At 64.9% G+C, this 57671-nt stretch carries 33 protein-coding genes; 16 read left to right on the top strand and 17 right to left on the bottom strand.

Annotated features, from left to right (window positions below; genetic code table 11):
* The first annotated feature begins 244 nt into the window (after window positions 1-244).
* The 7 genes from AWC03_RS01965 to AWC03_RS01935 all read left to right on the top strand — a co-directional run bounded on the left by AWC03_RS01965 (window position 245) and on the right by AWC03_RS01935 (window position 8269).
* A complete protein-coding gene (locus AWC03_RS01965; RefSeq protein ID WP_420845640.1) occupies window positions 245-1165 on the top strand; it encodes a sulfotransferase family protein in 921 nt (306 codons plus the stop codon).
* Window positions 1166-1296: 131 nt separating this feature from the next.
* Window positions 1297-2358 (top strand): NAD-dependent epimerase/dehydratase family protein, encoded by a 1062-nt coding sequence (locus tag AWC03_RS01960; RefSeq protein WP_085238851.1) that lies wholly within the window; start codon window positions 1297-1299, stop codon window positions 2356-2358.
* A gap of 188 nt (window positions 2359-2546) precedes the next feature.
* Window positions 2547-3353, top strand: a complete 807-nt coding sequence (locus tag AWC03_RS01955) for a TylF/MycF/NovP-related O-methyltransferase (protein WP_085238862.1) — start codon at window positions 2547-2549, stop codon at window positions 3351-3353.
* Between the two features lie 115 nt (window positions 3354-3468).
* The gene (locus AWC03_RS01950; RefSeq protein WP_085238850.1) at window positions 3469-4737 is read left to right on the top strand and encodes a glycosyltransferase; all 1269 of its coding nucleotides are present in this window, start codon (window positions 3469-3471) and stop codon (window positions 4735-4737) included.
* A gap of 391 nt (window positions 4738-5128) precedes the next feature.
* Window positions 5129-6415, top strand: coding sequence for a glycosyltransferase (locus AWC03_RS01945; protein WP_085238849.1), 1287 nt, complete (start codon window positions 5129-5131; stop codon window positions 6413-6415).
* Between the two features lie 134 nt (window positions 6416-6549).
* Complete coding sequence (locus AWC03_RS01940; protein ID WP_085238848.1) at window positions 6550-7353, top strand: TylF/MycF/NovP-related O-methyltransferase; 804 nt, start codon at window positions 6550-6552, stop codon at window positions 7351-7353.
* Window positions 7354-7465: 112 nt separating this feature from the next.
* Window positions 7466-8269: a TylF/MycF/NovP-related O-methyltransferase gene (locus AWC03_RS01935; RefSeq protein WP_167542773.1), complete on the top strand. Its 804-nt coding sequence runs from the start codon at window positions 7466-7468 to the stop codon at window positions 8267-8269.
* A 9-nt stretch (window positions 8270-8278) separates the two neighbouring features.
* Here AWC03_RS01935 and AWC03_RS01930 read toward each other — a convergent pair whose 3' ends face one another.
* Entirely contained in the window at window positions 8279-9559 is a 1281-nt protein-coding gene (locus tag AWC03_RS01930; protein ID WP_085238846.1) for a glycosyltransferase, read from the bottom strand.
* 78 nt (window positions 9560-9637) lie between these two features.
* Window positions 9638-10891 (bottom strand): glycosyltransferase, encoded by a 1254-nt coding sequence (locus tag AWC03_RS01925; protein WP_085238845.1) that lies wholly within the window; start codon window positions 10889-10891, stop codon window positions 9638-9640.
* Between the two features lie 605 nt (window positions 10892-11496).
* Between AWC03_RS01925 and AWC03_RS01920 the strand changes: the two genes are divergently transcribed.
* Both AWC03_RS01920 and AWC03_RS01915 read left to right on the top strand, forming a co-directional pair.
* Complete coding sequence (locus AWC03_RS01920) at window positions 11497-12480, top strand: methyltransferase type 11 (protein WP_249025809.1); 984 nt, start codon at window positions 11497-11499, stop codon at window positions 12478-12480.
* 270 nt (window positions 12481-12750) lie between these two features.
* Window positions 12751-13323, top strand: a complete 573-nt coding sequence (locus tag AWC03_RS01915) for an excinuclease ABC subunit UvrC (RefSeq protein ID WP_142278301.1) — start codon at window positions 12751-12753, stop codon at window positions 13321-13323.
* Between the two features lie 145 nt (window positions 13324-13468).
* On the opposite strand, the gene AWC03_RS01910 is transcribed toward AWC03_RS01915, so the two are convergent.
* The 7 genes from AWC03_RS01910 to AWC03_RS01880 all read right to left on the bottom strand — a co-directional run bounded on the left by AWC03_RS01910 (window position 13469) and on the right by AWC03_RS01880 (window position 21425).
* Window positions 13469-14581, bottom strand: a complete 1113-nt coding sequence (locus AWC03_RS01910) for a glycosyltransferase family 4 protein (RefSeq protein ID WP_085238843.1) — start codon at window positions 14579-14581, stop codon at window positions 13469-13471.
* Complete coding sequence (locus AWC03_RS01905) at window positions 14578-15543, bottom strand: GDP-mannose 4,6-dehydratase (RefSeq protein ID WP_085238842.1); 966 nt, start codon at window positions 15541-15543, stop codon at window positions 14578-14580. The genes AWC03_RS01910 and AWC03_RS01905 overlap by 4 nt, the downstream gene beginning before the upstream one ends.
* 56 nt (window positions 15544-15599) lie before the next feature.
* Window positions 15600-16409, bottom strand: a complete 810-nt coding sequence (locus AWC03_RS01900) for a class I SAM-dependent methyltransferase (RefSeq protein WP_142278300.1) — start codon at window positions 16407-16409, stop codon at window positions 15600-15602.
* Between the two features lie 224 nt (window positions 16410-16633).
* A complete protein-coding gene (locus AWC03_RS01895) occupies window positions 16634-17584 on the bottom strand; it encodes a glycosyltransferase family protein (protein ID WP_249025808.1) in 951 nt (316 codons plus the stop codon).
* A 383-nt stretch (window positions 17585-17967) separates the two neighbouring features.
* Complete coding sequence (locus tag AWC03_RS01890) at window positions 17968-18681, bottom strand: FkbM family methyltransferase (RefSeq protein ID WP_158089941.1); 714 nt, start codon at window positions 18679-18681, stop codon at window positions 17968-17970.
* A 461-nt stretch (window positions 18682-19142) separates the two neighbouring features.
* Window positions 19143-20087 carry a UDP-glucuronic acid decarboxylase family protein gene (locus AWC03_RS01885; protein WP_085238839.1) on the bottom strand — a complete coding sequence of 315 codons (945 nt, stop codon included), beginning with the start codon at window positions 20085-20087 and terminating at the stop codon, window positions 19143-19145.
* Window positions 20088-20105: 18 nt separating this feature from the next.
* Window positions 20106-21425 carry a UDP-glucose dehydrogenase family protein gene (locus tag AWC03_RS01880; protein WP_085238838.1) on the bottom strand — a complete coding sequence of 440 codons (1320 nt, stop codon included), beginning with the start codon at window positions 21423-21425 and terminating at the stop codon, window positions 20106-20108.
* Between the two features lie 310 nt (window positions 21426-21735).
* On the opposite strand from AWC03_RS01880, the gene gmd reads away from it, so the two are divergent.
* Genes gmd through AWC03_RS01865 form a run of 3 tightly spaced genes read left to right on the top strand, consistent with a single transcriptional unit; the run spans window position 21736 to window position 24502 of the window.
* Complete coding sequence (gene gmd / locus AWC03_RS01875) at window positions 21736-22758, top strand: GDP-mannose 4,6-dehydratase (protein WP_085238837.1); 1023 nt, start codon at window positions 21736-21738, stop codon at window positions 22756-22758.
* Window positions 22759-22766: 8 nt separating this feature from the next.
* Window positions 22767-23729 carry a GDP-L-fucose synthase family protein gene (locus AWC03_RS01870; protein ID WP_085238836.1) on the top strand — a complete coding sequence of 321 codons (963 nt, stop codon included), beginning with the start codon at window positions 22767-22769 and terminating at the stop codon, window positions 23727-23729.
* Between the two features lie 41 nt (window positions 23730-23770).
* A complete protein-coding gene (locus AWC03_RS01865) occupies window positions 23771-24502 on the top strand; it encodes an FkbM family methyltransferase (protein ID WP_085238835.1) in 732 nt (243 codons plus the stop codon).
* Window positions 24503-24537: 35 nt separating this feature from the next.
* Here AWC03_RS01865 and AWC03_RS01860 read toward each other — a convergent pair whose 3' ends face one another.
* From AWC03_RS01860 to AWC03_RS01825, 8 genes are all read right to left on the bottom strand, one after another.
* Entirely contained in the window at window positions 24538-25323 is a 786-nt protein-coding gene (locus AWC03_RS01860; protein ID WP_085238834.1) for a glycosyltransferase family 2 protein, read from the bottom strand.
* Window positions 25324-25454: 131 nt separating this feature from the next.
* Window positions 25455-26501, bottom strand: coding sequence for a glycosyltransferase (locus tag AWC03_RS01855; RefSeq protein ID WP_142278299.1), 1047 nt, complete (start codon window positions 26499-26501; stop codon window positions 25455-25457).
* Between the two features lie 136 nt (window positions 26502-26637).
* Window positions 26638-27396, bottom strand: a complete 759-nt coding sequence (locus tag AWC03_RS01850) for an ABC transporter permease (protein WP_085238859.1) — start codon at window positions 27394-27396, stop codon at window positions 26638-26640.
* A 35-nt stretch (window positions 27397-27431) separates the two neighbouring features.
* Complete coding sequence (locus AWC03_RS01845) at window positions 27432-28172, bottom strand: ABC transporter permease (protein ID WP_085238832.1); 741 nt, start codon at window positions 28170-28172, stop codon at window positions 27432-27434.
* A complete protein-coding gene (locus tag AWC03_RS01840) occupies window positions 28169-29116 on the bottom strand; it encodes an ATP-binding cassette domain-containing protein (protein ID WP_142278298.1) in 948 nt (315 codons plus the stop codon). Before AWC03_RS01840 ends, AWC03_RS01845 begins: the two co-directional genes overlap by 4 nt.
* A 222-nt stretch (window positions 29117-29338) precedes the next feature.
* Window positions 29339-32251: an MMPL/RND family transporter gene (locus AWC03_RS01835; protein ID WP_085238831.1), complete on the bottom strand. Its 2913-nt coding sequence runs from the start codon at window positions 32249-32251 to the stop codon at window positions 29339-29341.
* A 140-nt stretch (window positions 32252-32391) separates the two neighbouring features.
* Complete coding sequence (locus AWC03_RS01830) at window positions 32392-35298, bottom strand: MMPL/RND family transporter (RefSeq protein ID WP_085238830.1); 2907 nt, start codon at window positions 35296-35298, stop codon at window positions 32392-32394.
* Complete coding sequence (locus AWC03_RS01825; RefSeq protein ID WP_085238857.1) at window positions 35295-35714, bottom strand: MmpS family transport accessory protein; 420 nt, start codon at window positions 35712-35714, stop codon at window positions 35295-35297. Before AWC03_RS01825 ends, AWC03_RS01830 begins: the two co-directional genes overlap by 4 nt.
* A 970-nt stretch (window positions 35715-36684) precedes the next feature.
* Between AWC03_RS01825 and AWC03_RS01820 the strand changes: the two genes are divergently transcribed.
* The 4 genes from AWC03_RS01820 to AWC03_RS01805 form a co-directional block, all read left to right on the top strand.
* Complete coding sequence (locus tag AWC03_RS01820; RefSeq protein WP_085238829.1) at window positions 36685-36915, top strand: MbtH family protein; 231 nt, start codon at window positions 36685-36687, stop codon at window positions 36913-36915.
* Window positions 36916-36955: 40 nt separating this feature from the next.
* Window positions 36956-47209, top strand: a complete 10254-nt coding sequence (locus tag AWC03_RS01815) for a non-ribosomal peptide synthetase (protein ID WP_085238828.1) — start codon at window positions 36956-36958, stop codon at window positions 47207-47209.
* Entirely contained in the window at window positions 47206-54852 is a 7647-nt protein-coding gene (locus AWC03_RS01810; RefSeq protein ID WP_085238827.1) for an amino acid adenylation domain-containing protein, read from the top strand. Before AWC03_RS01815 ends, AWC03_RS01810 begins: the two co-directional genes overlap by 4 nt.
* Before the next feature lie 415 nt (window positions 54853-55267).
* On the top strand, window positions 55268-57671 hold a 2404-nt coding region (locus AWC03_RS01805), incomplete at its 3' end, for a non-ribosomal peptide synthetase (protein WP_142278297.1).

The following is a 57671-nucleotide window of genomic DNA, read 5'->3' as shown; positions in this document are numbered from 1 at the left end:
CGTAGTGCACACCGGGTAAGACGGTCTCGACTGTGGCGGCGTTGCTGTGCGTCGAAGTTCTAAATGTGCGTGCAATCGGCAATTCATGGGCGACAACGAAATAGCCAGGTGCACCGAAAGGTTTGCGTTTTCGATGAGATCTGCCCGGATCGCCAAATTTGCTGCAGCTACTCACCACGCCGCCCGTCGTCAGGAAAGTTCGGTCCGTCCCGGAACCGCGAAGCGCCCGGTCATCGTCTTCGTGTTGGGCCCCCAACGGTCGGGGACGTCGGCGATCACTCGGGTCCTCTCGCTGTGCGGCTGCACGCTTCCGGCCGGGATGCTGGGCGCGGACGCCAACAACCCGATGGGCTATTGGGAGCCGCGGGCCGCCATCACGCTCAACGAGTCCATCCTGCGGCGCAACGGCAGCAACTGGTACGACCCGGCGCTGTGCTTGCCGGACGACGCCGGCCCCAGCCAGCAGGAGCGGGCCGCCCACATCGCCAAGATCGGCGACTACCTCACCAAGCTGCCGGCGGCGCCGCTCGTGGTGATCAAGGAACCCCGGATCACCACATTGTCCGACCTGTGGTTCGAGGCGGCACGCATCGCCGGGTTCGATATAGCGGCCGTCATCGCGGTGCGCCAGCCGCAGGAAGTCATCAAGTCGATCGCGGCGTCCTGGCGAGTGTCTGCGGCGCTCGCCAGCGCGATCTGGGTGAAATACAACCTGCTGGCCGAACGCCACACGCGCGGGGTGCCGCGGGTGTTCGTCGAGTACGCCAACCTGCTCGACGACTGGCGACGCGAGATGAAGCGCATCTCGGTGACGCTCCCCGACGAATTGAGCGCCGAGGAAGAGCAGGCGGTCGAGGACTTCCTGCGGCCCGATCTGCGACGCCAACGACACTGCGGTCCGGTGGCGGATCTTTTTGGCACCGACTGGGTTTCCGCAATCTACGAGACAATGTCCGCGGCGGCGTTGGACGAGCCCGTGGACACGCTCACCATGGATCGCGTCTTCGGGTCCTACCGGGCATGCGAGCGCGATTTCCGTCAGGCGTTCCAAGATTTTCACGGCTTGTCCGGCAGCATGCTGTTTCGCGTCTTCCCGCCGGTGATTGCCGGGCCGGTGATGGAGGTGCTCGCCATGGCTCACCGGCGCAGGGGCACTTGGGCCTAGCGGTTGCGGGCCGGGATCGGCAATCCCGGTGACCGCGAGTGAGCGCCCGATATGATCGACCGGACCGCGATCGCGGGAACTTGCTCTCCTACCTGCAGACCAATGGGAGGTCCCGGCTCTTGTCAGCTTCCGTGCTCATCACCGGAGGGGCGGGGTTTATCGGGTCGGCGCTCTCGCACCGTCTCGTCTTGGACGGTTACGACGTCGCGGTGATGGATGTCTTGCACCCGCAGGTGCACGGGGCAGGCCGGCCGATCGACCTGCCGCCGACGGTGCGGTTGTTCACCGGCGACGTCACTCACGCCCCCGATTGGGACGCGGTGCTGCGCTTGTGTCGGCCGTCGCAGATCGTCCACTTGGCGGCCGAGACCGGAACCGCGCAGTCCCTGTCGGAAGCCACGCGCCACGGTTCGGTGAACGTGGTGGGCACCACCCAGCTGCTCGACGCCTTGAGCCGCTCCGGAATCGTTCCCGACCAGCTCGTACTGGCGTCGTCGCGGGCGGTGTACGGCGAAGGTGCGTGGCAGGCCGGCGCCCATGTCTTCTATCCGCGGCCGCGCAGCCACGCGCAGCTCGTGGCCGGCCAGTGGGACCCCCTGGGACCCGACGGTGAACCTGCGGTGCCGCTGCCGAGCTGCGCGAGCGGAACGGAACCCCGGCCAACCAACGTGTACGCCGCCACCAAGCTCGCCCAGGAGCATCTGCTGGCGGCCTGGGCGGCCGCGCACGACGCCAATGTCAGCGTGCTCCGGCTCCAGAACGTATACGGCCCGGGCCAGTCACTGACGAATTCGTACACCGGAATCGTCGCACTGTTCGCCCGGTTGGCGCGCGAGGGCCAATCGCTGGAGGTGTACGAAGACGGCCGGATCGTGCGCGATTTCGTCTACATCGACGACGTCGTCGACGCGCTGTACGCGGCCGTGCGGCGGCCCGCGAACGAGTCGCGCCGCGTCGACATCGGATCGGGCAACGGGACCACCATTCACGAATTGGCCAACAAGGTCGCCGCCATGTGCGACGCGCCGAACCCGACCGTGGTCGCGAAATTCCGCGACGGTGACGTGCGCGCCGCCAGCTGCGACATCGGGCAGGCCGAAACCGAGCTGGATTGGCACCCGAAGTGGACACTCGACGACGGTCTGCGCGCATTGCTCGAATGGATCGCCAAGCGGTCCGAATCCTCCGGCTGACCGGCCCAAAGAGCCGCCTCCGCCGTGCCAAGAACCACAAGCGCCCGACCGCATCGGCCGCCTACCCAGCAAACGGCGTGACTCTGGATGGCAGGGCGGCGACCGTCTGAAGCATATGATTGGGGCCTGATCAATGGGAGAAAGTTCGTGCGAACCGGGGGGCAGTCTTGACCGTTGCCGATCGCGGCATGCGATCTTCATTCGTGGACACGCGATCGGCGTACCTCGACTTGCTGCGCCGCAACCTCACCCGGTACGGCAGCGACGAGTTGGTGCCCGTCGGTTGGTACTACTTCGGACGGCCGATGCTCAGCACCCGCAAATTCATGTTGGTCCGCAAGCGCCCGTTCAATCCGCATGCGCGCGGCCTGGGGCTTGATTGGCCCGCGGATGCCTTGACCATGATCGGCATGGAGCGGCTGACCAGTCTGCAGCACTGCGTCGAGACGGTGCTGAGCGAGGACATCCCCGGCGATTTGGTCGAATGCGGGGTGTGGCGCGGCGGCGCGTCGATCCTGATGCGTGCGGTGCTGGGCGCCTACGGCGACACGACGCGACGCGTGTGGCTGGCCGATTCATTCGAGGGGGTTCCGCCGCCCGACACCGCGCACTACGAAGCGGACAGGGGAATCCGGCTGCACCACGCCGCGGGCGTGCTGGCCGTGTCGGAGGCTCAGGTCAGGGCGAATTTCGAGCGGTACGGGTTGCTGGATGACCAGGTTCGTTTTCTGCCCGGCTGGTTCAAGGACACCCTGCAGGACGCCCCGATCGACCGCATCTCCCTGCTGCGGCTCGATGGCGACCTGTACGAGTCGACGATCCAAGGCCTTGATGCGCTCTACCCGCGGCTCTCGCCCGGAGGCTTCTGCATCATCGACGACTACCACGCGATCGACGCGTGCCGGCAAGCTGTCACGGACTACCGGGCCAAGCACGGAGTGACCTCCGAGATCGTCGAGATCGACGGCACCGGGGTGCTCTGGCGTAAGGATTGACAGGCCGCTTAGCCGTCGCCGACTAGCCCGAACCGATGCCGGCATTCGCCGATATTTAGGGTGATGTCGGTGCATCATTGCCGCCGACGGCACGAGTGAAGGGCTTGAATTCGCGATGAAATTGGTGCTGGCGAGCTATGGCACTCGCGGCGATGTCGAGCCTTCCGTGGTGGTCGCCCGGGAATTGGTCCGCCGGGGCCACGACGTGCGCATGGCGGTCCCGCCGGACTCGATCGCCTTCACCGAATCGGCCGGGCTTGCGGCCGTCCCTTACGGGCTGGAATCGCAGGCGTGGCTGGACCTGTACCGCAACTTCTGGACGTCATTCTTCGGCGCTTTCTGGCGGGTCCGGGAGATGAGGTCGATGTGGCGCGAGATGTGGGACCTCAGCGACCAGTGCTGGGTGCAGATGAACGCGACCCTGGTGTCGGTTGCCGAGGGTGCGGATCTGCTGTTGGCCGGGCAAAGCTATCAGGAGCCCGCCGCCAACGTCGCGGAGTACTACGACATCCCGTTGGCCACGCTGCATCACGTGCCCATGCGGCCGAACGGCCAGACCGTTTCGATGCTGCCGGCCCCGTTGGGGCGCTCGGCGATGATGGCGTTCGACTGGTTCAGTTGGCGCCTCAACAAGAAGGTCGAGGATGCGCAGCGCCGCGAACTCGGGCTGCCCCGGGCGACGGGTCCCTCGCCGCGACGGATTGCCCAGCGCGGATCACTGGAAATCCAGGCCTATGACGAGGTTTGCTTTCCCGGGCTGGCGGCCGAATGGGCGAAATGGGACGGCCTACGGCCATTTGTCGGCCCTCTGACAATGGAATTGACCACCAGCGCCGACGACGACGTGGCGTCATGGATCGCCGCGGGAACGCCGCCGATTTGCTTCGGATTCGGCAGCATGCCGGTTGAATCTCCGATCGACACGGTCGAAATGATCGGTGCGGCCTGCGCGGAATTGGGCGAACGCGCGCTGATTTGCGCCGGTTGGAGCGATTTCAGCGAGGTGACACTTCCTGCGCACGTCAAGGTGGTGGGCGCGGTGAATTATGCGGCGGTCTTTCCCGCCTGCCGCGCGGTCGTGCACCATGGCGGCTCGGGCACCACGGCGGCAAGCCTGCGGGCCGGGGTCCCGACGCTGATCCTTTCGATGGATGTCAATCAAACCGTCTGGGGAGCCCAGCTCAAACGATTGAAAGTCGGTACCACACGGCGGTTTTCGGCCACAACCCGGGAAACGCTGTTGGCGGATCTGCGCCGGATACTCGATCCGGATTACGGCGTGCGCGCGCGCGAGATCGCCCGGCACATGACCAAACCCGCTGAAAGCGTTGTCAAGGCCGCCGACGTGGTGGAGAAGTTTGCCAGCTCCCGGAGTCGCGCCTGATCGGCAAATCCGACAACCCGAATGCGTACCGTGCGGTCAGCGTCCTGACCCCGACGCGAGCGACACGCAACTTTCCACTTCTGGAGACACGCGACCACACTTTCTGGCAGACTGATATCTGGTCAGCCGACGATGCCTGGGCGCCGCGTCAAGCCGTCAAAGGTCGTCACAGTCCAATGGTCGGGGGGATAGGCCGATGGTATTGGCTTCGTCACACCCGACGGCGCCCGGTGACAATTGCCGGTTCGCCCGCTCGCGGAACCTCACTCCCCATGCCATGCAACGAAAACGGTCAATCCCAATCGGGAAGGGAGAGACTGAAATTAGGGCCGAAAGACCCTACTCCGAAGTGTTGCCCGCGCAGCGGAAAAGTGATTAAGGTTACAACGCGATGAAATTTGCTGTGGCAAGCTATGGGACGCGCGGCGACATCGAGCCGTGCCTCGCTATAGGGCGGGAACTGACGCGCAGAGGGCATGAAGTCCGGATGGCCGTCCCGCCCAATCTTGTTGAGCTCGCGGAGGAAGCGGGCCTCGCGGCCATCGGGTACGGACCCGATATGCACGACTTCTGGAGTGACGAGTTCATCCGCGACTTCTGGAAGAATTTCGTGCGGGGGCCCGTCAAGCTGATGCGCGACGCGTGGGAACCGGTGCTGCGGAACTGGCAACAGATGAGTGCGTCACTGCTGTCGGTCGGGGCGGGCGCCGATTTGATCTTCACGGGCCAGCTCTACCAGGACCTGGCGATCAACGTCGCCGATTACTACCGCATTCCGATGGCCACGCTGCATTACATCCCGATGCGGCCCAACGGCGAGCTGATTCCGGCGCTGCCCGGGCCGATGGTCCGTACCGGGATGGCGGTGTACGACTGGATGTGCTGGCGGATGAACAAGAGGGCCGAGGACCGGCAGCGCCGTGAACTCGGACTGCTCACCGCCACGGTCGCCTCGCCGCGCCGGATCGCCGAACGCGGGTCACTGGAAATCCAGGCCTATGACGAGGTGTGTTTCCCCGGCCTGGCCGCCGAGTGGGCGAAATGGGGTGCTCAACGGCCGTTCGTGGGGTCGCTGACGATGGAGTTGACCACCGACGTCGACGACGAGGTGCTGTCCTGGATCGCCAAGGGCAAGCCGCCGATCTGCTTCGGATTCGGCAGCATGCCGGTCGCGGAGTCCCCCGCGGACACCGTCGCCCTGATCAGCGCGGCGTGCGAGGAGCTGGGGGAGCGGGCGCTGGTCTGCTCCGGCTGGAGTGACTTCAGTGGCGTACCGCAGACCGACCACGTCAAAGTGGTGGGCGTGGTGAATTACACGAAGATCTTCCCCGCCTGCCGGGCGGTCGTTCACCACGGTGGCTCGGGCACCACGGCCGCGGGTCTGCGCGCCGGCATACCGACGTTGATCCTGTGGACAGCAGGCGACCAGCCGTTCTGGGGCTCGCACGTCAAACAACTGAAGGTGGGGACTTCCCGGCGGTTTTCGGCAAGCACCCGCGAAACGCTGGTCAAGGACCTGCGCAAGATCCTCGCCCCCGAGTACACGGCTCGTGCGCGCGAGATCTCCGGCCGGATGAGCAAACCGTCCGAGAGCGCCGGGCGCGCAGTTGATCTGCTGGAAAAGTTTGCCCGTTCCGGACGTTGCGATCGTGCCGTCGGTCCGCAGCGTTGTGGCTGAGCTTCACGGTGACTCGGCATCCATGTTGGCGGCTCGCGCCAAGTTGATGGATAGACTGCGAAACGCATTGAGCGCCTCCACGGGGCGTCTAGGCTCATGACCAGGACTATCGACTTGCGGATTAAGGGGCAACTTTGGCCGTGACTGATCACGACACGCGGTTTGCATACCTCGACTTGCTCCGGCGCGACCTGACCAGGTATGGCAACGACGAGCTGGTGCCGGTGGGCTGGTACCGCCTGGGACGCCCCTTGTTCAGCACCCGCAATTTCATGCTGGTGCGCAAGCGCCCGTTCAACAAGCACGCACGCGACCTGGGCCTCGACTGGCCGGCGGACGCCCTGACGATGATCGGGATGCAGCGGCTGACCAGCCTCCAGCATTGCGTCGAGACGGTGCTGGAGGAGGACATCCCCGGCGACCTGGTCGAGTGTGGCGTGTGGCGCGGCGGCGCCTCGATCCTGATGCGCGCGGTGCTGGCCGCCAACGGGGACGAGAAGCGTTGTGTGTGGCTGTGCGACTCTTTCGCCGGCGTACCGCCACCGGACGTCGCAAACTACAAGCAGGACAAAGGGATTACGCTGCACCGGCACGCGCGCATCCTGGGAGTGCCCGAAGCCGAAGTGCGCGCCAATTTCGAGCGATACGGGTTGCTGGACGACCAGGTTCGGTTTGTTCCCGGCTGGTTCAAGGACACGCTGCAGGACGCGCCGATCGATCGCATCTCCGTGCTCCGACTGGACGGCGACCTGTATGAGTCGACGATCCAGGCGCTCGATGCCCTTTATCCGCGGCTGTCACCCGGTGGCTTCTGCATCGTCGACGACTACCACGCCATCAAGGCGTGCGAGCAAGCGGTGACGGACTATCGCGCAAAGCACGGCGTGACCTCCGAGATCGTCGAGATCGACGGCACCGGGGTGCTGTGGCGCAAGTAGACCGCATCCGATTGTCAGTTTGAAACTCCGCGGCTACCAAAAGCTTTGCCCCTAGGGCGGACGAGGTGGTGAACCCGTCGCATTCGTCGCTGATGAGGTGTCCGCCAGTGTTATGGTTGCCGCCGTGGCAACAGGGCTGACAACCGGAACACGCCTGCGCATGTGGTGGGTACGCACCGAGTACTGGCTCGCGCGGACCATCCTTCCCGATGTTTACGCCAACGACGCGCTGGTCACGTTCAACAACTATCACGCGTTCCTGGACAATCCGGACTTCCAGCGCGCCTACCGGCGCGGCGCCCGCTCCCTGGGCAAAGAGGATTGGTATCAGTGGCCGTGGCGCGTGCACGTGGGGCTGTGGGCCGCGGCCAGCGCCAGCAAGCTCGACGGTGACTTCGTCGAATGTGGCGTGAGCTACGGGTTCCTGAGCAGCGCCATCATGGAATACCTGGATTGGGACCGGCTGGGGAAGACCTTTTACTTGCTCGACACGTTCGCCGGACTTGACCCGCGCTTCGTCACCGAGAATGAACGCCGGGCCGGGGCCTTGGAGATCAGTGAAGATCACCTGCGCAACGGGATGTATGCCAGCGGAGTCGAAAGCGTCCGCGCCAATTTCGCGGAGTGGCATAACCACCGCATCATCGTCGGCGCGGTTCCGGAGACGCTCGACGAGGTCGACGCGACCGCCGTCGCCTACCTGCATATCGACATGAACTGCGCCCCACCGGAGGTCGCCGCCCTGCGCTATTTTTGGCCGCGGCTCACACCCGGGGCCTTCGTGCTTCTCGATGACTACGCCAACCGGGGGCGCGACGAGCAGCGCGCCGCCATGGACGCGGTGGCGGACGAGCTGGGCGTGAAGATCTGCGCGTTGCCGACGGGGCAGGGCCTGCTCATCAAGCCGGCACGATAAGAAAGCGCTTCAGCCGGAGGCTTTCTCGCGGGCGGCTTTTTCCAAGAGATCGGCCGCCTTGGCGACGCTCTGGGCGGGGGTGGTCATCCGGCCGGCGAGTTCGCGGGCCCGGGCCGCATACTCCGGGGCGAGGATTTCGCGGAGGTCCGCGACAAGCGAGCCTTCGGTGGTCTCCGAGAAGCGCCGGGCTGTTCCCACCTTCAGGCGCCTGACCTGATTTCCCCAGTAGGGCTGGTCGGCCGAGCTCCACAGAATCAGCGTGGGGACGCCGGCGCGCAGGCTTGCGGCCGTGGTGCCCGAACCCCCGTGATGAACGACCGCGCGGCAGGCGGGGAAGACCGATGCGTAATTCACCACGCCCACGAGCTTGACCTGGTCGGAATGCGGCACTCCGCTGAAGTCGGTTCCGCCGAAACACAGCAGCGCCCGCTCACCCAAGGCTGCGCAGGCCGAGCTGATCATTTCCACTGTGGCGGAAGGCGATTCGAGAGGGATGCTGCCCGAACCGAAGCAGATCGGCGGCGACCCACCGGCGATCCACGACGCCACCTCGTCGTCGGCGTCCGTGGTCAACTCCATCGTCAGCGCACCGACAAAGGGCCGTCGGTCGCCCCATTTCTTCGCCCATTCGGCGGCCAGGCCGGGAAAGCAGACTTCGTCATAGGCCTGGATCTCGAGCGAACCGCGTTCGGCGATCCGCCGCGGCGAGGGTGTCTTCGCCTCCGGTAGGCCGAGTTCGCGACGCTGTTCGTTCTCGACGCGCTTCGTCGAGCGCCAAAACAACCACTCGACCGTTTTCATGCTGGAGCGAAACAGCGGCGCCGGCACGCGCGGAACGAGCTGGCCGTTAGCCCGCATCGGGAAGTGATGCAGTGTCGCCAGCGGAATGCCGTAAAACTCGGCGACATTGGCGGCGGCCTGCTCGAAATTCAGGCCGGTGCACAGCAGGTCGGCGCCGGCCGTGAGCGACGTCAGCGTGGCGCTCACCTCGCCCCAATGCCGGATGAGGGGCTCCCACACCTTGCGCATCAGCCTGATCGGGCTGCGGACCGTCCAGATGTTCCGGAAGAACTCCGCCCACATGTTGCGAAGGAACTCCTCGTCGAGGAAATCATGCAGTTCCGGGCCGTACGGGACCGCCGCGAGCCCAGCGGACTCGGCGAAGCCCAGCAGCTCCGGCGGAACCGCCATGGCCACGTCGTGCCCCCTGCGCAGCAGCTCGCGCCCAACGGCTGCCAAAGGCTCGATGTCGCCGCGCGTTCCGTATCCGGCGAGGGCGAATTTCGTCACGGGTCCTAGCCTTGCAGTTGCCGTGTGTCGGCGATCTCAGGGGTACCCGTCATGGTGCCCGCGGTGCGTCGTCGCTGATCAGCCGAAGCGCCCCGTGCGCGCGAAGTTTTCCAGAAGGTCGGCGGTCTTGGAAATGCTGTCGGCGGGCTTCGTCATCCGAGTAGCGAGCTCGCGGGCGCGGGAGACGTAGGCGGGGGAGCGGACTTGGCGCAGGTCGGCCACCAGCGACTCACGCGTGGTTTGCGAAAACGGCCGGGCGATACCGACTTTCAGCCGATTTACCTGGCCGGCCCAGATCTTCTGGTCGCTCATGCTCCAGAGGCTCAAGGTGGGCACTCCGGCGCGCAGGCCCGCGGCCGTGGTGCCGGCGCCGCTGTGGTGCACCACGGCGCGGCAAGCGGGAAAGACGGCCGCGTAGTTGACGGTGCCCACTATCTTGACGTGGTCGAAATGGGCCACGCCGCTGAAGTCGGTCTTGCCCGAGCACACCAACGCCCGCTCGCCCAACTCCGCGCAGGCCTCGCCGATCATGGTGATCGTGTCGGTCGGCGAATCGACCGCCGTGCTGCCGAAGCCGAAGCAGATCGGGGGCGTTCCCGCGGCGATCCACGATGCGACCTCGTCGTCGGCGTCCGTCGTCATCTCCATGGTCAGCGTCCCGACGAAGGGCCGTTGGCCGTTCCATTTCGCCCATTCGGCGGCCAGGCCGGGAAAGCACACTTCGTCATAGGCCTGGATCTCCAACGCGCCGCGGTCACCCATCCGCTGCGGCGCGGGCCCCTTCGCCTTGGGCAGGCCGAACGCCCGGCGCTGTGCGCCCTCGGCTTTCTTCGTCACCCGCCACTGGACCCAGTCCAGCGCGGCCATCCCCGAGCGGACCAGCGGCGCCGGCAGGCCAGGGGCGAGCTGGCCGTTGGGCCGCATCGGGAAGTAGTGCATCGTGGCCAGCGGAAGTCCGAGGTGCTCGGCCACGTCCGCCGCGATCCCCGGGAAGCCCGGGCCGGTAAACACCAGATCGGCACCCTCGGACAGCGATGTCAGCGTCGCGCTCATTTCCGCCCAGGAGCGGACAAGCATGTCCTGGGCTTCCCGCCATCGCCTTCTAACCTCGGGGAAGTTCCAGACCTTGGCGAGGAAATCCGTGTCCCAGAACCCGTCCTGCTGATCCGGTCCGTATGCGGCCGCCGGAAGCCCGGCCGACTCGACGAGGGAGATCAGGTTGGGCGGGACGGCCATGTGAACCTCGTGCCCGCGGTGACGCAGTTCGCGGGCGACCGCCGTGCAGGGCTCGACGTCGCCGCGAGTTCCGTAGCCTGCCAGGGCGAACTTCACGACGAGTCCTACCTTTCGGTTGTAAACGTGGGTAGCGATGCCAGGGGTAATTATCCCTAGTTCTTCAGCTGCCGGTCGGTGCTGGGCATCGGTTCCCACGCCTTCTCCATAAAGAGGATTGCTCGTCCGACGCAATGACACCCTGGTTCGTGCGCGGGCCCAGCGGAGCCCCAATCAATTTGAGGGGGTGGACTTGTTATCTACCGGAAGTAGTCGCTGCGGTCCGCTGCAATCCCGAGGACATTAGGACATCACTCAGCCGTAGAAGGCGGCGGCGCCGCACGGTCAGCAACATCGCGGTAGGCCTGTGACGACATGTTACATATATGTGTAACGGCAGCAAACTAAGGATGCGTCCGCGTGGACGTTGCTATATTGTGTTTGAGGTGCTCTTATGGAGGGACTTCCAGGGCTCCTGGGATATTCATAGCAAATTCATAGCTTAGTGGAGGCGAAGGAAACGGGCCGATGAGTCGCTCAATGTCGTCTGAAAGCGACGTTCGCTTGCCCGCCAGCCGCCGGCGCCGACGAAGGCCGTACCGGTGGGCCGCGGTACTAGGAATTTGCCGCTTGACCCTCGTCAGCGTGGTCGCCAAGGGGGGAGTGTGACAACTACGCCCCCGGTTATCTTCATAATCTTCAATCGGCCGGACGCCACCCGTCAGGCCTTCGAGACGATCAGGGCCGCAAAGCCGGAAAGGCTCCTCGTGGTCGCCGACGGGCCCCGCACGAGTAGGCCAGGAGACGAGGAGAAGTGCGCGGCGGCGCGGGCGATCATCGATAGCGTCGACTGGGACTGCGACGTCCAAAGGAATTTCTCGGAGACGAACATGGGCTGCTCTCTTCGCATCTCCTCTGGGATAAACTGGGCCTTCGAGTTCGTCGACAAGGCGATAATCCTCGAGGACGACTGTGTGCCCTCCGTGTCATTCGTCCCCTATTGTGCCGAACTCCTTGATCGTTATGCGAGCGACGAGCGCGTCATGATGGTCTCTGGCAACAATTTTTTGTTCGGAGACGCCACGCCTGCCGATAGCTATTATTTCTCGAGATACCCCCATGTGTGGGGCTGGGCCACCTGGCGGCGAGCCTGGGAGAAATACGATCATGACATGACCCGCTGGCCCGAGATAAGAGATAGGAAACTTTTCCACCAGTATTTCCCGAAGGTGATTGAGCGGTGTTACTGGGAGTCTGTCTTTCAACACGTTTATCAAGGCAGCATCGATAGTTGGGGTTACCGGTGGGTCTACAGCGTATGGGTGAACTCGGGCCTTAGCGTCGCTCCTGCCCGGAATCTAATACGAAATATAGGATTCGGCGCCGACGCGACGCACACGAAATGGGACAGTGTTTACTCTTCGCTGGTTTCGCAGGGCGCCGAGGAATTGGACCTGCCGCTCACCCACCCCGCGACTGTGCTGGCGAGCTTCGATAACGACGATCTCGAGTTCAGGATCCGGGCTGCACGGACAAAAGGGGTGCTGACTACGGTAAATCAGTACGCCTCCGTGCTGAAGGTGCTCTCCGGGAGAGCCACGGCGCGTGGCCAGTGGCCCGACCCTGGATTGTTGCTCCGGGGTGCGTAAGCGTTTGACACTGCGGGCCAAGACTGACGTCACCGAACAATCACCGAAATCCTCCAGGCTTGCCTTATCCTTGTCGTCACGGCTGATGTCGCGGCGCGAAGGGACAGATTGAGTGGGCCAATCCGCACCCCGTATCTTCCAATTTAAACCCTCCTCCATTGCGGCCCGACCAGTAGAGTTTTCGCCGGAAGGGCGTTCGGAGTGAGAAAGTTTCGGGAGCGGATTGCATTCGCGGTGCGCCAGCGATCAGGGCGGCTCCACGTGCCGGACATGCCGCACTTCGACAGTCCTGAGTCCACCGCCTGGTTCCTCGAGCGACTGGCGCGTGCGAAACGGTACCTAGAGTTCGGCTCGGGCGGGTCGACCTACCAGGCGGCCAAACTGGGGATCGATTTCATCACCGTCGACACAGACCCGTTCTTCCTCGACAGGGTTCGCGCGAAAGTCGGGACCGCCGGCTTGAGCCGGCCTGGGCAAGTGTTCCGGCACGCCGACATCGGTTGGACCGGGCCGTGGGGCCGCCCGCAGGGGCTGGTGACTGACGCCCGCCGCGAGTTGTTCCGCCGCGCCTCCGACCCACCGCCGGAATGCTTCGACGGCGTTCTACCCGACTTGGTCCTAATCGACGGCCGGTTCCGCGTCGCGTCTGCTTTAAAGATCTTGAATGTGCTTGGTGCGCAACCCGGGTGGACAGTAATCGTCGACGACTACGCCGACCGTCCTCAGTACCACAAAATTCAGGACTATGCGCAAGTGCAGATGGTGGGGCGGATGGCGGTTATAGAATCCGTCCGCCCGGTGCCCGAGAGTGTCATCTCGCAATGGGAAACCGAGCCCGATTGACAGCTCCGGTGAGGAGCGCTCTCCTGCATATTGATGTTGGCGGCAATGATGATTGAGGGTGGCGCGGCCTAATACAGGTACGCCCGGCGATCGCCATGATCGAATACAACAGGGTGATCAACGCCGCCAGAGCGCACTGTACGGCCTACAGGTCGGGCACGATTGTCTGGTAGATCTTAGCGGTTTCTCGAGCGCAATTATCCCAGGAGAATGCGGCGAGACGCGCGTGCCCACGCGCTCGCAGATCCGCCTGCAAATCCTCGCTCGTCGCGACACGTTCCAGAGCCGCGCGCAACTCGTCGAGGCTGTTGGGATCGAAATAGACGCCGGCGTCGCCCACTACTTCTGGAATCGAGCCCGCATTGCTGCACACGACCGGGCAGCCGTGGCTCATAGCCTCAAGCGGCGGCAGCCCGAAGCCCTCGTACTTGGACGGGCAGACGAATGCGACGGCTGCCCGGTATCGCGCCGCCAACTCTCCATCCGAACCCGACTCGAAGCGCACCCTCTCAGTAACGCCCAACCGCTCGATTTCGTGCTGCTCGTCGGGCAGGAACGGGCCTCCGCCAAAGGCTATGAGGTCGAACTCCCGCAATATCGGCGAGCTGCTGTAGGCGTGCAGAAGGGTCGTGAAGTTTTTGTAGCCCCTGCGACTTCCTACATACAGAAGTGAGGGCCTGCATTCGCCGCCTGCTTCCTTCGTTGGGGCCGTTTCTGCCGTCAACGAATGGCCGAGGTGGACGACGCTCGTTCGTGCCGGATCGATGCCGTAGAGACGCACGAGGTCCCGCTGCGTGTTTGCAGAGATGCAGATGATGTGGTCGGCACGGTCGACAGCGGCGCGTTTGGCGGCAGTTACTCGCGCCGCGTCGGGAAACTCTTCGGCGAATAGCTCGTGGATCATGTCGTAGACCGTCAGAACGCGGCGCCGGCCCCTACCGACAGGCCTGACGGCGAAGTATGTCTCATGCACGATGTCTGGATGCAGTCTCCGCCATGCCAACGGCGCGGCAAGCTGGTTCAGAACGGGAACAACCGGGATGCCCGCCAACGTGTCGGGCAGCTTGTTCACATATCTGCCGCGGGTTAAGCGGCGGGTGGAGTCAGTCGACAGGTAATTGTTGACGTAAAACGGTGCCACAACACACACTTCCGGCACGCCGAGGGCGGGCAGGCGGCTGATCAGCTCGAAGAAATAGCGCGAGACACCGCCATATCGCTGCATCCCGAAAATCTGGTGATCAAACGCAACTTTCACAGGCGCTCAGCCCCAACCAACTCGGCCTCTACCATCGCCTTGACCACGTCCCTCATCCGGTATGTTGCCGACCAGCCGAGGACTTCGGATGCCTTGGACGCGTCGCCTCGCCCTTCGGCAAGGTCCGACGGGCGCCTCAGTGCCTCGGAAAGATCCGTATGCTCGCGCCAGTTGAGGCCCACGTGTCCGAACGCCGCGTCCGCGAACTCCTCCAGAGTGTGGCTCTCGCCCGTGGCAATCACAAAGTCGGACCCCTTAGGCTGCTGCAGCATCCGCCACATCGCATCGACATATTCAGGAGCCCATCCCCAGTCTCGTTTGATGTCGATGTTGCCCAGCATCAGACGCGAGCGTTCGCCCCTGGCAATGCGGATCGCCGCCGCGACGATCTTCTTCGTGACGAAACGCTCAGGGCGCAAAGGGGACTCATGATTGAACAATATGCCAGTGCTGGCGTGCAGGCCATATGCCGCCCGGTAGTTTGCGACCAGCCAATGCGCAGTACTCTTCGCCACCGCGTACGGACTGCGGGGCCGAAACGGTGTCTGCTCAGTTGCTGCGTGACCTTCGGTGTCCCCAAAGCATTCACTTGAGCCGGCGCTGTAGAAGCGAATCGGCTTGTCGAGAAACCGAATCGCTTCAAGCAAATTGATGGTACCCACAGCGATGCTCTCAAGCGTTTCAACCGGCTGCTCAAACGACAGCCCGACCGAGCTCTGTCCGGCCAAGTTATAGACTTCGTCGGGCTCAGTTGCACGCAACACGTTCAGCACACTGCGAAAGTCCTTGCCCGCCATTGATTCCAGGTGCACTCGGTCACGGATTCCCAGCCGCACCAGATTCCCGAACCCACCGATCTGCGCGTCGCGTGACGTGCCGAACACCTCATAACCCTTGTCGAGCAACAGTCGCGCCAGATAGGCGCCATCTTGACCCGAAATGCCGCAGATGAGCGCTTTCATGCCGCGTCCTTCCGTCACGAATCGGTCGGGCAGTGCGGCGGAGGGGGACGCACTACCTACCCGCCATGGGCTTGGATCAGGCTCTCATGGTCGGCAAACGTGCGGGATCCGAGTGTGCGCCGTGGCAGCCCGTTAAACAGGCTGACGATCGCTGGCGAAGTGAGCAGACGCAGGGCCAGCGGATTGAGCTTCGCTCGCGTCCAGATGTGGAGCATGCCGGAGCTGTAGAAGTTCATGCCGAAGCGCTTTCCGATGAGCTCCAGGGTCGATCTCTGATAGAAGGTGATGTGTTGCCCGGTGGGGAAGGCGTAGTACCACCACGCGTCGGGAGCTGGGGGTTCGCCGGCGAAGAGCTCGGTGGTGAAGATCATCGTGTCGGTACCGGTGCTCTCGAGTAGCTCAGCCACGAATGCCACTGGGTCGGGGAGGTGCTCCATGACTTCGAAGGCAGTGACCGCCGTGTACGGCCCGCCTGGGCCGACATCGGCCTCGAAGCCCCGTGCGGCCAGGTTGGGGGAGTATTTGTCGGCCCAGTAGTAGTCGAAGCCGTTGTCGCGCATCAGGCGGGTGAAGATGCCGTAGCCGCCGGCCGCATCGAGAAAGCGGCCTCGCCGATCGAACAAAAAGAAGAGTACGACCGACGTCACCCGTGCGAGGTAGAGGTTGCGCCAGAGCATGCCGGTGTCCGCCGCTGCGACGGGGCTTTCGTAGGCTTCGTCTAACCAGTAAGGATGTTCCGTCTGAAGTACACCGCAGTTGTTGCAGAAGTAGTAGCTGCAATCGTATTTGCCTAGCACCTTATGGGTAAACGCAAGGCTGGTGGTGGAACTGCATATGCGGCACGGCACCGAATCGAACCCCCTCAAGCATCTCCTGGCTGTCAGCTAGCCGCGAGCGAGGACAATCAGAACGTACGGCAGGTATATGTCGATGAGCAAGTGGGCCCACAGGAGTGCCAGCGCGCGGTGGAGGTCCTGCCTTCGGGTGTTTGCTATCAGGACAGGCGTCGTCGTTAAAGTACCAAGCAGTCAAGCGAGTGAGCGAAGAAAGGTTGTCTGCGACTTGTCGCGTCCCTCCGCAACTTAGCCGCCTAGTGAGCCCGGCCAAGTCCCGGAAGCCTCCTGGTTAGGATCGTGCTTACGGACGCAACGTATCTGTTCAAGGGGTACGGCAGGGCCTTTGACTGAGAAACCCGGAGTTTCGCTTCGAGCTCGTCTTTGTCGGAGCTCGCCAAGACTGTTACCGGGTGGGTGAGGGGCAGGTGTAGGTACTCGGCGCTGAGGGACGAATAGACCGTGTCACCCGTGGTGTGCGTTGCAGCAGATCCGAATCCGATGTTTCGAACGAGGTTCCGGGCAGGGGCGATGCTCAGCCCGGAATTCGCCCAAATGCTGTAGACCCATTGGTAGTCCCAAGTATCAATATTGCCCTCATAAACGTATTGGAAGAGTGACTCCCAGTGGTACCGCTCGCTCGCGTTCGGAAAGTACTGGTCGAAGAGCTTTCTCTCCCTGATCTCGGGCCAGTGGGTCATGCTGAGGTCGTATTTTGCCCAGGCTCGCCTCCATGTGGCCCAGCCCCACACGTGTGGATATCTCGAGAAGTAGTAGCTGGCGCCCGGGCGCATGTGTCCGAACAGAAAGTTGTTCCCGGAGACCATCATGACGCGCTCGTCGTTCTCGTAGCGAATGAGGAGGTCGGCGCAGTATGTGAAGAACGAGGGCGAGGCCACGCAGTCGTCTTCAAGGATTATCGCCTTATCGACGAGGTCGAAGGCCCACTCTATACCTGAGGAGACGCGGAGTCGGCAGCCCAGGTTGGTCTCCGAAAAATTCCGGTGCACTTCGCAGTCCCAGTCGACTTCGTCGATAATTGCGCGCGCCGCTGAGCACCTCTCAGCCTCTCCGCCCCGGTTGGGCCGAGGCCCGTCTGCGACTACAAGCAGCTTGCTTGGCTTAGCTACTCTGATCGTCTCGAAGACCTGCCTGGTGGTCTCCGGCCGGTTGAAGATGATGAAAATGACTGGGAGAGTGGCTGTCACAGTCGCATCCTTTCCATGACGCAGGGGAGAGTTGGGCATTCTGCATGACTCTTTGCGGACGGGCTCGTCAAAGAACGAGTGTGGGCTCATACAAGCGACGACAGGGGATCGCCGACTCAGACCCAGTAGCTGGGGCAGGACCCGATTTAGGGCCAGAGTCAACCGCGAGTCGTCCGCATCCAATTCGGGAATGCGTCTTCTACGACGCGATCTGGCAGCTGCGCACCCGTAACCGAGCCCGATCGCGCTGGGCGAAGGCAGATCGGCAAGCGCTGCCCAATACATTAATATTGAATCTCTCTTGTAGTCTGATCTGCACAGTTTGGCGCCGCACCCTCCGGAATGAAGAATGCGCATCACGACGAAGGATCAGCATTCAAACCTCATGCAGATACCGCGAGTGGTCGGCGGCTCACAAGAACATCCACCATACTGTGACTAACGAGGTCGCTATACGTAGTTTGGGTGATGACTGGAACTGTTCGCTCATAAAGCCAGCGGTAGTCGTTGTGCAGGTCATACACGTAGAAGTTGTCGTCTTGGAATGGTTTTAGGGTTTCCGCGATATGCGGAGACTTTGCTTCCAAGGCCACAACCAGGTCGGGGTGAGGGAAAGTCGTGATATCAGGAGTGACGGTGGACTCAGCGCCTTCGATGTCGAGCTTAATAAACGACACTCGGTCTATATCGTCGCCGACGATCGAAGGCAGCGTATCACCATTAATCGTGACGGGGATCCATTCTTGACCCATGTATAAGCTGTCGGGATCATCCTCATCGGGTGGTGTGATCCGGTTCCACGCGTCATGCTGGGGATGCAAGTGGAAAGTGATCTGGCCTTTTTGTGAGGTGATCGCTGCTTCAACAACAGTGACGTTAGCGTTGTTCAACGCAATGTTGGCCCGCAAACGCTCTACCGTGCGGGGTCCGGCCTCTATGGCAATCACCTTTCCCGTCGGTCCCACCTGCTGGGCGAGCAGGAGGGAGAAGTATCCGACATTGGCGCCCGCGTCGACGCATACATCCCCCGGCCGAATTTGACGTCGGATGAATTCTGATAGAACCGGCTCGTAAACGCCACGATACTCCAGCAGCATGTTTAGGTTGGTTCCGGGTAGGAAGCGGGTACCGTACTCCGACACCGTCGGTTCGTTCGTGGCAGCTAGGGTTTGACTAAGCGCTGTGATGTATCGCTGCTTTAGTGTGTAAGGCAGGCGACTAGCCGTACACGCCCGCATTGAGCGAATGACGTAGGGACGGGCTGCAGTGGCAAGACCCATGGTAAGTACTCCTAACGTCACGCCCGCGTGAGGGGACAAGAAAAGGTAATCGTGCGCTGCGGTCGATCATTGCTTTATGGACGATTGCTGACCGCATGTTAATAGTTGATGGCCCGCAAGCTGTCGTGATTCAGTACCTGAATAGGGTGCAGAGTAAGCGCACCGCGACCCGACACAGCAAACTCTTGCCGTCCTGCCCGGCATACGGCCGGTAACGCGACGCCGATCACGCGGTCGTTCCCGCAGGTATTGCAAAGATGAATGATCCTGGCATGACTTCATTCAATGGCCTCCCTGAAGTAATCGATAGTTTGCGCTACCCCCTCTCCGAAAGAGATCCGAGGACACCAGCCAAGCTCGGACTCTGCGAGGCTGATGTCTGGTTTGCGCTTCCTGGGATCGTCCGGGGGTAGGGCCCGAAAGACTACCGGGGACTGGGATCCGGTCATGTCCTTGATAATGGTTGCGGCCTCTAGCACTGTGAGTTCGGTTGGATTACCGAGGTTGACCGGTCCAGTGAAACTGGGTTCGCTCGTGACCATCTTCATGAGCCCGTCAACTAGGTCGTCGACGTAACATAAGGAACGGGTCTGGCTGCCGTCACCGAATACGGTGATTGGCTCTCCGCGCAATGCTTGGACGATAAATGTGGACACAATTCGTCCGTCTTCTGGTTGCATCCTCGGGCCGTATGTATTGAAGATTCGGACGATCTTGTTTCGGAGGCTGTAGCGGCGTCCATACTCGAGCATCAGTGTTTCCGCTACTCGTTTGCCTTCGTCATAGCAACTTCGTGTGCCGAAGCAATTGACGTTGCCCCAGTAACTTTCGACCTGGGGATGGACCATGGGATCACCGTAGACCTCGCTCGTAGAGGCTTGGAGCATAGTGGCCCCGTGCGCGCGTGCCAGTTCTAGAAGGTTCTTGACCCCAAGGTAGTTAGTGTCAAGAGTAAACAGTGGATCACGTTGATAGGTCAGCGGCGACGCCGGACAAGCCATATTGAAGATCACGTCGAGCTGGCTTGCCACCGTTGCACCGACCGGCTGCGTAATGTCGTGTTCTAAGAACCTGAAACCGGGATCCCGCTCGAGGTGGCGGATGTTCTCGCGACTGCCGCAATAAAAGTTGTCGATCCCGAGGACCTCGATGCCGTCGCGCCGGAGACGATCGCACAGATGGGATCCCACGAACCCGGCGGCGCCCGCCACGAGGGCTCTCACTTAGCGATTCTCCTATCGTCAGTTTCGGCCCATGCCGTAGTAATCGAATCCCTCGGCCCGAAGTCGCTTAGGATCATAGATGTTTCGGCCGTCGAACACGACGTAGCCGCGCATGAGGGACTTGAGGCGCTGCCAAGACGGCCGGTGGAACTGCTTCCACTCCGTGACGAGGAGCAGCGCGTCCGCGCCGTCGACTGCCTCGTACATGTTCGACGCGTATTCGACTGAATTGCCGAGCGCTTTTCTCGCCTGCTCGGTTGCTTCCGGATCGAATGCCCGCACCTTCGCGCCTAGCTCGATCAGCTTCCTTATGATGACTAAGGACGGCGCTTCGCGCATGTCGTCGGTCTGGGGCTTGAAGCTGAGACCCCAGAGCCCGAAGTGCAACCCGCCCAGGTTGTTTCGCGCGGCTGGCCCGCCGGCGAAATGGGCGACTATCTTAGATACCAGGGCGGCTTTCTGTCCGCTGTTCACATCCTCGACCGCGCGTAAAAGGCGCATATCTGACCCCAGGATGCCAGCCGTATGTATTAGAGCCTGAACGTCTTTGGGCAGGCAGGAGCCGCCATAACCTACGCCTGGAAACAGGAAGTCATAGCCGATACGGGTGTCCGCGCCGATCGCCTCTCGCACCGCCGAGATATCGGCGCCGGCCCGCTCGCACAGGTTGGAGATCTCGTTGATGAACGAGATCTTAGTCGCGAGGAAGCAATTGGCCGCATACTTTGCCATCTCCGCGCTCCTGACGTCCATCGCGATCAGAGGATGGAAAGTTCGCAGGAACGGCTCGTACAGCTCTCGCATGATATCCAAAGCGCGCTTCGAGTCGCCACCGATCACTACGCGGTCGGGCTTTACGAAGTCGTTGATCGCCGTGCCCTCCTTGAGGAATTCGGGATTGGACACGACGTCGAAGTCATGCCTGGCCTTTCTGCGGATGATTGCCCGAACCTCATCGGCAGTTCCGACGGGCACGGTTGATTTGTCAACGACGACCTTGTATCGATCCATATGGGACCCGATATCGTCGGCGGCGGAGTAGACGAACGAGAGGTCTGCCTCGCCGCTGTTGCTCATGGGCGTCGCGACGGCGATGAAGACCACGTCGCCATGCTCTATTGCACGCCGCCGGTCGGTCGTGAAGTCAATGCACCCGTTCTCCCGGTTTCGTTCTATCAACTCGGCCAAGCCAGGCTCATAGATTGGGACACCTCCGGCGAGTAGTAGGTCCACCTTGGCCCGGTCGATATCCACGCAGACGACGTCGTTGCCGCTGTCCGCCAGGCAGGCGCCTGTGACCAGGCCGACGTAGCCGCATCCGATTACTGAAATCTTCAAGATGGCCCCTTCGCTTCACGTTGGCCGCTGCCTATGCTCTCAGCGAGATAAGGTAGGCGAACTCTTGTCTAGCTCCGTAAACGATCACACGAACGTGCGCTCAGCGTCGGCCCAAATGGACTCATCCCTGGTGGTTCATCATCAGGATGCCCAGATGACTCCATCGCGCAACGTCCGCGCTCCACGACATCTACTATGAAACGACAACGACGCCGTCTAGTTGTTGTACAACGGGGAGTGGGACTGCCGCGATGATTGGATCCTCTCCGACACGCGGCGGCGGGCATGCACCGACACAGGTAGGGATCCAGTGAAGCGAGCGCTCATCACGGGAATCACCGGGCAGGACGGCTCGTATCTCGCCGAATTGCTGCTCAACAAAGGCTACGAAGTCCATGGGCTGATTCGGCGAGCTTCCACCTTCAACACGTCGCGCATCGATCATCTGTACGTCGATCCGCACAATCCGAGCGCAAGACTGTTCCTGCATTACGGGGACCTCACCGACGGCACCCGCTTGGTGACGCTGCTAAGCAATATCGACCCCGACGAGGTGTATAACCTTGCGGCGCAATCCCATGTGCGTGTCAGCTTCGACGAACCCGTGCATACCGGCGACACCACCGGCATGGGATCGATCCGACTCTTAGAGGCGGTCCGCCTCTCCCGTGTTGATTGCCGTTTTTACCAGGCGTCCTCGTCGGAGATGTTTGGCGCCTCTCCACCGCCTCAGCATGAGGACACACCGTTCTACCCTCGCTCACCATACGGTGCGGCAAAGGTCTACTCATACTGGGCGACGCGTAACTATCGGGAAGCATACGGCTTGTTCGCGGTTAACGGCATCTTGTTCAATCACGAATCACCGCGCAGGGGCCAGACTTTCGTGACGCGAAAAATCACGCGCGCAGTTGCGCGGATCAAAGCTGGCCTGCAGTCAGAGGTCTACATGGGCAACCTTGATGCTGTCCGCGACTGGGGATATGCGCCCGAGTATGTCGACGGTATGTGGCGCATGCTGCAGGCCGCGGAGCCGGACGACTTCGTGCTGGCCACAGGGCGTGGTTACACCGTGCAGGAGTTCGCACAGACCGCATTCGACCATGCCGGGCTCGACTGGCAAAAGCATGTGAAATTTGACGAGCGCTATCTGCGGCCCACGGAGGTCGATTCACTGATAGGTGACGCGACCAAGGCAGCCGAGTCGCTCGGATGGAAAGCGTCTGTTCACACCGGCGAACTGGCGCGAATCATGGTCGACGCGGACATCGCTGCATTGGAGTGCGACGGCAAGCCGTGGATCGACAAGCCAACGCTCCCCGGCTGGGCCTGAGAACGGGAATGGGCACGTTAGTCGGCTGCCTCGACCGCGACTCTCCCGTATATATCGCCGGGCATCGCGGACTAGCGGGGTCGGCTCTCCTGCGGAGGTTTCAGGCCGCGGGGTTCACCAACCTAGTGGTGCGGTCGCACCGCGAACTCGACCTGACCGATCGGGCCGCGACGTTCGACTTCGTTCTGCAGTCAAGACCCCAGGTCATCATAGATGCCGCAGCGCGCGTTGGCGGCATCATGGCTAATAGCACGAACCCGGTCGATTTCTTGTCGGAGAACCTTCAGATCCAGGTCAATCTGCTCGATGCGGCCGTGGCCGCGCGGGTGCCTCGGCTACTGTTTCTTGGATCGTCATGCATATACCCAAAATTCGCCGCGCAGCCCATCAAGGAAAGCGCTCTGCTTACCGGCCCGCTTGAGCCCACGAACGACGCATACGCGATCGCCAAGATTGCGGGCATTCTCCAGGTCCAAGCGGTCAGACGTCAGTATGGCCTGGCGTGGATCTCGGCGATGCCCACTAACTTATACGGACCGGGGGACAACTTTTCCCGCTCCGGGTCGCATTTGCTGCCCGCCCTCATCCGCAGGTACGAAGAGGCCAAAGCTGGCGGTGCATCGGAGGTGACGAACTGGGGGACCGGCACTCCACGGCGCGAGCTGCTGCATGTCGATGATTTGGCTAGTGCATGTCTGTACCTTCTGGAACACTTTGACGGCTCCACTCACGTCAACGTTGGGAGCGGCATCGACCACACCATTAGAGAGATCGCCGAGATGGTCGCCACAGCAGTCGGCTATACCGGCGAAACTCGTTGGGACGCAACAAAGCCGGACGGTACACCACGCAAGCTGCTGGATGTTTCGGTATTACGGGAGGCCGGATGGCAACCGAGCATTCCACTGCAGGACGGCATCGAGGCTACCGTGGCCTGGTATCGTGCTAACGTCGGCGCGGCGAGGCAATGAACGTATCTCTTGAGCGTGCGCACGCATGTTAGTGTGGCGCGGTGGTTTTCTTCCGCAGAGGTGGATTGATCGCGCGTAACACCACCATCGAGGTGTTGCGTCCCTATTCTGATCGGGGCTCAAAGCGTCAATTCGTCAAGCAACTCGAATCGCGTGGCGTGAGTGTCGTTCTGGACGTTGGCGCGAACTCTGGCCAGTACGCGGGCGACCTGCGCATGGCGGCTTACACGCGTCGTATCGTCTCCTTTGAACCTCTGTCGGGTCCCTTCTCGCTTCTAGAACGCAACGCGTCGAAGGATCCGCTTTGGGAGTGTCGGCAGTGCGCCTTAGGCGACATGGATGGGACTATCTCGATAAATGTTGCAGGCAACGCCGGCGCAAGTAGTTCTGTGCTGCCGATGCTGAGGCGCCATCGGGACGCGTTTCCGCCGGCGAATTATATCGGCACTGAAGAAGTGCCTATACGCCGACTCGATTCGGTCGCGCCAGAATTTCTCCAACCAGCTGATGTTGCTTTCCTCAAGATTGACGTTCAAGGATTCGAGAAGCAGGTGATCGTGGGCGGTGCATCAACGGTGGCCGACCATTGTGCGGGCATGCAGCTCGAACTATCGTTTATGCCTTTGTATGAAGGTGGCATGCTCATTCGTGAGGCGCTGGACGTAGTGTATTCCCTGGGGTTTACGCTGGCGGGGCTACTGCCGGGTTTTACCGATCCCCGCAATGGCCGAATGTTGCAGGCGGACGGAATCTTCTTCCGCGAGGATGACTGAAAAGTCGCTGACCGCTACTCGCTCGACTGACGTAGTTAGCGGCGTTTCGTTACCCGTGTGAATACGTATTCCAAGAAGCGGAGGTAGTACTCCCAGGAACGCAGACAAGCCCGCGAGATTCGCCGCCCCCCAAGGGGGTAGCGGCCATGCAAGTCCCACATGCGGCGCAGGTCATAAAACACCACACTCGGGTGTCGGTTGGTGCCAACACCGGTGGTGTCGAAATCGCATAACACGCGCCGGATCGTAATTGGGGGTCGCAGGAGCGCGGCTCGTAAAATGAATTCTTGGTCGGCGGCGACCCCGAAATCGAGGTCGTAGCCACCCAGTTCGCGGACCAGCGATGACCCAAAAAACGACGCCTGGTGTGGAACCACTTGCAACCCGGCGAGGAACTTACGAAGGCTGAAGGGTATAGGGCCACGGACGCGCCCGAGTCCGACGAGGTTGTCCATGCCGAAGCCCCATACTTCGCGTGCTGGCCCCTGCTCTGCGATCGCCTCCACGGCCTGAGCCACTGCGTCGGGATCGGAGAAACAGTCGCCGGAGTGCATGAACCACAGCAGATCGCCGGATGCGTGGGCGATGCCCTGGTTCATTGCGTCATACCGTCCGCCATCGGGCTCCGACTGCCAATGCGCGAAGCCAGGCTCGCATCCCGACAGGAATTCCACGACGTCGTCACCCGATCCGCCGTCGATTACGATGTGCTCGATTCGTGCCTCGTAGCGCTGGGCCCGCACACTGTCGACCGTGCGTTTCAGGCCTTCGAGGTCCTTGAAGGAGATCGTGATCACCGAGACCGTCGGAGCCGGACTCATTGATTTCCCCCTCGTGTTATCTGGACGTGCGGCGCAACATCGACCACATTTGGATCGAAATCCTCATCGGAACGATCTTGTTGCCATTGCCAACTTTCCTCGTATCGCTTGGCTGTGGACGCGCACACCGGTCAATGGGTCGCTCCTTGCTGATCCCTTGCTGCCGCCGTCAGGCGAACAAGTTCGGTGGGGTAGACGTCCGCGAGCCCCTTTCGGCTTGGCGCGATGGCGGTGAGCCTGCGCCGGAGAGTCTTGAGCCTCGTGGTTGGTTTCGCCCAGCGGTGTTGCAGTGCCAGCACCGCAAACCGAGGGTGCTGGGCGATGGTGTTTTGGAGCGCGGATTGACCCTCCGCCCCCGGCACTTTCGCAATCTGGTGGAGAATCCAGTCGGCCATCAATCCGATGAGCTGCTCGCGGATGGGGTCCCCGGAGACCAGATCGAACATCGCGTCGAAAGTTGCCGCGTGCCCCGGCCCTTGCGTTAACCAGAATCTCGGAGGGTCCACCACTTGGTTGTGCCACATTCCCTCGGAATGGCGTCGGTAGACGGCCATCGTCTCTGGCAGCATTGCAATGCCACCGCACACCGCATGCCGGACGTGCAAGTACCAGTCCAAGGGCATGATGTCGCCGGGGATGTCGTCATAGCGCTCAAGCCGGCGGTACATGACGGAATTGGTCTGGATGAAGTTCATCAAGATAAGAGCATCCACGCTCAAGTCGCCGCGCAAGTAGACCGGCGGAAACTTCGAGTCTTTAGCGCTGCCATCGTCCCAAATCACTCGCACAGGGTGGAAGCACACTGCGGTCTCTGGGTGGTGGTCGAGAAATGCCACTTGTTTGCTTAGCTTGAGTGGATCGATCCAGTAGTCATCTCCCTCGCACAGCGCGATGTACTCGCCGCGAGCAATCGAAAGGGCGCCCACCAGGTTCGCATTGAGCCCGAGGTTTTCTGGTCTGAATATGGGGCGGAACAGGTGCGGGTAGCGCGTGGCATAGTCGCGGATGATCTCCGGCGTCGCATCGGTCGAGGCATCGTCGGCGACAACAATCTCAAAGGGAAAGTCCGTCTGTTGGGCGACAAAACTGTCGAAGGCCTGTCGAACATAGGCCTCCTGGTTGTGGGTGGTCGATACGATGCTCACCTTCGGGTCGTTCGCCGATGTCTGTTCTTTCACCGCATTCCCATCTCGCAATTGCCGGCGACGACGCGGACGATGTGTCCGGATGCCATGCAGCCAAGGCTTGACAGCGAGACAATCGGCGAATATTGGCTCCCCGTCACCAGGTCGGGAGACGCCAGCAACACGCCTCTCACCCCCGGGACTCGGCGGCACGTTGATAACCGCGCACGGCGAGTGGAATGAATAGGGCGAGGAGCAGAATCGTCCAGAGCGCAGTCATTGCCAGAGGCCGCGCGAGCGCCCCGCCGTGGGCTAGGGCCCACATCGCCTCGATGGGGGGCGACAGCGGTTGCATGCGGACCAGAGGTTGAAGCCACCCCGGGAACTGTCCAATGGGAGTCGTACCGGGATTGAGAAACGCCAGGGACACGGTCACCCCGATCAACCAGGTCATGACGGCACGGCCGTTGGCGCGGATAGCCAGTGCCACTACCAGCGCGGTATATCCGATCATTGCGATTGATGGGATCAGAATGTAGACCAGTGCCGTGAGCCAGCCGTGCGTAAAGCGTAGGCCCATGGCGATTCCCAGGGCGGTGACCAGGATTGTGCCAAACAGTGCCCGCATTGCGTCGGCGGTGATCCGTCCGGTGAGCACACTTGTCCGGTGTATAGGCAATACCCACATCTTGCTGATCAATCCCACTTCGCGTTCTAACGTGATGCTGACCGCGCCGCCGAGGGAGCCGAACAGTGCCGATAGCACCGCGCACATCGGGGTGAGGCCGTAAACGCTGTCGATGCCGGTGACCTTCCGCACCTGCTGGCCCAGCACAATCTGGTAGATCAGCATAAGGGAGACTGGAAAAAGCAAGGATCCCAGCAGCACTCCATAGTCGCGCCGCCACCGCATGAGGAGTCGGTCGGCTTGCACCCAGCTTTGGGTCAGTAGCGACCCTTGCACTCCGGGTTGCTTCCGCGACACTAGCCCCGCCTCTGCAATCGCAGCGTAACCAAGCCAAAGACCAATACCATTGCCACACACCAAGCCATGCTGGCAGCCAGGTTGTCGACGGTCACGTGGCCCCTGGCGAAGCCGCGTAGCGTTTCTGCGACTTGTGATACCGGTTGGTTGCGCACGTATGGGCGCAACCAAGAGGGAAAGGTTTTTTCGGGCGCGATGCCGGTGGAGAGCATAAATAGCAGCAACTGGGGGACAAACAAGATATGGCTGACGCCCTGCAAGCTGTTCGCAGCGGATCCCATGGCGTCGGCGGCTAGCGCCACACCGAGGCACAGAAACAAAGCGACAAACACGAAGGCCAGCCCGTAGCCGAGTCCGCCGCTCATCCGGAACCCGAATGCGTAGCCCGCGATCATCGCGACCAACAGGACGAGTGAGCCGCGCATCAGAGTGGCCGCCATGCGAGCGCTCACCGGTACGGCCGCCGCGATTGGCAGCGTCGCCAACCGCTCGCCGAGCGCCGTGAGGCGGTCGCGTGCGGCGCGGTCCCCGGTCAGCAGAGCGACAAAGATGACTGACTGGACAACCACGGCGGGCAGCAAGTACTGCGCGTAGCTCACGCGCTCGGTGTCGACTAGGCCACGCAGCGCCACGGTGAAGCCTGCCAAATATCCGACAGGCGACAACACCTCGTAAATCATCCCGCCATCGCGGACCGCGGACAGCAGCGAACGTTCAGTGAGGGCGGCCAGGGCGCTCATCGCTGGACCACAGCCTGCTCCGTGAGGTGCAAAAACGCCTCGTCGAGTGAGGGTTTCCGCAGCGAGATGTCCGCGAGTTCAATCCCGCTCGCATCGACCCGGCGAAACACCTCACCTAACGTTCCCAATCCGTCAGGGGCGAATAGCGATACCGAGCTCGTGTCGGCATTGATATCAATGCCTTCGAGCCCCGTTAGCGCCGCAGCGACCCTGGGTAGGTCGGCCGGATTGGCCGGGGTCACCTGGCAGTAGCTGCCGCCCACCCTGCGTTTGAGGTCTTCGGCTGTGCCGTTGGCGATCACCTGTCCGTGGTCGATGACGACGATCGAGTCGCTCAGCACGTCGGCCTCTTCCAAGTATTGCGTGGTTAGCAGCACGGTGATGCCCTGCTGCGCCAACGAAGTCACCAGTGCCCAGACGGCGCGGCGGCTGCGGGGATCGAGTCCAGTGGTCGGCTCGTCGAGGAAGAGCACTTTTGGCAGAACCATTAGGGCGCTGGCGAGGTCGACGCGCCGCCACATCCCGCCTGAATAGGTAGTCAACGGACGGCCACCGGCTGCGACGAGATCGAATTGTTCGAGCAATTCGTCGGCGCGCGCTTTCGCCTGCCGGCGGCCAAGGCCGCGCAGCCTGCCGAACAACACTAGGTTCTCCCGGCCAGTGAGTACGGGGTCCATTGCGGAGAACTGACCGGCCATGCTGATGCTGGCGCGCACCTCCGCTGGCTGGCGGGTGATGTCGTATCCGTTGACCGCCGCACGGCCGGAAGTCGGGCGGATCAGCGTCGAGAGGATGTTGATTGTGGTGGTCTTGCCCGCGCCATTGTGTCCGAGCAGCCCACACACCGTGCCCGCCGGCACTGAAAAGCTCACGCCACGCAGCGCAGGGGTGTCTCGGCCGAACGTCTTTGTGAGGCCGTCAACCTCGATCGCCAGTGGTCTCACAGTGACGAGTATTTCATGGTGGGTACCTCTCTGTTGGCCGTATCACCTGTCGTGTGGACTGTGGCGGGCAAGTCGATGTCAGTCGCGACCGGAAACAAAGTCCCCACCGGGCGCAAGCAAAATGCTCGGTGCGCCGTTCGGTAGCCGGCCAATTTCGCCTGACAGATTGTCTTATCAGTAGCGATCTCGCTTTGCTGCGCGGCAAGGGCAAACGTTGAGTGACTAGAGGGAAGGCCTCGGGATCTCTGTTGTGGGCGTTTCGTCCGCGAACTGTCGGTGCAGCAGCAGGGACCGCACCAGCGGACGGGATCCCTCGGAACGAAGCATTTGACTGGCCGGGCGCGGACGGACGATCTGTGGCCACCAGAACCAACGTCCGAGCAGCGCGGCGATGGACGGTGTCATAAACGAGCGCACAATTAAGGTGTCGAACAACAAGCCCAGGCCGATGGTGGTACCGACCTGGCCGATGATCCGCAGGTCGCTGGCCACCATTGACGCCATGGTGAATGCGAACACGAGGCCCGCGTTCGTCACGACCTTGCCCGTGCCGCCCATCGCGCGAATGATGCCGGTGTTAATGCCACCGGCAATTTCCTCTTTCATCCGGGAGACCAGCAGCAGGTTGTAGTCGGACCCCACCGCCAAAAGGACGATCACCGACATCGGCAGCACCATCCAGTACAAGTTGATGCCCATGATGTATTGCCAGATCAGGACCGACAGCCCGAACGACGAGCCGAGCGAGAGCGCCACCGTGCCGACAATCACCAGCGATGCAACAAAGCCTCGCGTGATGATCAGCATGATGATGAAAATGAGGCAGAGCGCACCAACCCCGGCGATAAACAGGTCGTATGTGGAGCCATCACGGAAGTCCTTGAATGTCGACGCCGTGCCGGCGATATAGATCTTGGACGGCTCCAGCGGTGTCGTCTTAAGTGCCTCCTCGGCCGCCGTCCGGATCTTGTCGATACGCGCGAGGCCGTCGGGCGACGCGGGATCGCCCTTGTGGGAAATGATGAATCGGGCCGCTTTCCCGTCTGGGGACAGGAACTGACTCATCGCCTTTTTGAAGTCCTCGTTTTGGAAGATGTCAGGCGGCAGATAGAAGGAATCGTCGTCCCTGGCAGCGTCGAACGTCGCTCCCATGGCGGTGGCGTTCTCCTTTTCGTTGTTCATCTGCCCAAGCGTTCCATTCATGGTGCTGTAGGACGTCAGCAGCATATTCCGCGCGTCCTCGGCTATCGCGATCGACGGTGGGAAAATCTCGAGCAGTTGCGGCAACAGCGCGTCCATCTTGTTCAGATCGACGATAAGATCGTCGAGCTTGTCGCTCAGTATGTCGACGCCGTCGAGAGTCTCGAATATGTTTCTCAACGCCCAGCAGATGGGGATGTCGTAGCAGTGTCGTTCCCAGTAAAAATAACTTCGGATCGGTCGGAAGAAGTCTTCAAAATCGGATAACTTGCCTCTGAGGTCCGAGATAACGTCGCGCAATTCCTTCGTTTTGGCGATCGAGTCGTGGGTAAGGGCCGTGATCTGCTTTTGCAGTGCGTACATGCGTTTCATCGACGCGATTTGGAACGATAGTACGTCCGCTTGCTTCAGCATGTCTTCCGTGCGGGCTTTCATATATGTCTGATCCTGCTGCATGACCGCATATTGCATTTGCAGTAAGAAAGGTATTGACGTGTGCTGGATCGGCGTGCCCTCGGGCCGAGTGATTCCCTGCACCCGAGAGATGCCGTAAACCTTGAAGATCGCCTTGGCCAGTCTGTGCAGGACGAGGAAATCCGCGGGATTACGCATATCGTGATCCGATTCGATCATCACGATTTCCGGCATCATTCGCGCTTGAGAGAAATGGCGATCGGCGGCCGCGTATCCGACGTTGGCGGGAATGTCATTGGGCATGTAGAACCGGTTGTTGTAGCTCGTCTGGTAGCCGGGCAGCGTCACGAGACCGACCACGGCCACCGCTATGGTCGCAGCGAGGATGGGCACGGGCCAGCGCACGATCGCCGTGCCGATCCGGCGCCAGCGACCGAAGGCGAGGACCCGCCTCGGGTCGAACAGCCCGAACCCACTGCCGATGGTGAGAACCGCGGGAACCAACGTAAGCGCGATCACGACCGCGACCAGCATGCCCACGGCGCAGGGCATGCCCATGGTCTGGAAGATGGGCATCCGGGTGAAGCCCAGGCACAGCATGGCGCCGGCGATCGTCAAGCCTGAACCCAAGACGACGGGAGCGACGCCGCGGTAGGTGGTGTAGAAGGCCGTCTCCCGGTCCTCGCCGGCCTGGCGTGCCTCCTGATACCGGCCGAAGAAGAAGATCGCGTAGTCGGTTCCGGCCGCCATGGCGAGCGCCACCAGCAGGTTCACGGCAAAAGTAGAGAGCGCGACGAGACTATGATCGCCGAGGAACGCAACGATCCCCCTGGCGGCAAGAACCTCGATCCCGACGGTGACCAGCAACAGAATTACGGTGAGGACCGACCGGTAGACGAAGAGCAGCACCACGAAAATGATCAGCGCGCCCACCGCGGTCATCTTCAGAATGGACCTGTCACCGGCCTGCTGCATGTCCGACAACAGCGCTGATGGACCGGTGACATAGACCTTGAGCCCCGGGGGCGGCGTGCTACGCGCGATGATGCTGCGGACCGCGGCAATGGAGTCCTGACCGAGGGTGGTGCCTTGGTTGCCTGCGAGGTTTATCTGCACATAGACGGCCTTGCCGTCGTCGCTCTGCGCCCCCGCCGCCGTCAGCCGGTCTCCCCACAGGTCCTGCACATGCTCGACGTGCTTGGGATCGGCCTTAAGCGCGCGAATCAATTGGTCGTAGTAGTTGTGGGCGTCGTCCCCGAGGCGTTGCTGCCCCTCCAGCACGATCATCGCGATGCTGTCGGAATCGGATTCTTTGAAGTCCTTGCCCATGCGCTGCATGGCCTGGACCGCCGGTGCGTCCTGAGGGGCCAACGGCACGGAATGTTCGCGGCCGACCGTCTCCAGCCATGGAACGAAGAAGGTCACCAGCAGCGTCAGCGCCACCCATGCCAGCACGATGAGCACCGAAAGCCGGCGGATGCTACGGGCGAAGAAAGGGGCTCGAGCGTGCTCGGTGGTCATGCGGACCTCACCCGATGAGGGACGCTCGCGGCCGCGACCGCACCCTTCACTGCGGCGCAGCGGCGAATGCCATCCCTGTTGTCCTCTGTCACGATGTTCCCCACGGTCGCGGTCCCTGTGCTGAAGTGGAAGTCCGCCAGTTACAACGGCTGTTTGAGCAACAACGAGCGCACCGCCGGCCGGGACCCGAACGGCCGAAGCATTGAGCTGGCGGGCCGTGGACGCACGCGTTGCGGCCACCAGAACCAGCGACCCAGCAGCGCGGCGACCGACGGTGTCATGAATGCACGCACGACCAAGGTGTCGAACAGCAAACCCAACCCGATCGTCGTACCGGTCTGGGCGACGCTGCGCAGGTCACTGACCCCCATCGAAGCCATGGTGAAGGCGAAAACCAGGCCGGCGTTGGTGACGACCTTGCCGGTGCCGGCCATCGCCCGGATGATGCCGGTGTTGATGCCGGCGGCCAATTCCTCTTTCATCCGGGAGACCAGCAGCAGGTTGTAGTCCGATCCCACCGCCAAGAGGACGATCACGGACGTCGACAGCACCGTCCAGTGCAGTTGCAGGCCGAGGAGGTACTGCCAGACCAGCACGGACAGCCCGTACGACGCGCCCATTGACAACAACACCGTGCCGACGATCACCAGCGCGGCGATAAAGCTTCGCGTCATGATCAGCATGATGATGAAGATGAGGCAGATTGCGGCGACTCCCGCGATCAAGAGGTCCCATTTGGAGCCGTCCACGATGTCTTTCGTGATCGCCGCAGTTCCGGTGAGGTAGACCTTGGCATCCTCCAACGGGGTTCCCTTAAGCGCCTCCTCGGCCGCCGTCTTGATGGGCTCCACGCGGGAAAGGCCCTCGGGCGTCGCCGGATCACCCTTTTGCGAAATGAGCATGCGGACATCTTTTCCGTCCGGCGACATGAAGATTTTCTCGACCCGTTTGAAGGCCTCCGAGTCGTTGATGATGCCCGGTGGCAGGTAGAAGGAATCCTCGTTTCGGGATTGGTCGAAAGCCTGCCCCATCGCGGCGGAATTGTTGCCCTGTGACTCCATCTGGCCCATCACGCCGGACATGGTGCTGTGCATCGTCAGCATCATGGTCCGCATGCTCTGCATCGATTCGATCATCGGTGGCAGGAGCACGACCATTTGCGGCAGCAGCACGTCGAGTTGGTCCAGGTCGGCCACCAGAGCGTGCAGCTTATCGGTTATCTCGTCGACGCCATCGAGCGCATCAAATATCGATCGCAATGAAAAGCAGACGGGGATGTCGTAGCAGTGCCGTTCCCAGTAGAAGTAGCTTCGAATGGGCCTGAAGAAGTCCTCGAAATCGGAAATCTTGTCACGCAATTCATTCGTAACCGCCTCCATCTCGTGCGTTTTCCCGACCATGTCATGGGTCGTCGCGACCAGCTCCTTCATCAGGCCGTACATGTGCTGCATGATCTGGATCATTCTGCCGAGCTCTTCGGCCTGCTTGAGCATGTCCTCCATGCGGTCCTTCTGGAACGCCATGTTTATTTGCTGGCTTGACTGCGACATGCTGACGATCCAGGGAATCGTCGTGTGCTCGAGTGGGATGCCCTCGGGCCGGGTCACGGACTGCACGGTGGAAACGCCCGGAACGGCAAGAACGCCCTTCGCCACCTTGTTCAAGACGATCATGTCGGCCGGATTGCGCAGATCGTGGTCGCTCTCGAGCAGCAGAATTTCGGGCATCATGGTTCGTGACTGCGGGAAGTGTCGCTGCGCCGCAGCATTTCCCACACTTGCGGGAATATCGGTGGGAATGAATTTCTGATCGTCGTAGCTGGGGTTGTAATTCGGCAGGGTTATCAGGCCGATGAGCGCGATCGCTAATGTCGTGACCAGAATGGGCGCCGGCCACCGAACGATCGCCGTGCCGATCCGTCGCCACCGGTGGGTCGTAATGACACGTTTCGGGTCGAACACGCCAAAACGGCCCGCAACGACAAGTAGCGCCGGCGCGAGCGTGAGGGCAACCAGCACCGCAACGGTGATGCCGATGGCGCACGGGATGCCCAGTGGCTGAAAATAGGGCAACCGGGTGAAGTTGAGGCAGAAAACCGCTCCAGCGATAGTCAACCCCGACGCCAACACGACCTTGGCCACACTGCCGAACGTGGTGTAGAAAGCCGTTTCCCGGTCTTCGCCGGCCTGCCGCGCCTCCTGATATCGCCCGACGAAGAAGATGCCGTAATCGGTTCCCGTCGCGATAACCGCGGCGACCAGCAGGTTGACGGCGAACGTGGTGAGGCCCAACAGCTGGAGGTGGCCAAGAAAGGCGACTATTCCGCGTGCGACCTGCAATTGCAGGCCGACCATCAACAACAACAGAATGACGGTCAAGATCGACCGGTAGACGAGGAGCAGGGTAATGAAGATCACCGCGAGGCTCGTGACGGTGACCAGCATGACGGTCTTTTGACCGGCGATGTTCATGTCCGCCACGGTCGGCGCGGGGCCGGTGACGTAGGCCTTCAATCCGTTCGGCGTGGGTGTCTTCGCCACTATTTGCCGAATGGCGGCTACAGATTCGTCACCAGACGCCCCGCCCTGGCTTCCGGCAAGCTGGACCTGCACATAGACGGCTTTTCCGTCGGAACTCTCCGCGGCTTTCGACGTGACCGGATCGCCCCAGAAATCCTGGACGTTCTGCACGTGCTTCTTATCGGCCCGCAATTCACGGATCAATTGGTTGTAGTACTGGTGCGCTGCGTCGCCGAGAGGTTGTTGACTCTCGAGGACGATCATGGCCAAGGCGCCGGAGTTGGTCTCCTTGAAGTCCTGCCCCAAGTGCTCCATTGCCCGAAACGACGGCGCCGCAACGGGACTCAGGGAGACCGCATTCTGCGCCTCGACCTGCTCGAGCGGGGGCACGCCGATCGCAATGACGACGGCGATGCCCAACCACCCCAAGATGATCGGTATCGCAAGGGCATGGACCATCCGCGCTATGAACGGCCTTGCGTGCCGGTCATTTTCCATCTGCACGTCGTCGCTATGCACGTCGCTCATGTGGCCGTCAGCATGCAGTAGGTGAACGCGTTCAATTCGTGCGAAACCCTCTCGGCTTTGACAACCCCGTCAACCACGATGCGGCAGCCGAGCATATCGCCATTGCCTTGTGCCACAACGTTTCCCAAGATCGACGGCAGTGTGGTGGAGATATCGAAGGACCACGGCACGGGTTGCCCGTTGACATGCACCGGGTTGCCGTCGACATCGAAATAGCTGATGTCGGCAGTCGTCCCCGGCGGACCGAAAATCTCGTACCTGATGTGCTTCGGGTTGAAAGGTTTGGTGTCTTTGATTCGGGTGTCGGCATACGACTCGCGTTTCTCGGAGCCGAAGATGCCGTGCAGTCGGGAAACGGTCAAGCCGCCGACGGCGACCACGGCCACGATCAGCAACGGGATCCACAGCCGCTTCAGTGTGGCAATGATGCCACTTCCGCGGGGATGAGTTTGCTGGCGTCCGACCGGCTTCTGGGGGCCAGCCGGAGATTGGCGACCAATGCCCAAAAAGCCACGTCGGCGACCGGTCGGCCGGCCACTTTCATGGCCATCCGTCGCGTCTCCGGGCCGGGCCCGCACGTCGGGTTCGGTCACCGCACCCCCTTCTACCCGTTTCACGTCGTCTTGTTATTCCGCCGGCCCTAACAAGCTGTTACACGTTGGAAGCGATACGCCAGGTGAGGGCACTCCGAATGCGGTGTACGTCGCAGACTAGTCGTGCTTCGGCACCTCATACGAGCCCCGCCCCCGGGGAGCGCGACCGAGTCTTCATGAGTAAACCACGCCATTGGTGTCCGTATCAGCCCTTCGACAACGAGATACGGGATCGTAATGCATACCGCATGCGTAACGGCACTTTTTCGATCTCTCGGCCGGATGGTTCACTCGGTTGTCACCGGGCGGCCCACTCGGTCCGGAATGGCATATTCACACCCGAGGTCGGCCCGGCGACCCGAGGTCTGCTGAGTGATCAACAGCCCTAGCCAGCTAACGACGATCACCGCCCGCAGTCAATGGGTTCGCGGGCGGCACTTCCGTGGCGAGCCGATGGCGCCGAACACCCTGCCTTCGCCCTCGGCCGTCCGTCGCCTCTTGGTGATTTTCCCGCCGACTCCGGGGCCGGTATCGTGGCCGGTGACAACCACCCAAAATTGCATCGTCCTTGAAGGTCGACCACGCCCGATCGCTAACCGCACCGGTGAGCCTTTGTAGCAGGTCACAGCTGCCAACGACGGCAGCTGCGCAGCCCTCGTCAGCCCGATTCTTAGGCTGCGTTAAGAGCCTGACAGGTCACACCGGGAACTTTGTCCAAATCTCGGACGCACGCTGGTGCCTCCAGTAGGGTTTGGACCGTTCCACTCGTGTCAACTAGGCAGCTTGGAGAACTGTGAGCATCAATCCGTTTGACGACGACAACGGCAGCTTTTTCGTGTTGGTGAACGACGAGGAACAGCACAGCCTGTGGCCGGCCTTCGCCGATGTTCCCGCCGGCTGGCGAGTGGTGTACGGCGAGACAGACCGCGCTGCGTGCTTGGAGTACATCGAGCAGAACTGGCCCGACATTCGGCCAAAGAGTCTGCGCGACAGGCTCGCAACGGGTCAGGGTTTTGAGCAGTAACGAGTCGGGGTATGGGGCGGATGGAGCTTTGGGGGAGTCGATGGGAGATGGTGATCACGCACTTCCGCTGACGCGCGGGCAGCTCGACATCTGGCTCTCACAGGAAACGGGCTTCGTCGGTACGGAGTGGCAGCTCGGGCTACTCATCAAGATCGAGGGTTCACTCGATCGCGATGCCCTCCAGCGCGCGCTCACCCAAACCGTCGCGGAGGCCGAGGCCGGCCGGGTGTCGTTCTTCGAGGTCGACGGACACGTCGTGCAAAAGCCGATCGACTACCCGAATGTCGAGCTCACTTTCCACGACCTGACTTCGTCACCGGATCCCGTGCAGGAAGCCCGCGCCATGGCGTCGTCGATCCAGCGCACCCCGATGGCATTGAACGGTCAGCTGTTCCAATTCGTGTTGTTCCAGACACAGGCTGACGAGTTCTATTTGTTCGGTTGCTGCCACCACATCGCAATCGACGGATTGGGAATGGCGCTGGTATGCCGTCGGGTCGCCACGATTTATACCGCCATGGTCGCCGGAAAACCCATTCCTGACGCCTACTTCGGCTCGGCCCAGGATTTGGTGGACCTGGAGTCGGAGTACGAGGCGTCCTCCGACTATCAGGAGGACAAGGAGTACTGGAGCCACAACCTACCGCCGGAGACCGCGTGGGTTGATCGGCCGACCGATGAGCCGAGCGGCCGGGACCACTATTCGCCGTCCGCCTCCGTCCAGTTGGACCCGTCCGTCACCACCCGGATCAAGGAGCTGTCCAAGAAGCTGGGCATCCGCCGATTCTCGGTCACCACCGCGGCCTGCGCGCTGCTGGTGCGGGCGTGGTCGGGGAGCGGTTCGCAGGTGGCGCTCGACTTCCCGGTGAGCCGGCGGGTCCGCCCGGAGTCGAAAACGCTTCCCGGGATGTTCGCCGGGGTGGTGCCGCTGGTGCTGGACACCCCACCCACGGGCACCGTCGCCGACTTCTGCAAACACGTCGACATCCGAATCCGGGAGCTGCTGCACCACCAGCGCTTCCCCGTGCACACCCTCGAGAGCGACGGCCTGCGGCAGGCGGCGAGCCGGGTCGGCATCAACTTCCTCCCGATGCGGCTCACCCTCGACCTCGCCGGATCGCCGGCGACCGCCACCTACACAAACCACGGGCCGGTGGGGCACTTCAGCCTGTTCTTCCTCGGTTCCGGCGATCAGCTCTTCCTGAGCACCGCGGGACCGGGGCAGCCGTTCGCCGACTTCGGTGTCGCCGATCTGGCGGCCCGGATGCAGCAGGTGCTGGAGGAGATGACCGCCGACCCGGAGCGGTGGCTGTCCTCCATCGACCTGCTGGCCGCCGACGAGCCGGCCAAGATCGACCAGTGGAGCAACCGCGCGGCGCTGACCGAGCCGGTGCCCGCCCCGGTGTCGATCCCGGCGGCGTTCGCCGAACACGTGCAGCGGACGCCCGATGCCCCGGCCGTGACCTGCTCCGCCAAGTCGTTGACGTTCGCCGAACTCGACGAGGCCTCCAACCGGCTCGCGCACCTGCTGGCCGGCCACGGGGTGGGTCCCGGTGGCTGTGTGGCGGTCATGTTCCCCCGGTGCACCGACGCGATCGTGGCCATGCTCGCGGTGCTCAAGACGGGGGCGGCCTACGTGCCGATCGACCCCGCACACTCCGCGGCGCGCATGGAGTTCGTGCTCTCCGACGCGGCGCCGAGCGCGGTCATCACCACCGCCGACCTGCGTTCGCGGCTGGACGGGCACGACCTGCTGGTCGTCGACGTCCACGACCCGGACGTCGACGCCCAGCCCGCCACGCCGCTCCCGGCGCCGGCCGCGGAGAACATCGCCTACATCATCTACACCTCCGGAACCACCGGAACCCCCAAAGGCGTTGCGATTCCTCATCTCAACGTCAGTTGGCTGATCGAGTCGCTCGACGCCGGTCTGCCCAAGGGCCAGGTGTGGACGCAGTGCCACTCGTCGGCCTTCGACTTCTCGGTCTGGGAGATCTTCGGCGCCCTGCTGCGCGGGCGGCGGCTGCTGGTCGTCCCCGAGTCGGTGGCGAGCTCGCCGGAAGAGCTGCACGACCTGCTGGTCGCGGAGAAGGTCAGCGTCCTGACCCAGACCCCGTCGTCGGTCGCGATGCTGCCGGCCGACGGCCTGGAGTCCACCGCGTTGGTGGTGGCCGGCGAGGCCTGCCCGGCGGACGTGGTGGACCGGTGGGCGGCGCCCGGGCGGGTGATGCTCGACGCCTACGGCCCCACCGAGACCACGGTGTGTGCGTCGATCAGCGAGCCGCTAACCCCGGGCTCGGCCGTGGTGCCGATCGGTTCGCCGATCGCCGGGGCGGCGATGTTCGTTCTCGACAAGTGGTTGCAGCCGGTCCCGGCCGGTGTGGTCGGTGAGCTGTATCTGGCCGGCCGTGGCGTCGGCATCGGATACGTGCGCCGCGCGGGCCTGACGGCCTCCCGGTTCGTGGCCAACCCCTTCGGCGGTTCCGGCGCGCGCATGTACCGGACCGGCGACCTGGTCTGCTGGGGCGAAGACGGGCAGCTGCAGTACTTCGGCCGCTCCGACGAACAGGTCAAGATCCGCGGCTACCGCATCGAGCTCGGCGAAATCCAATCGGTGCTCAAGGGCCTCGACGGGGTGGACCAGGCGGCCGTGATCGCCCGCGAGGACCGCCCCGGCGACAAGCGCCTGGTCGGATACATCACCGGCACGGCCGATCCGGCCGCGATCCGCGCCGCGCTGGCCGACCGCCTGCCGCCGTACATGGTGCCGGCCGCGGTGGTGGTGCTGGAGGCCCTGCCGTTGACCGGCAACGGCAAGCTCGACAAGCGCGCCCTGCCCGCACCCGAATACGCCACCGCCGAATACCGCGCGCCGGAGGACCCGGTCGAGGAGATCCTCGCCGACATCTACGCGCAGGTGCTGGGCCTGGACCGGGTCGGGGTGGACGCCTCGTTCTTCGACCTCGGCGGCGACAGCATTCTGTCCATGCAGGTGGTGGCCCGGGCGCGTGCGGCCGGGATCCTGTTCCGGCCCCGCGACGTGTTCGTCGAGCAATCGGTGTCCCGGCTGGCCCGGGTGGCCGAGGTGGCGGTCGACGGCGCGGGCGGTGCGGCCGACGACGGCGTCGGGCCGGTGGTGGCCACCCCGATCATGCGATGGCTGCACAGCATCGAGGGCCCGATCGAGCAGTTCAACCAGACCATGGTGGTGCAGGCCCCGGCGGGGGCGACCGAGGCCGACGTGGTGGCGGTGCTGCAGGCGCTGCTGGATCGCCATGCCACGCTGCGGCTGCGCGCCGACGACGACGGCGCGGGCGGCTGGTCGCTGCAGGTGCCCGAGGTCGGCGCGGTGGACGCGCGCGGCTGCGTGCACGCCGTCGAGGCGTTGTCCGACGAGGCGCTGGCGGAGGCGCGGTCGCGGTTGAACCCGGCCGCCGGGGTGATGGTCAGCGCGGCCTGGGCGGAGCCCACGGGTCAGCTGGCGTTGATCATCCACCACCTGGCCGTCGACGGGGTGTCGTGGCGAATCCTGTTGGAAGACTTCAACATCGCCTGGGCCCAGCATCACAACGGGCAGCCGATATCCCTGCTGGCGCCCGGGACCTCGTTCGCCCGCTGGTCGTCGCTGCTTGCCGAGCACGCCCAGCGAGCCGACGTGGTGGCCCGCGCCGACGAGTGGCGGCAGGTGGCGGCCACCCCGGCCGCGTTGCCGGCGGTGCAACCCGACGCCGACACCTATGTCACTGCCGGTCAGCTGTCGGTCTCGCTGGACGTCGAGACCACCCGATTGCTGCTCGGTGAGGTGCCCGCCGCGTTCCACGCCGGCGTGGGCGACATCCTGCTGATCGCCTTCGGGCTGGCCTTCGCGGAATTCCTGGGCACCGGTGCGGCGCCGATCGGCATCGACGTGGAGGGCCACGGCCGCCAGGAAGAACTGGCGCCCCGGGTCGACCTGTCGCGCACCGTGGGCTGGTTCACCACGAAGTACCCGGTGGCGCTGACGGGCGGCCGGCTGAACTGGTCGCAGGTGGTGGCCGGGGGGACCGAACTCGGCCCGGTGATCAAGGCCGCCAAGGAACAACTGCGCGCCCTGCCCGACGGCCTGACCTACGGGCTGCTGCGCTACCTCAACCCGGACGTGGACCTCGACGGGCCCGACCCCGTCATCGGGTTCAACTACCTGGGACGGCTCGGCGCGGGCGCCGACCTCTCCGACGAACTGTGGCGGGTCAGTCACGACAGCCTGGCCGTGGCGGCCGTGGCCACCGCGGTGCCGATGCCGCTGGCGCACACCGTGGAGCTCAACGCCGGCACCATGGATACCGACGCCGGCCCGCACCTGCAGGCCAACTGGACGTGGGCGCCTTCGGCGCTGGACGAGGAGCGCGTCAACCGGCTGAGCCAGTTGTGGTTCGAGGCGCTGGCCGGGATCTGCGCGCACGTCAGGGCCGGCGGTGGCGGGCTGACCCCGTCGGACATCGCGCCCGCCCAGCTCACCCAGCAACAACTCGACGCCCTCTGCCGGCAGGGCGGCGTCGCCGACGTGCTGCCGCTGACCCCGGTGCAGCAAGGCCTGCTGTTCCACACCGCGTTCGGGCAGGACACCGACGACCTGTACGCGGTCCAGCTGGGGATCACCGTCAGCGGCGCCCTCGACGCGGCGCGGCTGCGCGAGGCGGTCCACACGGCCGTCAAGCGGCACCCCAACCTGGTCGCCCGGTTCACCGAAGACTTCGGCGAGCCGGTGCAGGTCATCCCGGCCGATCCGCAGATGGCGTGGCGGTACGTCGAGCTGGACGACGGCCACGTCGACGAGCAGGTCGAGCGGCTGTGCGCCGACGAACGCACCGCGGTCTGCGACCTGGCCGATCAGCCGACGTTCCGGGCCATGCTGATCCGCACGGCGCCCGATCGGCACCGGTTCGTGCTGACCATTCACCACATCGTCGTCGACGGCTGGTCGCTGCCGGTCCTGCTGCAGGAGGTGTTCGCCAGCTACTACGGGGAGCGGCTGCCCGCCGCCCCGTCGTACCGCACCTTCGTGACCTGGCTGACCAACCAGGACCGGGCCGCCGCGCAGACGGCGTGGGCCCACGCGCTGGCCGGGTTCGAGACCCCCACCCTGGTCGGACCGCCCGGGCAGATCGGCCGTCGGGCCGTCGCCGCCTTCCACGTGCCCGCCGAGACCACCAAGGCGCTCGGCGAGCTGGCCCGCTCGTGCCGCACCACCATCAGCACCGTGCTGCAGGGCGCGTGGACGCAGCTGCTCACCTGGATGACCGGCCAGCACGACGTGGCCTTCGGCACCGCGGTCTCCGGACGGCCCACCGAACTGCACGGCGCGGACGCGATGGTCGGCCTGCTGATCAACACGGTGCCGGTGCGGGCGGCGATCGCCGCGACCACCACCGTCGCCGGCCTGCTGGACCAACTGCAACGCCTGCACAACGACACCGTCGACTACCAGTACCTGGCGCTGCCCGACATCCACCGCGCCACCGGGCACGACCAGTTGTTCGACACCCTCTTCCTCTACGAGAACTACCCGATCGACGCGGGCGCGCTGCTGGGCGTCCACGAGTTGGCGGTCACCGACTTCAGCAGCCGGGAGTACAACCACTACCCGCTGTCGGTGGTGGTCTCGCCGGGTCACGAGCTGAGCCTTCGCGTCGAATTCGACACCGAGGTCTTCAACCGGGCCGCCATCGACACGCTGATCGAGCGGCTGCAGCAGGTGATGGTCGCCATGACGGCCGACCCGTCGCGGCGGCTGTCCTCGATCGACCTGCTCGACGCCGCCGAGCACCGCCGGCTCGACGAGTGGGGCAACCGGCCGGTGCTGGCCGAGCCGGCGCCCAAGCTGGCGTCGATTCCGGAGCTGTTCGCCGCGCAGGCGGCGCGCGCGCCGGAGGCGGTGGCCATCACCTTCGGCGACCGGTCGTGGACGTACGGCGAGGTCGAGGAGTCCGCCAACCGGTTGGCGCACCTGCTGGCCGGGCGGGGCGCCCGCCCGGGCGAGCGCGTCGCGGTGCTGTTCCCGCGCACGGCCGAGGCCGTCGTCGCGATCCTGGCGGTGCTCAAGACGGGTGCGGCGTACCTGCCGGTCGACCCGGCGGTGCCGGCCGCGCGCATGGAGTTCGTGCTCGGCGACGCCGCGCCGATCGCCGCCGTCACCACCGCGGAGGTGCGGTCGCGGCTCGACGGGTCGAACCTGGACATCATCGATTTCGATGACCCCGCCGTCGCGAGCCAGCCCGCCGACGGGCTGCCCGCGCCGTCGCCGGAGGACATCGCCTACATCATCTATACGTCCGGCACCACCGGCACCCCCAAGGGTGTGGCGGTGCCGCACCGCAACGTCACCCAGCTGCTGGAGTCCCTGGACGCGCAGCTGGCGCTGGGCCAGGTGTGGACGCAGTGCCACTCGCTGGCGTTCGACTTCTCGGTGTGGGAGATCTTCGGGTCGCTGCTGTACGGTGGCCGGCTGGTGATCGTGCCCGACGCGGTCGTCCGTTCGCCCGAAGAGCTGCACGCGATGCTGGTTCGCGAGCAGGTCAGCGTGCTGAGCCAGACGCCGTCGGCGTTCTACGCGCTGCAGACCGCCGACTCGCTCGCCCCCGAGCTCGGCCAGCAGCTCAAGCTGCAGACCGTGGTGTTCGGTGGCGAGGCGCTCGAGCCGCACAAGCTCGGCAAATGGCTGCACCACCACCCGGGGCTGCCCCGGCTGATCAATATGTACGGCATCACCGAGACCACGGTCCATGCGTCGTTCCGGGAGATCGTCGACGGTGACGTCGACAGCAACGCCAGCCCCATCGGCGTGCCGCTGGCCCACCTGGGCTTCTTCGTGCTGGACGGCTGGCTGCGGCCGGTCCCCGAGGGTGTCGTCGGCGAGTTGTATGTGGCCGGCCGGGGGCTCGCGTACGGGTACGTGGGCCGGTCGGGGCTGTGCGCGACGCGGTTCGTGGCGTGCCCGTTCGTCGGTGCCGGCGCCCCTGGACAACGGATGTATCGCACCGGGGACCTGGTGCGCTGGGGCGCCGATGGCCAGCTGCAGTACATGGGCCGGGCCGACGAGCAGGTCAAGATCCGCGGCTACCGCATCGAGCTCGGTGAGGTGCACGCGGCCCTGGCCGCCCTGGCCGGGGTCAACGAGGCGGCGGTGATCGCCCGCGAGGACCGTCCCGGCGACAAGCGGCTGGTGGGCTACGTGACCGGCACCGCCGACCCGGCCGAGATCCGCAACCAGCTCGGGGAGCGGCTGCCGGCCTACATGGTGCCCACGGCGGTGGTGGTGCTCGAGGCGCTGCCGTTGACCGTCAACGGCAAGCTCGACACCCGCGCGCTGCCGGCGCCGGAATACTCCGACGCCGACCACTACCGGGCGCCGAGCACCGCCATCGAGGAGATCCTCGCCGCCATCTACGCCCAGGTGCTGGGGGTGGAGCGCGTCGGCGTCGACGACTCGTTCTTCGACCTCGGCGGGGACAGCATCCTGTCGATGCAGGTGGTCGCCCGCGCCCGCGCGGCCGGTGTGGTGTGCCGCCCGCGCGACGTCTTCGTCGAGCAGACGGTGGCCCGGCTGGCCCGGGTGGCCGGCGTGGCCTCCGACGACGACGTGGTCGACGAGGGCATCGGCCCGGTGGTCGCGACCCCGATCATGCGCTGGCTGCACAGCGTCGACGGTCCGATCGAACAGTTCAACCAGACCATGGTGGTGCAGGCCCCGGCCGGGGTGGGCGAGAGCGACGTGGTGTGGATCCTGCAGGCTTTGCTGGATCGGCACGCGATGCTGCGGCTGCGGGTCGACGACGACGGCGCCGGCGGCTGGTCGCTGCGGGTGCCCGAGGTCGGCGCGGTGGACGCCGCGGGGTGCGTGCACACCGTCGAGACGCTGTCCGACGCGGCTCTGTCGGCTGCCCGCGACCAGCTGAACCCGGCCAGCGGCGCGATGCTGCGCGCGGTGTGGGTGCCCTCCACAGGCCAGCTGGCGCTGATCATCCACCACCTGGCCGTTGACGGGGTTTCGTGGCGAATCCTGTTGGAAGACTTGAACATTGCCTGGGCGCAGCATCACAGCGGCCAGCCGCTGGCCTTGCCGGTGGGCGGGACGTCGTTCGCCCGGTGGTCGTCGATGCTGGAGGACCACGCGCGTCGGCCGGAGGTCGTCGACACCGCCGAGGCGTGGCGGCAGATCGCGTCGACGCCGGCGCCGCTACCGGCGGTGGCGCCCGATATCGACACCTTCGTCAGCGCGGGACAGCTGTCGGCGTCGCTCGACGCCGACACCACCCGGTTGTTGCTGGGGGAGGTGCCCGCGGCGTTCCACGCCGGGGTGCAGGACATCCTGTTGATCGCGTTCGGGTTGGCCTGGGCGCAGTTCGTGGGCACCGGCGCGCCGATCGGCATCGACGTCGAGGGCCACGGCCGCCACGAGGAACTGGGCCCGCAAATGGACCTGTCCCGCACGGTCGGGTGGTTCACCACCAAGTACCCCGTCGCGCTCAAGGTCGGCGGGCTGTCCTGGGGCCAGGTCGTCGCCGGTGAGGCCGAGCTGGGGGCGCTGGTCAAGGACGCCAAGGAACAGCTGCGCGCCCTGCCGGACGCGCTGACCTACGGGCTGCTGCGCTACCTGAACCCCGACGTGGAGCTGGACGCGTCGGACCCGGTGATCGGGTTCAACTACCTCGGCCGTCTGGGCGGCGCCGCCGAACTCTCCAGCGACTTCTGGCGCCTGGATCAGGACAGCCTGGCGTCGGCCGGCGCCGCGACGGCGGTGCCCATGCCGCTGCCGCACACCGTCGAGCTCAACGCCGGCACCCTGGACACCGCCGCCGGTCCGTTGCTGCAGGCCAACTGGACCTGGGCGCGCTCGGCGCTCGACGAGGTCCAGGTCGGCCGGCTGAGCGAGTTGTGGTTCGACGCCCTGAGCGGCATCTGCAGCCACGTCCGCAGCGGTGGCGGCGGGCTCACCCCGTCGGACCTCGCCCCCGCCCGGCTGACCCAGCACGACATCGACGAGCTGTGCCAGCGCTACCCGATCGCCGACGTGTTGCCGTTGACCCCGCTGCAGCAGGGCCTGCTGTTCCACACCGGCACCGCGCAGGGGAGCGATGACCTGTATGCGGTGCAGCTCGACATCCGCGTGAGCGGTGCGCTCGACCCGCACCGGCTGAGCGACGCCGTGCACACCGTGATCAAGCGGCATCCCAACGTGGTGGCGCACTTCCTCGAAGACTTCGGGGAGCCCGTGCAGGTGCTCTCGGCCGACCCACCGCTGGCGTGGCGGTACGTCGAACTCGACGCCGAAGACCTCGAGCCCGAAGAGCAGATCCAGCAGCTGTGCGCCGCCGAGCGCGCCGCGGTGTGCGACCTGGCGGAGCGCCCGCCGTTCCGCGCCGCGCTGATCCGCACCGCCGACAACCGGCACCGCTTCATCCTGACCAACCACCACATCGTGCTCGACGGCTGGTCGAAGCCGATCCTGCTGCAGGAGATCTTTGCCGCCTACTACCGGGTACCGCTGCCCGCCCCGGTGCCCTACCGCAAGTTCGTCGATTGGCTCGCCGCGCAGGACCGCGGCGCCGCCCAGGCGGCGTGGCGGCGGGTGCTGGCCGGCTTCGACACCCCCACATTGGTCGGGCCGCCCGGCCGGATGAGCCTCGGCCCGCGGGCCGTCTCCTCGTTCGAGGTGTCGGCGGAGACCACGCGGGCGCTCGGTGAGCTGGCCCGGTCGTGCCACACCACCGTCAGCACCGTGCTGCAGGGCGCCTGGGCGCAGCTGCTGATGTGGCTGACCGGCCAGCACGACGTCACCTTCGGGACGGCGGTCTCGGGCCGGCCCACCGATTTGGCGGGCGCGGACCAGATGGTGGGGCTGCTGATCAACACCGTGCCGGTGCGGGCGACGATCGGCGCCGAAACCACCATCGCCGACCTGCTCAACCAGCTACAAAGCGCCTACAACGACACGTTGGAGCACCAGCATCTGGCGCTGAACGAAATCCATCGTGTAACGGGACACGACCAATTATTCGACACCATGTTCGTGTACGAGAACTATCCGATCGACACCGCCGCGCTGTCGGCCGTCGACGAGCTGGCCATCGATGGCTTTACCAACCGCGAATTCAACCATTACCCGCTCTCGGTGCAAGCCGTGCCGGGTCACGAACTGGGTCTTCGCGTCGAATTCGATACAGAAGTCTTCGACACGGGCAGAATCGAGAGGTTGGTCGAGCGTTTCCGGCGGGTGCTGGAGGCCATGACCGCAGATCTGGAGGAGCAGGCATGACCGTCGGCGCAGGGCGGCGATTGTTGTCGATCGACTTGCTGGATGGCGGCGAGCACGACCGCCTCGACGAGTGGGGCAACCGGGCGGTACTGACCGCACCGGTGACGGGCGCTGTCTCGATTCCGGCATTGTTCGCCAAGCAGGTCGCGCGTGTCCCCGAGGCGCCGGCGCTGACGTTCGAAGGCCGCACGCTGACCTACCGCGAGCTCGACGAGGCCGCGAACCGGCTCGCGCACCTGCTGGCTGATCACGGCGCGGGTCCGGGCGCGTGCGTGGCGCTGCTCCAGTCGCGGTCGGCCGAGGCGATCGTGTCCATCCTGGCGGTGCTCAAGACCGGGGCGGCCTACCTGCCGATCGACCCGGCGGTCCCGGCCGCACGGATGGAATTCATGCTCGGCGACGCGGCCCCGGTCGCCGCGGTGACAACGGCCGAGCTGCGGCCGCGCCTGGACGGGTTCGACTTACTGGTCGTCGAGGTCGACGACCCCGCGGTGGCCGAACAGTCCAGCTCGGGGCTGCCGGGCCCGGCCCCCGAGGACATCGCGTACATGATCTACACCTCGGGGACGACCGGAACGCCCAAGGGCGTGGCGGTCACCCACCAGAACGTCACTCAGTTGCTGAAGAAGCTGCCCGCCGACCTGCCGCAGGCCGGTGTCTGGTCGCAGTGGCATTCGCTGGTGTTCGACGTGTCGGTGTGGGAGATCTGGGGCCCGCTGTTGCACGGCGGGCGCCTGGTCGTGGTGCCCGAGTCGGTGGCCGGCTTCCCGGACGACCTGCACGCGCTGCTGGTCGCCGAGAAGGTCACCGTGTTGTGCCAGACCCCGTCGGCGGTGGGGATGCTGTCGCCGGACGGCCTGGACTCGACGGCGCTGATCGTGGCGGGCGAGGCCTGCCCGGCCGAGGTGGTGGACCGGTGGGCGCCGGGACGCGTGATGATCAACGCCTACGGCCCGACCGAGGGCACGGTGTACGCGTCGATGAGCGCGCCGCTGAGCGCCGAGTCGGGGGCGCCGACGATCGGCTCGCCCGTGCCCGGGGCGGCGCTGTTCGTGCTGGACAAGTGGTTGCGGCCCGCACCCGAGGGCGTCGTCGGCGAGCTGTACATCGCCGGTCGCGGCGTGGCCTCCGGCTACGTGCGCCGGGCGGGTCTGACGGCGTCGCGCTTCATCGCGTGCCCGTTCGGGGCGCCGGGGACGCGGATGTATCGCACCGGCGACCTGGTGCGCTGGGGCGTCGACGGCCAGCTGCAGTACCTGGGGCGCGCCGACGAGCAGGTCAAGATCCGCGGCTACCGCATCGAGCTCGGCGAAATCCAGACGGCGCTCGCGGCGCTGGACGGCGTGGAGCAGGCGGCGGTGATCGCCCGCGAGGACCGCCCCGGCGACAAGCGGCTGGTCGGCTACATCACCGGCACCGCCGACCCGGCCGAGGTCCGCGCCCGGCTCGGGGAGCGGCTGCCGGCCTACATGGTGCCCGCCGCGGTGGTGGTGCTGGACGCGCTGCCGTTGACCGTCAACGGCAAGCTCGACAAGCGGGCCCTGCCTGCCCCCGAATACCAGAAGACGACCGGTGAATACCGCGCCCCGACCACGGCCGTCGAAGAGACGCTGGCCGCCATCTACGCCCAGGTCCTTGGCCTGGAGCGGGTGGGCGTCGACGACTCGTTCTTCGACCTCGGCGGGGACAGCATCCTGTCGATGCAGGTGGTGGCCCGCGCCCGCGCGGCCGGTGTGGTGTGCCGCCCGCGCGACGTCTTCGTCGAGCAGACGGTGGCCCGGCTGGCCCGGGTGGCCGGCGTGGCCTCCGACGACGACGTGGTCGACGAGGGCATCGGCCCGGTGGTCGCGATCCCGATCATGCGCTGGCTCCAGCAGGTCGACGGCCCCACCGACCAGTTCAACCAGACCATGGTGGTGCAGGCCCCGGCGGGGGTCACCAGTGACGACGTCCGGGTGGTGCTCCAGTCGCTGCTGGACCGCCACGCCACCCTGCGGATGCGCGTCGACGACGACGGCGCCGGCGGCTGGTCGCTGGACGCGCCCGAGGTCGGCGCGGTCGAGGCCGACGCGTGCATGCACATCGTCGACGCGTTGTCCGACGCGACGCTGGTGGCCGCGCGCTCGCAGCTGAACCCCGCGGCGGGGATCATGCTGCGCGCCGTGTGGGCCGAATCCACGGCCCAGCTGGCGTTGATCATTCACCACCTGGCCGTCGACGGGGTTTCGTGGCGAATCCTGTTGGAAGACTTGAACATCGCCTGGGCGCAGCATCACAGCGGCCAGCCGGTGGCGTTGCCGGTGGGCGGGACGTCGTTCGCCCGGTGGTCGGCGATGCTGGAGGAGCACGCCCAGCGCGCCGAGGTCGTCGCCCAGGCCGACGCGTGGCGGGAGGTGGCGGCGACCCCGGCGCTGTTGCCGGCGGTGCGCCCCGACGTCGACACGTACGAGACGGCCAAGCAGCTGTCGGTGTCGCTGGACGTCGACACCACCCGGATGCTGCTGGCTGAGGTGCCCGCGGCGTTCCACGCCGGCGTGCAGGACATCCTGCTGATCGCGTTCGGGTTGGCGTGGGCGCGGTTCGTGGGCACCGGCGCGCCGATCGGCATCGACGTGGAGGGCCACGGCCGCCACGAGGAACTGGGCCCGCACGTCGACCTGTCGCGCACCGTGGGCTGGTTCACCACCAAGTACCCCGTCGCGCTGACCGTCGGCGAACTGGACTGGGCGCAGGTGATGGCCGGCGACCCCGCGCTCGGCATGCTGGTCAAGAAGGCCAAGGAGCAGCTGCGCGCCCTGCCCGACCCGCTGACCTACGGGTTGCTGCGGTACATGAACGCCGAGGTGGACCTGGACGGGTCCGACCCGGTGATCGGGTTCAACTACCTGGGCCGCCTGGGTGCGGCCGCCGATCTGCCCGGCGAGATGTGGCGGATCAGCCAGGACAGCCTGTCGTTCACCGGCGCCGCCAGCGCGGCGCTGCCGATGCCGTTGATGCACACCGTCGACCTCAACGCCGGAACCATGGACACCGAGGCCGGCCCCCACCTGCAGGCCAACTGGACGTGGGCGCCCTCGGCGCTGGACCACGAGCAGGTCAGCCGGTTGAGCCAGCTGTGGTTCGAGGCCCTTGCCGGGATCTGCGCGCACGTCCGTAGCGGCGGCGGCGGGCTGACCCCGTCGGACGTCGCCCCGGCCCGGTTGACCCAGCAGCAGCTGGACGACCTGTGCCAGCAGTACGCGGTCGCCGACGTGTTGCCGTTGACCCCGCTGCAGCAGGGGCTGCTCTTCCACGCCAGCTTCGCGCACGACCCCGGCGACGACGTGTATGCGGTACAGCTCGGCATCACCGTGACCGGCGACCTCGACCCGCACCGGTTGCGCGAGGCCGTCCACACCGTCGTCGACCGGCACCCCAACCTGGCGGCCCGGTTCTGCCCCCAGTTCGGCGAGCCGGTTCAGGTCATTCCGGCCGACCCGGTGATGGCATGGCGCTACGTCCAGCTCGGCGCGGAAGACCTCGACCCCGAGGACAAGATCGAACAGCTCTGCGCCGCCGAGCGCGCCGCGGTCAGCGACCTCGCCCACCGGCCGGCCTTCCGGGCCGCGCTGATCCGCACCGCCGACAACCGGCACCGATTCGTGCTGACCAACCACCACATCGTGATGGACGGGTGGTCGCTGCCGATCATGCTGCGGGAGATCCTGACCAGCTACTACGGCGAACGGCTGCCCGCGCCCGCGACGTACCGCAGCTACCTGACCTGGCTCACGGCGCAGGACCGCACGGCCGCCCGGGCGGCGTGGGCCGAGGTGATGGCCGGCTTCGACACCCCCACGTTGGTCGGTCCGCCGGCCCGGCTGGCCGTGGGGCGGCGCAGCGTCGAGTCCTACCGGCTGCCCGCGGAGACGACGCGCGCGCTGGGCGAGCTGGCCCGCTCCTGCCACACCACGATCAACACGGTGCTGCAGGCGGCCTGGGCCCAGCTGCTGATGCGGCTGACCGGCCAGCACGACGTGGCCTTCGGCACCGCGGTGTCCGGCCGGCCCGCCGACCTGGTCGGCGCCGAGTCGATGGTGGGCCTGCTGATCAACACCGTGCCGGTGCGCGCCCACGTCACCGCCGGCACCACCGTGGCCGAGCTGCTGCAACAGCTGCAGCGCGCCCACAACGACACGATCGAGCACGAGCACCTGGCGCTGAACGAGATTCACCGCGTCACGGGCCACGACCTGTTGTTCGACACGCTGTTCCTGTACGAGAACTACCCGATCGACACCAGCGTGCCGCTCGGCTTCCATGAGCTGGCGATCACCGACGTCACCAACCGCGAATACAACCACTACCCGCTCTCGGTCATGGCGCTCCCGGGCCGGGAGCTGGGCCTGCGGGTCGAGTTCGACACCAGCGTGTTCGACACCGCCGGCATCGAGTCGCTGATCGAGCGGTTCCAGCGGGTGCTGGGGGCCATGACCGCCGACTCCAGCCAGCGGCTCTCGGCGATGGATGTGCTGGACGGCGGCGAGCGCGCCCGCCTCGACGAGTGGGGCAACCGGGCGGTGCTGACCGCGCCCGTGCGGGCGGCGAAGTCGATCCCGGCCCTGTTCGCCAGGCAGGTCGCCCGCGTTCCGGAGGCTCCGGCGCTGACGTTCGAGGGCCGCACGCTGACCTACCGCGAGCTCGACGAGGCCGCCAACCGGTTGGCCCACCTGCTCGCCGGGCACGGCGCGGGCCCGGGCGAAAGCGTCGCGCTGCTGTTCCCCCGGTCGGCCGAGGCGATCATCTCGATCCTGGCGGTGCTCAAGACCGGGGCGGCCTACCTGCCGATCGACCCGGCGGTCCCGGCGGCGCGGATCGAGTTCCTGCTCGCCGACGCCGCGCCGGTCGCGGCGGTCACCACCGCCGACCTGCGGTCGCGGCTGGACGGCTCCGATCTGCTGGTCATCGACGTCAACGACCCGTCGGTGGATGCCCAGCCCGCCACGGCGCTACCCGCGCCGACGGCCCAGGACATCGCGTACCTGATCTACACCTCGGGCACCACGGGCGTCCCGAAGGGCGTGGCGGTCACCCACCACAACGCCACCCAGCTGCTGGAGAAGCTGCACGCTGACCTGCCCGACCCGGGTGTCTGGGCGCAGTGGCATTCCCTGGTGTTCGACGTCTCTGTCCACGAGATCTTCGGCGCGCTGTTGCACGGCGGGCGGCTGGTCGTGGTGCCCGAGTCCGTGGCCGGGTCCCCGAAGGACCTGCACGCCTTGCTGGTCGCGGAGAACGTGACGGTGCTCAGCCAGACCCCGTCGGCGGTGGGCATGCTCTCGCCCGAGGGGCTGGACGCGACGGCGCTGGTGGTGGCCGGTGAGGCCTGCCCGCCCGAGGTGGTCGAGCGGTGGGCGCCGGGCCGGGTGATGATCAACGCCTACGGCCCCACCGAAGGCACGGTCTACGCGGCGATGAGCGCGCGGCTGAACCCGGACACGGGGGCGCCCATCGGCAGCCCGGTGCCGGGGGCGGCGCTGTTCGTGCTGGATCGCTGGCTGCGGCCCGCGCCGCAGGGCGTCGTCGGCGAACTCTATATCGCCGGTCGCGGTGTGGCCTCCGGGTATGTGCGCCGCTCGGGCCTGACGGCCTCGCGGTTCGTGGCGTGCCCGTTCGGTCCGCCCGGGCAGCGCATGTATCGCACCGGGGACCTGGTGCGCTGGGGCGCCGACGGCCAGCTGCAGTACCTGGGACGGGTCGACGAGCAGGTCAAGATCCGGGGCTACCGCATCGAGCTCGGCGAAATCCAAACGGCTCTGGCCGGTTTGGACGGCGTCGAGCAGGCTGCGGTGATCGCCCGCGAGGACCGCCCCGGCGACAAGCGCCTGGTGGGCTACATCACCGGCACCGCCGACCCGGCCGACATCCGGGCCCGGTTGGGCGAGCGGCTGCCCGCGTACATGGTGCCCGTTGCGGTGGTGGTGCTGGACGCGCTGCCGCTGACCGTCAACGGCAAGCTCGACAAGCGGGCGCTGCCCGCGCCCGAGTACCAGAAGACCGGCGGTGAATACCGGGCCCCGGCCACGCCCGTGGAAGAGACCCTGGCCGACATCTACGCGAACGTCCTTGGGCTGCAGCGGGTTTCGGTGGAAGATTCGTTCTTCGACCTCGGCGGCGACTCGCTGTCCGCCATGCGGGTGATCGCCGAGATCAACACGGCCCTCGACGCCAACCTCTCGGTGCGCACCTTGTTCGAGGCACCGTCGGTGCGGCGCCTCGGCCACCGGGCGGAGCACGACGCCAGCGGCGCCGACGAAGCCGAGGGCGGGGCGGCCAGCTTCGCGTCGGTGCACGGCCGCGACGCCACCCAGATCTACGCGAGCGATCTGAAGCTGGAGAACTTCATCGACGCCGCGACGCTGGGGACCGCGCCGGCGTTGCCCGGGCCGAGTTCGCAGGTGCGCACGGTGTTGTTGACCGGGGCGACCGGTTTCCTGGGGCGTTATCTGGTGTTGCAGTGGCTCGAGCAGCTGGAGTTGGTGGACGGCAGGCTGATCTGTCTGGTGCGGGCGGGCTCGGACGAGGAGGCCCGTCAGCGGCTGGAGAAGACCTTCGACAGCGGTGATCCGAAGTTGTTGCGGTATTTCCAGGATCTGGCCGCCGATCACTTGGAGGTGATCGCGGGGGACAAGGGCGCGGCGAATCTTGGCCTGGACGAGCGGACGTGGCAGCGGTTGGCCGACACTGTCGACCTGATCGTGGACTCGGCGGCTCTGGTCAACGGTGTGTTGCCCTACAGCGAGCTGTTCGGGCCGAACGTCGCGGGCACCGCCGAGCTGATCCGGGTGGCGTTGACCAGCAAGGTGAAGCCCTACGCCTATGTGTCGACCTCCGACGTGGGCCGCCAGATCGACCCGGCGGCGTTCACCGAGGACGCCGACATCCGGGTCATCAGCCCCATCCGCAAGATCGACGGCAGCTACGCCAACGGCTACGGCAACAGCAAGTGGGCCGGCGAGGTGCTGCTGCGCGAGGCCCACGACCTGTGCGGCCTGCCGGTCTCGGTGTTCCGCTCCGACATGATCCTGTCCGACACCAGCTACGCCGGCCAGTTCAACCTGTCGGACATGTTCACCCGGATGGTGCTGAGCCTGGTGGCCACCGGCATCGCGCCGCGCTCGTTCTACCAGCTGGACGCCGAGGGCAATCGGCAGCGTGCGCACTTCGATGCGCTGCCGGTGGAGTTCGTCGCCGAGGCGGTTACCACGCTGGGTGCCCAGGTGATAGAGGGGTTCGAGACCTATCACGTGATGAACCCGCACGACGACGGCGTCGGCATCGACGAGTACGTCGACTGGCTGATCGAGGCGGGCTATCCGATCGAACGGATCGACGACTTCGGCGAGTGGCTGCAGCGCTTCGAGGCCGCCCTGCGCGAACTGCCGGAACACCAGCGCAAGCACTCGGTCCTGCAGATGCTGCAGGTCCCGGGGTACAACCAGCTGCAGGCGCCGGAGCCGGCCCGCGGGTCGTTCGCCCCGACCGACCGCTTCCGCGCCGCGGTGCAGGAAGCCAAGATCGGCGCCGACAACGACATCCCGCACATCACGCCGGCGGTGATCGTCAAATACGTCACCGACCTGCAGCTGCTCGGTCTGCTCTGATCCGCATCCCTGCATTTGGGGCGGCCCGCCAGGGTCGCCCCAAATCGTATGGTTGGTTTCGGAGTGAGAAACATCCCTCTCGTATCGTTTGCATGGGATTCCCCTGATCCCTGACAGGTTCCTGCCATTTTTTAGAAACCACTAGCGCATGATCTTGATCATCCGTTAACCTTTCGGACTGTTGCACTGATGTCGACTCAGTTGACGGAGATACTGTGCGTCCGCCCGCTCCATGGCGACCGCAGCAGATCTGCCTTCTTAGCGGCGACGAGCGGCGACAGCGGCGAGGATCCGGGCACGGACCGCGCCGTATGCACTACATCAAGCGGAACCGAACAGGCATTGCGGAGGAGTTCGGTCGAGCGGCGCCGTCAACCGGGGGTTTCAAGGGTGAACCCTATGGTTGGGAAGTCGGATGGAGCTTGGTGACCGGGCACTTCCGCTTACTCGCGGGCAACTGGACATATGGCTCGCGCAGGAGACCGGCCATTCCGGCACCGAGTGGCAGATCGGCCTCTTCGTCACCATCGACGGCAGGGTTCACCGTGACGCCCTGAAGTGGGCGATCCGCCAAGCGCTCGAAGAAGCCGAACCCGCCAGGGCCGCGTTCATCGAGGCGGACGGCGAGGTCTTCCAACGAGCGATCGACTACCCGGACGTTGAACTCCCGTTCCATGACCTGACCGGCTCGGACGATGCCGTCGCAGAAGCCCGGCGGATGGCGTTGTCGATCCAGCGGACTCCCATGCCGCTCACGGGCCCGCTGTTCCGGTTCGCCCTCTTCCAGACCCGCACCGACCAATTTCACCTGTTCGCCTGCTGCCACCACATCGTCATCGACGGAACCGGTGTCGCACTCGTCGGGCACCGCATCGCCTCCATCTACTCGGCCATCGTCTCCGCCGCGCCTGTCCCTCCGGCCGTATTCGGCTCGCTGCAGGATCTGATCGCCTGCGAGGCCGCCTACGAAGCGTCCGGCGATTACCGGGACGACGAGGCCTACTGGACGCAGCACCTTCCCGCGAACGACGCCGCCCCGCATCGGGCGCCGCGCGCCGCGGGGGAGCGCGATCCGTGGCCGTGCGCCCCGGTCGCGCTGGACGCCGGCATTCTTCGCCGGGTCGACAAGCTCGCACAGGTGTGGGGAGTGTCCCAAACCTCGATCGTCACGGCAGCGTGTGCGCTGTTGGTGCGCCGGTGGAGCGCAGACGGCTCGGAGGTGGTCCTCGACTTCCCGGTCAACAGGCGCGTCCGCCCGGAGTCGAAAACCCTGCCCGGCATGGTCGCCGGTGTGGTGCCGCTGGTGTTACGCGTCTCGCCCGAGCTCACGGTCGCCGAGTTCTGCCGACACGTCGACGAGTGCGTTCGGGAAGCGGTTGAGCACCAACGGTTTCCGGTGCAATCGCTGGAGCGCAAAACCCGCGGCCCGGTGGGGCCGCCGGAACGGGTGAGCGTGAATTTCGTCCCCTCGGATTTCACCCTGCCGTTCGGCGCTGTCACCGCCTCCGCGTCCTACACCAACTCCGGGCAGGCGAGTGGCTTCGGTTTGATCTTTTCCACCGACGGCGACCGGCTGTTCCTCAGCACCGCGGGCGCCTGGGAGCCGTTCTCCACCCTCGACGTCCCCTATCTGGTGGGCCGCTTGGAGCGGCTGTTGGTGGCGTTGACCACGGATACGACGCGACGGTTGCTGTCCGTCGACGTCCTCGACGAGGCCGAGTGTGCGCGCCTGGACGGGTGGGGCAACCGGGCAGCCTTGGGCCCCGGTGGCCCGGCGGCGGCGTCGATTCCTGAGTTGTTCGCGGTGCAGGCGGCTCGCGCGCCCGACGTTCCCGCGGTGTCGTGCGGTGGCCGGTCCTGGTCCTATCGGGAGGTGGACGAGGCGTCGAATCGCTTGGCGCGCTGGCTGATCGGGCATGGCGCGCATCGCGGTACGCATGTCGGATTGTTGGTGGAGCGGTCGGGGGAGACCGTGATCGCGGTGCTGGGCGTGCTCAAGGCGGGAGCTGCCTATGTGCCGATCGACCCGGCGTCGCCGGCGGAGCGGGTGCGGTTCATGCTCGCCGATGCCGCGCCGGTGGCGGTGATCGTTTCCGCGGGCCTGCGGCCGCGGTTGGATGGCTTTTCGGGAGCCGTGGTCGAGGTTGATGATCCGGCGATCGAGCGCCAGTCGAGCGCGGGGGTGATGGGGCCGGCTGCCGACGACGTGGCGCACGTGATCTACACCTCCGGTACGACGGGCGTGCCCAAAGGGGTGGCGGTCACTCATCGCAACGTGACGCAGTTGTTCGAGGCATTGGCCGGTGACGGGTTGCTGGCGGCCGGGCAGGTGTGGTCGCAGTGCCATTCCCTGGCCTTCGACTTTTCCGTCTGGGAGATCTGGGGCGCGTTGTTGCATGGGGGCCAGCTGGTGATGGTGCCCGATGCGGTGGTGCGGTGCCCGGATGACCTGCACGCGTTGGTGATCGAGCAGCGGGTTTCGGTGTTGACCCAGACACCGTCTGCGGTGGCGGTGTTGTCACCGCAGGGTCTGGGGGCCGCGCTGGTGGTCGGGGCGGAGGCCTGCCCGGCGGCGGTGGTGGACCGCTGGGCGCCCGGGCGGGTGATGGTCAACGTCTACGGGCCCACCGAGACCACGATGTGGGTGGCCAAGAGTGCGCCGTTGGAGGCGGGCTCGGGGCCGCCGGCGATCGGGTCGCCGGTGGCGCGCGCGGCGTTCTTCGTGCTGGACGGGTGGTTGCGGCCGGTGCCGGCGGGCGCGGTGGGTGAGCTGTACGTGGCCGGGGCCGGGGTGGGGTTGGGGTACGTGCGCCGGGCGG

The organism is Mycobacterium europaeum (assembly GCF_002102155.1).
In the GTDB taxonomy this organism is placed as follows: domain Bacteria; phylum Actinomycetota; class Actinomycetes; order Mycobacteriales; family Mycobacteriaceae; genus Mycobacterium; species Mycobacterium europaeum.
The sequence above is the reverse complement of the archived record's forward strand: the minus strand, read 5'-3'. Positions and strand labels throughout refer to the sequence as shown.

Bases quoted from the DNA above. Each gene is read 5' to 3' on its own strand.
- AWC03_RS01955 (WP_085238862.1), top strand. From the start codon at position 2,547: ATGCGATCTTCATTCGTGGACACGCGATCGGCGTACCTCGACTTGCTG.
- AWC03_RS01950 (WP_085238850.1), top strand. From the start codon at position 3,469: ATGAAATTGGTGCTGGCGAGCTATGGCACTCGCGGCGATGTCGAGCCT.
- AWC03_RS01945 (WP_085238849.1), top strand. From the start codon at position 5,129: ATGAAATTTGCTGTGGCAAGCTATGGGACGCGCGGCGACATCGAGCCG.
- AWC03_RS01935 (WP_167542773.1), top strand. From the start codon at position 7,466: ATGGTTGCCGCCGTGGCAACAGGGCTGACAACCGGAACACGCCTGCGC.
- AWC03_RS01915 (WP_142278301.1), top strand. From the start codon at position 12,751: ATGCCGCACTTCGACAGTCCTGAGTCCACCGCCTGGTTCCTCGAGCGA.
- AWC03_RS01905 (WP_085238842.1), bottom strand. From the start codon at position 15,543: ATGAAAGCGCTCATCTGCGGCATTTCGGGTCAAGATGGCGCCTATCTG.
- AWC03_RS01890 (WP_158089941.1), bottom strand. From the start codon at position 18,681: ATGCTGCTGGAGTATCGTGGCGTTTACGAGCCGGTTCTATCAGAATTC.
- AWC03_RS01870 (WP_085238836.1), top strand. From the start codon at position 22,767: ATGGGCACGTTAGTCGGCTGCCTCGACCGCGACTCTCCCGTATATATC.
- AWC03_RS01860 (WP_085238834.1), bottom strand. From the start codon at position 25,323: ATGAGTCCGGCTCCGACGGTCTCGGTGATCACGATCTCCTTCAAGGAC.
- AWC03_RS01845 (WP_085238832.1), bottom strand. From the start codon at position 28,172: ATGAGCGCCCTGGCCGCCCTCACTGAACGTTCGCTGCTGTCCGCGGTC.
- AWC03_RS01835 (WP_085238831.1), bottom strand. From the start codon at position 32,251: ATGACCACCGAGCACGCTCGAGCCCCTTTCTTCGCCCGTAGCATCCGC.
- AWC03_RS01830 (WP_085238830.1), bottom strand. From the start codon at position 35,298: ATGAGCGACGTGCATAGCGACGACGTGCAGATGGAAAATGACCGGCAC.
- AWC03_RS01815 (WP_085238828.1), top strand. From the start codon at position 36,956: ATGGGAGATGGTGATCACGCACTTCCGCTGACGCGCGGGCAGCTCGAC.
- AWC03_RS01810 (WP_085238827.1), top strand. From the start codon at position 47,206: ATGACCGTCGGCGCAGGGCGGCGATTGTTGTCGATCGACTTGCTGGAT.